The sequence below is a fragment of the Pseudomonas sp. MNR3A genome, assembly GCF_009650575.1.
In the GTDB taxonomy this organism is placed as follows: domain Bacteria; phylum Pseudomonadota; class Gammaproteobacteria; order Pseudomonadales; family Pseudomonadaceae; genus Aquipseudomonas; species Aquipseudomonas machongensis.
In genome coordinates this window covers 1-55,444 of sequence record NZ_VZZS01000007.1, presented here as the reverse complement: position 1 = coordinate 55,444, position 55,444 = coordinate 1, and the positions used below count along the sequence as shown (strand labels likewise).

52 protein-coding genes, 1 other RNA gene and 1 pseudogene (1 of these 54 cut by a window edge) are annotated in these 55,444 nt (G+C 64.1%); 34 read left to right on the top strand and 20 right to left on the bottom strand.

The annotated features are described in order from the left end of the window. On the bottom strand, positions 1–1,157 hold the 5' portion of the coding sequence (locus F6X62_RS05250) for an ABC transporter substrate-binding protein (RefSeq protein WP_153772892.1). The gene continues 433 nt to the left of window position 1, outside the view; the window shows 1,157 of its 1,590 coding nt (coding positions 1–1,157); it begins with the start codon at positions 1,155–1,157; its stop codon lies off the left edge, out of view. A gap of 368 nt (positions 1,158–1,525) precedes the next feature. Between F6X62_RS05250 and rpmB the strand changes: the two genes are divergently transcribed. After that, the gene (gene rpmB / locus F6X62_RS05245) at positions 1,526–1,762 is read left to right on the top strand and encodes a 50S ribosomal protein L28 (protein WP_054894119.1); all 237 of its coding nucleotides are present in this window, start codon (positions 1,526–1,528) and stop codon (positions 1,760–1,762) included. A gap of 11 nt (positions 1,763–1,773) precedes the next feature. Then, on the top strand, positions 1,774–1,929 hold the full coding sequence (gene rpmG / locus F6X62_RS05240) for a 50S ribosomal protein L33 (protein WP_003253507.1): 156 nt from the start codon (positions 1,774–1,776) through the stop codon (positions 1,927–1,929). Positions 1,930–2,002: 73 nt separating this feature from the next. On the opposite strand, the gene F6X62_RS05235 is transcribed toward rpmG, so the two are convergent. Together F6X62_RS05235 and F6X62_RS05230 are read right to left on the bottom strand one after the other, a co-directional pair. Then, positions 2,003–2,203: a hypothetical protein gene (locus F6X62_RS05235; RefSeq protein WP_153772891.1), complete on the bottom strand. Its 201-nt coding sequence runs from the start codon at positions 2,201–2,203 to the stop codon at positions 2,003–2,005. A gap of 87 nt (positions 2,204–2,290) precedes the next feature. Then, positions 2,291–2,650 carry a cupin domain-containing protein gene (locus F6X62_RS05230; RefSeq protein WP_054894117.1) on the bottom strand — a complete coding sequence of 120 codons (360 nt, stop codon included), beginning with the start codon at positions 2,648–2,650 and terminating at the stop codon, positions 2,291–2,293. Positions 2,651–2,847: 197 nt separating this feature from the next. Between F6X62_RS05230 and F6X62_RS05225 the strand changes: the two genes are divergently transcribed. Continuing rightward, positions 2,848–4,341: an aldehyde dehydrogenase gene (locus F6X62_RS05225; RefSeq protein WP_054894116.1), complete on the top strand. Its 1,494-nt coding sequence runs from the start codon at positions 2,848–2,850 to the stop codon at positions 4,339–4,341. 127 nt (positions 4,342–4,468) lie between these two features. Further along, entirely contained in the window at positions 4,469–5,608 is a 1,140-nt protein-coding gene (locus F6X62_RS05220; protein WP_065864722.1) for an MFS transporter, read from the top strand. A gap of 32 nt (positions 5,609–5,640) precedes the next feature. Here the strand turns inward: F6X62_RS05220 and F6X62_RS05215 are convergent, their stop codons facing one another. Together F6X62_RS05215 and F6X62_RS05210 are read right to left on the bottom strand one after the other, a co-directional pair. Further along, positions 5,641–7,200: a phospholipase D family protein gene (locus F6X62_RS05215; protein WP_153772890.1), complete on the bottom strand. Its 1,560-nt coding sequence runs from the start codon at positions 7,198–7,200 to the stop codon at positions 5,641–5,643. 60 nt (positions 7,201–7,260) lie between these two features. After that, positions 7,261–8,691: a PLP-dependent aminotransferase family protein gene (locus F6X62_RS05210; RefSeq protein ID WP_172964799.1), complete on the bottom strand. Its 1,431-nt coding sequence runs from the start codon at positions 8,689–8,691 to the stop codon at positions 7,261–7,263. 177 nt (positions 8,692–8,868) lie between these two features. Here F6X62_RS05210 and F6X62_RS05205 point away from each other — a divergent pair, with 177 nt between their 5' ends. Further along, positions 8,869–9,099, top strand: a complete 231-nt coding sequence (locus tag F6X62_RS05205) for a DUF1127 domain-containing protein (RefSeq protein ID WP_153772889.1) — start codon at positions 8,869–8,871, stop codon at positions 9,097–9,099. Here the strand turns inward: F6X62_RS05205 and F6X62_RS05200 are convergent, their stop codons facing one another. After that, a complete protein-coding gene (locus tag F6X62_RS05200) occupies positions 9,100–10,392 on the bottom strand; it encodes an FAD-binding oxidoreductase (RefSeq protein WP_153772888.1) in 1,293 nt (430 codons plus the stop codon). 128 nt (positions 10,393–10,520) lie between these two features. On the opposite strand from F6X62_RS05200, the gene F6X62_RS05195 reads away from it, so the two are divergent. Then, a complete protein-coding gene (locus F6X62_RS05195; RefSeq protein WP_054894110.1) occupies positions 10,521–10,871 on the top strand; it encodes a YkgJ family cysteine cluster protein in 351 nt (116 codons plus the stop codon). A 4-nt stretch (positions 10,872–10,875) separates the two neighbouring features. Here F6X62_RS05195 and dadR read toward each other — a convergent pair whose 3' ends face one another. Next, positions 10,876–11,364: a transcriptional regulator DadR gene (gene dadR / locus F6X62_RS05190; RefSeq protein WP_003258963.1), complete on the bottom strand. Its 489-nt coding sequence runs from the start codon at positions 11,362–11,364 to the stop codon at positions 10,876–10,878. A 155-nt stretch (positions 11,365–11,519) separates the two neighbouring features. Here dadR and dadA point away from each other — a divergent pair, with 155 nt between their 5' ends. The 5 genes from dadA (at position 11,520) to F6X62_RS05165 (ending at position 17,310) form a co-directional block, all read left to right on the top strand. Then, the gene (gene dadA, locus F6X62_RS05185; protein ID WP_065864728.1) at positions 11,520–12,821 is read left to right on the top strand and encodes a D-amino acid dehydrogenase; all 1,302 of its coding nucleotides are present in this window, start codon (positions 11,520–11,522) and stop codon (positions 12,819–12,821) included. A gap of 131 nt (positions 12,822–12,952) precedes the next feature. Further along, positions 12,953–14,026 (top strand): alanine racemase, encoded by a 1,074-nt coding sequence (alr, locus tag F6X62_RS05180; protein WP_054894108.1) that lies wholly within the window; start codon positions 12,953–12,955, stop codon positions 14,024–14,026. Positions 14,027–14,135: 109 nt separating this feature from the next. After that, complete coding sequence (locus F6X62_RS05175) at positions 14,136–14,684, top strand: cupin domain-containing protein (protein WP_054894107.1); 549 nt, start codon at positions 14,136–14,138, stop codon at positions 14,682–14,684. Positions 14,685–14,819: 135 nt separating this feature from the next. Beyond that, positions 14,820–15,242: a cytochrome c5 family protein gene (locus tag F6X62_RS05170; RefSeq protein WP_256673915.1), complete on the top strand. Its 423-nt coding sequence runs from the start codon at positions 14,820–14,822 to the stop codon at positions 15,240–15,242. Positions 15,243–15,447: 205 nt separating this feature from the next. Beyond that, positions 15,448–17,310 (top strand): acetyl-CoA hydrolase/transferase C-terminal domain-containing protein, encoded by a 1,863-nt coding sequence (locus F6X62_RS05165; protein ID WP_153772887.1) that lies wholly within the window; start codon positions 15,448–15,450, stop codon positions 17,308–17,310. Between the two features lie 110 nt (positions 17,311–17,420). On the opposite strand, the gene F6X62_RS05160 is transcribed toward F6X62_RS05165, so the two are convergent. Both F6X62_RS05160 and rep read right to left on the bottom strand, forming a co-directional pair. Then, positions 17,421–17,993 (bottom strand): xanthine phosphoribosyltransferase, encoded by a 573-nt coding sequence (locus F6X62_RS05160; protein WP_011536381.1) that lies wholly within the window; start codon positions 17,991–17,993, stop codon positions 17,421–17,423. A 73-nt stretch (positions 17,994–18,066) separates the two neighbouring features. Next, positions 18,067–20,076, bottom strand: a complete 2,010-nt coding sequence (gene rep / locus F6X62_RS05155; RefSeq protein WP_054894105.1) for a DNA helicase Rep — start codon at positions 20,074–20,076, stop codon at positions 18,067–18,069. Between the two features lie 255 nt (positions 20,077–20,331). Between rep and F6X62_RS05150 the strand changes: the two genes are divergently transcribed. Then, positions 20,332–21,996, top strand: a complete 1,665-nt coding sequence (locus tag F6X62_RS05150) for a bifunctional diguanylate cyclase/phosphodiesterase (RefSeq protein ID WP_054894104.1) — start codon at positions 20,332–20,334, stop codon at positions 21,994–21,996. A gap of 34 nt (positions 21,997–22,030) precedes the next feature. On the opposite strand, the gene F6X62_RS05145 is transcribed toward F6X62_RS05150, so the two are convergent. Beyond that, on the bottom strand, positions 22,031–23,413 hold the full coding sequence (locus F6X62_RS05145; protein ID WP_153772886.1) for a NorM family multidrug efflux MATE transporter: 1,383 nt from the start codon (positions 23,411–23,413) through the stop codon (positions 22,031–22,033). A 160-nt stretch (positions 23,414–23,573) separates the two neighbouring features. On the opposite strand from F6X62_RS05145, the gene F6X62_RS05140 reads away from it, so the two are divergent. The 3 genes from F6X62_RS05140 (at position 23,574) to F6X62_RS05130 (ending at position 27,026) form a co-directional block, all read left to right on the top strand. Next, positions 23,574–24,500, top strand: a complete 927-nt coding sequence (locus tag F6X62_RS05140) for a LysR substrate-binding domain-containing protein (protein WP_054894102.1) — start codon at positions 23,574–23,576, stop codon at positions 24,498–24,500. A 118-nt stretch (positions 24,501–24,618) separates the two neighbouring features. Continuing rightward, a complete protein-coding gene (locus F6X62_RS05135) occupies positions 24,619–26,529 on the top strand; it encodes a cytochrome c/FTR1 family iron permease (protein ID WP_153772885.1) in 1,911 nt (636 codons plus the stop codon). Between the two features lie 47 nt (positions 26,530–26,576). Further along, a complete protein-coding gene (locus F6X62_RS05130) occupies positions 26,577–27,026 on the top strand; it encodes a YaiI/YqxD family protein (RefSeq protein WP_054894100.1) in 450 nt (149 codons plus the stop codon). A gap of 59 nt (positions 27,027–27,085) precedes the next feature. On the opposite strand, the gene elbB is transcribed toward F6X62_RS05130, so the two are convergent. Continuing rightward, the gene (gene elbB, locus F6X62_RS05125) at positions 27,086–27,751 is read right to left on the bottom strand and encodes an isoprenoid biosynthesis glyoxalase ElbB (RefSeq protein WP_153772884.1); all 666 of its coding nucleotides are present in this window, start codon (positions 27,749–27,751) and stop codon (positions 27,086–27,088) included. A gap of 112 nt (positions 27,752–27,863) precedes the next feature. Between elbB and F6X62_RS25350 the strand changes: the two are divergent. Beyond that, positions 27,864–28,442 (top strand): annotated as a pseudogene (locus tag F6X62_RS25350) (sterol desaturase family protein); the annotation flags it as partial. Between the two features lie 549 nt (positions 28,443–28,991). Here F6X62_RS25350 and F6X62_RS05115 read toward each other — a convergent pair. Continuing rightward, a complete protein-coding gene (locus tag F6X62_RS05115; RefSeq protein WP_172964798.1) occupies positions 28,992–29,636 on the bottom strand; it encodes a DedA family protein in 645 nt (214 codons plus the stop codon). 208 nt (positions 29,637–29,844) lie between these two features. Between F6X62_RS05115 and hemB the strand changes: the two genes are divergently transcribed. Beyond that, positions 29,845–30,855: a porphobilinogen synthase gene (gene hemB, locus F6X62_RS05110; protein ID WP_153772882.1), complete on the top strand. Its 1,011-nt coding sequence runs from the start codon at positions 29,845–29,847 to the stop codon at positions 30,853–30,855. A 20-nt stretch (positions 30,856–30,875) separates the two neighbouring features. Beyond that, on the top strand, positions 30,876–33,113 hold the full coding sequence (gene ppk1, locus F6X62_RS05105; RefSeq protein WP_153772881.1) for a polyphosphate kinase 1: 2,238 nt from the start codon (positions 30,876–30,878) through the stop codon (positions 33,111–33,113). Positions 33,114–33,166: 53 nt separating this feature from the next. Here ppk1 and ppx read toward each other — a convergent pair whose 3' ends face one another. Further along, positions 33,167–34,669 carry an exopolyphosphatase gene (gene ppx / locus F6X62_RS05100; protein WP_153772902.1) on the bottom strand — a complete coding sequence of 501 codons (1,503 nt, stop codon included), beginning with the start codon at positions 34,667–34,669 and terminating at the stop codon, positions 33,167–33,169. 277 nt (positions 34,670–34,946) lie between these two features. Here ppx and trxA point away from each other — a divergent pair, with 277 nt between their 5' ends. The 5 genes from trxA (at position 34,947) to F6X62_RS05075 (ending at position 40,444) form a co-directional block, all read left to right on the top strand. After that, complete coding sequence (gene trxA / locus F6X62_RS05095) at positions 34,947–35,276, top strand: thioredoxin TrxA (RefSeq protein WP_060477188.1); 330 nt, start codon at positions 34,947–34,949, stop codon at positions 35,274–35,276. A gap of 254 nt (positions 35,277–35,530) precedes the next feature. Next, positions 35,531–36,790 carry a transcription termination factor Rho gene (gene rho / locus F6X62_RS05090; RefSeq protein WP_039581904.1) on the top strand — a complete coding sequence of 420 codons (1,260 nt, stop codon included), beginning with the start codon at positions 35,531–35,533 and terminating at the stop codon, positions 36,788–36,790. A gap of 235 nt (positions 36,791–37,025) precedes the next feature. Continuing rightward, positions 37,026–38,492: a 4-hydroxy-3-polyprenylbenzoate decarboxylase gene (gene ubiD / locus F6X62_RS05085; protein ID WP_153772880.1), complete on the top strand. Its 1,467-nt coding sequence runs from the start codon at positions 37,026–37,028 to the stop codon at positions 38,490–38,492. After that, positions 38,492–39,460 (top strand): CDP-6-deoxy-delta-3,4-glucoseen reductase, encoded by a 969-nt coding sequence (locus tag F6X62_RS05080; RefSeq protein WP_054894091.1) that lies wholly within the window; start codon positions 38,492–38,494, stop codon positions 39,458–39,460. The genes ubiD and F6X62_RS05080 overlap by 1 nt, the downstream gene beginning before the upstream one ends. A 333-nt stretch (positions 39,461–39,793) precedes the next feature. Next, positions 39,794–40,444, top strand: a complete 651-nt coding sequence (locus F6X62_RS05075) for a gamma-glutamylcyclotransferase (RefSeq protein WP_054894090.1) — start codon at positions 39,794–39,796, stop codon at positions 40,442–40,444. A gap of 89 nt (positions 40,445–40,533) precedes the next feature. Here the strand turns inward: F6X62_RS05075 and F6X62_RS05070 are convergent, their stop codons facing one another. Next, positions 40,534–41,511 carry an NADPH:quinone oxidoreductase family protein gene (locus tag F6X62_RS05070; RefSeq protein ID WP_153772879.1) on the bottom strand — a complete coding sequence of 326 codons (978 nt, stop codon included), beginning with the start codon at positions 41,509–41,511 and terminating at the stop codon, positions 40,534–40,536. Between the two features lie 156 nt (positions 41,512–41,667). Between F6X62_RS05070 and F6X62_RS05065 the strand changes: the two genes are divergently transcribed. Then, positions 41,668–42,072 (top strand): flagellar basal body-associated protein FliL, encoded by a 405-nt coding sequence (locus F6X62_RS05065; protein ID WP_063542054.1) that lies wholly within the window; start codon positions 41,668–41,670, stop codon positions 42,070–42,072. A 36-nt stretch (positions 42,073–42,108) separates the two neighbouring features. Here the strand turns inward: F6X62_RS05065 and F6X62_RS05060 are convergent, their stop codons facing one another. Continuing rightward, positions 42,109–42,561 (bottom strand): EVE domain-containing protein, encoded by a 453-nt coding sequence (locus F6X62_RS05060; RefSeq protein WP_125931031.1) that lies wholly within the window; start codon positions 42,559–42,561, stop codon positions 42,109–42,111. Between the two features lie 175 nt (positions 42,562–42,736). Between F6X62_RS05060 and F6X62_RS25165 the strand changes: the two genes are divergently transcribed. Next, a complete protein-coding gene (locus F6X62_RS25165; protein ID WP_172964797.1) occupies positions 42,737–42,886 on the top strand; it encodes a hypothetical protein in 150 nt (49 codons plus the stop codon). Positions 42,887–42,911: 25 nt separating this feature from the next. On the opposite strand, the gene F6X62_RS05055 is transcribed toward F6X62_RS25165, so the two are convergent. From F6X62_RS05055 to F6X62_RS05040, 4 genes are all read right to left on the bottom strand, one after another. Further along, entirely contained in the window at positions 42,912–43,520 is a 609-nt protein-coding gene (locus tag F6X62_RS05055; RefSeq protein ID WP_063542056.1) for a 5-formyltetrahydrofolate cyclo-ligase, read from the bottom strand. 83 nt (positions 43,521–43,603) lie between these two features. Then, a non-coding RNA gene (gene ssrS, locus F6X62_RS05050) (6S RNA) lies at positions 43,604–43,782 on the bottom strand. A gap of 17 nt (positions 43,783–43,799) precedes the next feature. Then, positions 43,800–44,117, bottom strand: coding sequence for a cell division protein ZapA (locus F6X62_RS05045; protein ID WP_153772878.1), 318 nt, complete (start codon positions 44,115–44,117; stop codon positions 43,800–43,802). Further along, positions 44,114–44,323, bottom strand: coding sequence for a TIGR02449 family protein (locus tag F6X62_RS05040; RefSeq protein ID WP_054894084.1), 210 nt, complete (start codon positions 44,321–44,323; stop codon positions 44,114–44,116). Before F6X62_RS05040 ends, F6X62_RS05045 begins: the two co-directional genes overlap by 4 nt. 154 nt (positions 44,324–44,477) lie before the next feature. On the opposite strand from F6X62_RS05040, the gene F6X62_RS05035 reads away from it, so the two are divergent. From F6X62_RS05035 to gcvH, 9 genes are all read left to right on the top strand, one after another. Continuing rightward, positions 44,478–45,032 (top strand): YecA family protein, encoded by a 555-nt coding sequence (locus F6X62_RS05035; RefSeq protein WP_112897075.1) that lies wholly within the window; start codon positions 44,478–44,480, stop codon positions 45,030–45,032. Between the two features lie 22 nt (positions 45,033–45,054). Beyond that, positions 45,055–46,389: a Xaa-Pro aminopeptidase gene (pepP, locus tag F6X62_RS05030; RefSeq protein WP_054894082.1), complete on the top strand. Its 1,335-nt coding sequence runs from the start codon at positions 45,055–45,057 to the stop codon at positions 46,387–46,389. Further along, positions 46,386–47,585 carry a 2-octaprenyl-6-methoxyphenyl hydroxylase gene (gene ubiH / locus F6X62_RS05025; protein WP_063542059.1) on the top strand — a complete coding sequence of 400 codons (1,200 nt, stop codon included), beginning with the start codon at positions 46,386–46,388 and terminating at the stop codon, positions 47,583–47,585. The genes pepP and ubiH overlap by 4 nt, the downstream gene beginning before the upstream one ends. Next, complete coding sequence (locus F6X62_RS05020) at positions 47,582–48,064, top strand: DUF4442 domain-containing protein (RefSeq protein WP_054894080.1); 483 nt, start codon at positions 47,582–47,584, stop codon at positions 48,062–48,064. Before ubiH ends, F6X62_RS05020 begins: the two co-directional genes overlap by 4 nt. A gap of 9 nt (positions 48,065–48,073) precedes the next feature. Next, the gene (locus F6X62_RS05015; RefSeq protein WP_178117524.1) at positions 48,074–49,291 is read left to right on the top strand and encodes a 2-octaprenyl-3-methyl-6-methoxy-1,4-benzoquinol hydroxylase; all 1,218 of its coding nucleotides are present in this window, start codon (positions 48,074–48,076) and stop codon (positions 49,289–49,291) included. Positions 49,292–49,473: 182 nt separating this feature from the next. Continuing rightward, the gene (locus F6X62_RS05010; protein ID WP_112897078.1) at positions 49,474–50,478 is read left to right on the top strand and encodes an extracellular solute-binding protein; all 1,005 of its coding nucleotides are present in this window, start codon (positions 49,474–49,476) and stop codon (positions 50,476–50,478) included. A gap of 126 nt (positions 50,479–50,604) precedes the next feature. Then, positions 50,605–52,227 carry an iron ABC transporter permease gene (locus F6X62_RS05005; RefSeq protein WP_153772876.1) on the top strand — a complete coding sequence of 541 codons (1,623 nt, stop codon included), beginning with the start codon at positions 50,605–50,607 and terminating at the stop codon, positions 52,225–52,227. Between the two features lie 124 nt (positions 52,228–52,351). Beyond that, the gene (gene gcvT / locus F6X62_RS05000; RefSeq protein WP_153772875.1) at positions 52,352–53,434 is read left to right on the top strand and encodes a glycine cleavage system aminomethyltransferase GcvT; all 1,083 of its coding nucleotides are present in this window, start codon (positions 52,352–52,354) and stop codon (positions 53,432–53,434) included. A 50-nt stretch (positions 53,435–53,484) separates the two neighbouring features. Next, positions 53,485–53,868, top strand: coding sequence for a glycine cleavage system protein GcvH (gcvH, locus tag F6X62_RS04995; protein ID WP_054894075.1), 384 nt, complete (start codon positions 53,485–53,487; stop codon positions 53,866–53,868). 42 nt (positions 53,869–53,910) lie between these two features. Here the strand turns inward: gcvH and F6X62_RS04990 are convergent, their stop codons facing one another. After that, positions 53,911–55,296 (bottom strand): VOC family protein, encoded by a 1,386-nt coding sequence (locus tag F6X62_RS04990; protein ID WP_153772874.1) that lies wholly within the window; start codon positions 55,294–55,296, stop codon positions 53,911–53,913. Positions 55,297–55,444 lie beyond the last annotated feature (148 nt).

The following is a 55,444-nucleotide window of genomic DNA, read 5'->3' as shown; positions in this document are numbered from 1 at the left end:
GCGCCGAGGCTAGGGTTGGGGTTGAGCAGGCTGCCCGACGGCCGGGTCCAGATCGTGGTGCTGAAGCCGTCGGCCAGGCCGGCCTTGGTCAGCAACGCCTTGGCCTTCTTCAAGTCCAGCGCGTAGCCGGGCAGGTCCTTGGCGTAACTCCAGGTATTGGGCGGGTAGGGGCCGTTGGCGGCGATGGCGGTGTCATCGAACACGGCCTTGAGGTAGGCCGGTTTGTCGAAGGCGAGGTTGATCGCCTGGCGCACTTCGGGTTTGTCCAGCGGCGGGTGCTCGCTGTTGATGGCCACGAAGGCGGTCATGAAGGCCGGGGTGGAGGCTACCTTCAGCTTGTCGTTCTTCGCGGCTTCGGCGATGTCCAGCGGCTTGGGCGACAGGGCTACCTGGCATTCGTTGCGCTTGAGCTTCTGCAGGCGCACGTTCGGGTCGGTGGTGATGGCGAACACCAGCGGGTCGACCGCAGGCTTGCCGCCGAAGTAGTCGGGGTTGGCGCGATAACGCACCAGGGCGTCCTTCTGGAAGCGCTGGAAGACGAACGGGCCGGTGCCGATGGGCTGGCTATTGAGCTTCTCGGGCGTGCCGGCCTTGAGCAGCTTGTCGGCATACTCGGCCGAGTAGATCGAGGCGAAGCCCATGCTCAGGGTGGCCAGGAAGGTCGCGTCCGGATGGGTGAGGGTAAAGCGCACGCTCTGTGGATCGGGCGCGTCGATCGACTTGATCAGGTTGCCCAGCTGCAGCGACTGGGCATGCGGATAACCGCCGGGTGCGGTCTTGTGCCAGGCATGGGCGGGGTAGAGCATGCGCTGGAAGCTGAACAACACGTCGTCGGCGTCCAGTTCGCGGGTCGGCTTGAAGTAGTCGGTGCTGTGGAACTTCACGCCGCCGCGCAACGTGAAGTCATAGACCAGGCCGTCTTTGGAGACCGTCCAGCTTTGTGCAAGGCTCGGCACCACCTTGCCCTGGGCCGCGTCGAACTCGACCAGGCGGTTCATCAGCACGTCGGCCGAGGCGTTGGTAGTGGTCAGCGAGTTGTACTGAACCACGTCGAAACCTTCCGGGCTGGCCTCGGTGCACACCGACAGCGGAGCTGCCTGGGCGATGCCTGCGGCGAGCAGGGAAGTGAATAGAACGGAAAGGGCGGCGACGCGCATGGTGGATCCTCGGCTGGTCAGGGGCCCATCTGCCAGTGCAGTCTGGAGGCGGAAACGTCCTACCCTAGTGCGCCAGTCGGGAAATGACCACCTGATTTTTATGCTGCGCGGCGACGAGCGGTCGACAGTGCGCGGGCCTTGTCGCTATGCTGGCCGGGCGCGATCGGCCCGATCGGAATGTGCATCTTCTGTTGTTGTGGCCGACCCTTTCTGGTATAAAGCAGCGCTCTTTTCTAGGGGCTCGGCCTGTCGCTCATCTGAGCCGGTTCGATAAGACCCCCGGAAACACGGCGCCTTGGCGCCATAGACTGAGAGATTAAGCGGCCAACCCATGCCGGGTTGGGCATGTGGTTTTAGAGGGCTGAGGCATGTCGAGAGTCTGTCAAGTTACCGGTAAGGGTCCGGTAACCGGGAACAACATTTCCCACGCAAACAACAAAACCCGTCGTCGTTTCCTGCCGAACCTGCAGCACCACCGTTTCTGGGTTGAATCCGAGAATCGTTTCGTGCGTCTGCGCGTTTCCGCCAAAGGCATGCGTATCATCGACAAGCGCGGCATCGATGCCGTTCTGGTCGACATCCGTAAAGCTGGCGCCAAGGTTTAAGGGAGAACATCATGCGTGAATTGATCCGTCTGGTTTCGAGTGCCGGTACCGGCCACTTCTACACCACCGACAAGAACAAGCGCACCACTCCGGACAAGATCGAGATCAAGAAATACGATCCGGTCGTCCGCAAGCACGTGGTGTACAAGGAAGCCAAGATCAAGTAATTGATCCGGCAACCAAAAAAACCCGCCTTCGCAAGAAGGCGGGTTTTTTTATGCCTGACTCAAATGGCTGGGATCAGGAAATGATCAAGCCATTGATGAAACCATGCACGTCGACGCCGATCATCACGCGGTCGGTCCTGATCTCGCGAGTTGTGATGTCCTGCGGGCCTGCGGCCGCGGCCAGGCCGGTCAGCTCCAGGATGTAGGGCTTCACGCTTTCAACGTAGCGAGTACCGATCACGTGGCGTGCTGGGCAGAGGATGTCGATGGTCATGCGGGATGCTCCTTGGGTAATGTCCGAAGTGGACATCACCTAGTTTGGGTACGTGCATCCAGGCCAGGCATTACATATCTGTCGCCATCACTTCTGCTCGAACATCACATAGATCTTGCGGCACGCCTCCAGCACTTCCCAGGTACCCTTGAAGCCGGCCGGAATGACGAAACGGTCGCCTGCCCGCAGGGTCTTGGCGCCGCCGTCCTGGTCGCGCAGGACCGAAACGCCCTGGACGATCTCGCAATACTCGTGCTCGGTGTAATTCACCGTCCACTGGCCGACCTCACCCTCCCAGACGCCCGCGGCGAACTGGCCGCAAGGGCTCGAATAGTGGTTGTAAACCGCCTGATCCGGCTCGCCCTTGAGGATTTTCTCGGCCGCCGGGCGATAGCGCTCGGCTTCGGTAAGGACCTGGGCGAAGTCGATGATGCTGTCGATGCTCATGCTGGATACCCTGTTGTTGTTTAATAAAATGCACATCAGTAGGCTTTTAAGCCATTCGTGTCAAATATATTGATAGTTTAACCGGCCTGGTTTAGGGTGTCGGATGCCCGTGTGCGCTTGTCGCCCGGCCAGAATTTCTGACAGTGCCCGTGAGTCCTCAATACGGGGCTGCACCTTAACAAGAGGAGGAGTTTCGTATGACCACCCTGACTCGTGCGGATTGGGAACAGCGTGCCCAGCAACTGAAGATCGAAGGCCGCGCCTTCATCAACGGCGAATACACCGACGCCGCCTCCGGCGAAACCTTCGAGTGCCTGAGCCCAGTCGACGGACGTTTCCTGGCCAAGGTTGCCAGTTGTGACCTGGCCGACGCCAACCGCGCCGTGGAAAACGCTCGCGCCACCTTCGACTCTGGCGTCTGGTCGCAACTGGCTCCTGCCAAGCGCAAGGCCAAGCTGATCCGCTTCGCCGACCTGCTGCGCAAGCATGTCGAGGAACTGGCGCTGCTGGAAACCCTGGACATGGGCAAGCCGATCGGCGACTCCTCCACCATCGATATCCCGGGCGCTGCCCAGGCCATTCACTGGACTGCCGAAGCCATCGACAAGGTCTACGACGAGGTCGCACCGACCCCGCACGACCAACTGGGCCTGGTGACCCGTGAGCCGGTAGGCGTCGTGGGTGCCATCGTCCCATGGAACTTCCCGCTGTTGATGGCCTGCTGGAAACTCGGCCCGGCGCTGGCCACCGGCAACTCGGTGGTGCTCAAGCCGTCCGAGAAGTCCCCGCTGACCGCCATCCGCATCGCCCAACTGGCCATCGAGGCCGGCATCCCGGCAGGCGTGCTGAACGTGCTGCCTGGCTATGGCCACACCGTCGGCAAGGCCCTGGCCCTGCACATGGATGTCGATACCCTGGTGTTCACCGGTTCTACCAAGATCGCCAAGCAACTGATGGTGTACGCGGGCGAATCGAACATGAAGCGCATCTGGCTGGAAGCCGGTGGCAAGAGCCCGAACATCGTCTTCGCCGACGCCCCTGACCTGCAGGCCGCCGCCGAAGCCGCTGCCAGCGCCATCGCCTTCAACCAGGGCGAGGTCTGCACCGCTGGCTCGCGCCTGCTGGTCGAGCGCTCGATCAAGGACAAGTTCCTGCCGCTGGTGGTCGAGGCCCTCAAGGCCTGGAAGCCCGGCAACCCATTGGATCCGGCCACCACGGTCGGTGCGCTGGTCGATACCCAGCAGATGAACACCGTGCTGTCGTACATCGACGCCGGTCATCAGGACGGCGCCAAGCTGCTGGCCGGTGGCAAGCGCATCCTCGAAGAGACCGGCGGCACCTACGTCGAGCCGACCATCTTCGACGGTGTGACCAACGCCATGAAGATCGCCCAGGAAGAAATCTTCGGCCCGGTGCTGTCGGTGATCGCCTTCGACACCGCCGAAGAGGCCATCGCCATCGCCAACGATACCCCGTATGGCCTGGCGGCCGGCATCTGGACCGCCGATATCTCCAAGGCGCACAAGACTGCCCGTGCCGTGCGTGCCGGCAGCGTGTGGGTCAACCAGTACGACGGCGGCGACATGACCGCACCGTTCGGCGGCTTCAAGCAGTCGGGCAACGGCCGTGACAAGTCGCTGCATGCACTGGAGAAGTACACCGAGCTGAAGGCGACCTGGATCAAGTTGTGATCCGGTAGTCTTCTTCGCGGGCAAGCCCGCTCCCACAGGCCCGGCGCTGTCCTTGAGAGCGGCGGCGTACATGTGGGAGCGGGCTTGCCCGCGAATGGGCCTGAACAAATTTACCTGGGAGTCTGCAATGCGCTGGGGAACCTACTTTGCCGTACTGGCGTCGGTGCTCAGTGTCGGGCTTGCGCTCGGCGTGAGCATGCCGCTGGTATCCCTGCGCCTGGAAGGCTGGGGCTACGGCGGGTTCGCCATTGGTGTGATGGCGGCGATGCCGGCAATCGGCGTACTGCTCGGCGCGAGCCTGGCCAGTCGCCTGGCGGGTTGGGTCGGCGTGCCATCGGCGATGCGCCTGTGCCTGTGGGGCGGTGCGTTGTCGATCGTGCTGGTGGCAGTGTTGCCCAGCTATCCGCTGTGGCTGGCGCTACGCCTGCTGATCGGCATGTCACTGACAGTGGTGTTCATCCTCGGCGAAAGCTGGATCAACCAGTTGGTGGTCGAGCAGTGGCGCGGGCGGCTGGTGGCGCTGTATGGCAGCAGCTATGCCCTGAGCCAGCTGGCCGGGCCGCTGGTGCTGGGCTTTCTCGGCTCGGAAGATGATTTCGGTTTCTGGGCCGCCAGCGGCCTGCTGTTGCTCGCACCCTTGCTCCTGCTTGGCCGCGGTGGTGCGCCGTCGACCGAGGCGTGCAGCGTGACCTTCAGCGACTTGTTTGCCTTCTGCCGACGCTTGCCGGTAATTGCCTGGGCCATTGCGTTGTTCGCGGCATTCGAGGCGATGATCCTGACGCTCCTGCCGGTGTATGTGTTGCAGCAAGGCTTCACCGCCGAAGTGGCGTTGTTCATGGTCAGCACCGTGGTGGTCGGCGATGCCGTGCTGCAGCTGCCGATTGGCGCCCTTGCCGATCGCATGTCCCGGCAAGCCTTGTTCAGTGGCTGTGCGGTGAGTCTGCTGGGTTCGAGCCTGGCGATTCCGCTGCTGCTGCACACCCCGGCGGTGTGGCCGCTGTGGGTACTGTTCGGTGCGAGCGCGGGGGGCTTGTTCACCCTGTCGCTGATCCTGATCGGCGAGCGTTATCGCGATGACGCATTGGTGCGTGCCAACGCCCATGTGGCGCAATTGTGGGGTATCGGTTGTTTGCTCGGGCCTTTGCTGGCCGGGGCAGGGAGCCAGTGGGTCAGTGGGCATGCCTTGCTGTTCCTGATGGCTGCAGGGGCTGCGGGGCTGGTGCTGCTGACCCGGCGTCCCGGTGCGTTCGAGCCCGCCTCCGCCTGAAATAGCCGGGCCGCACTAGTGCGGCCCGGCTGCTAGAGCATCTTCTCCAATCCCACCGCCTTGGCTACCCAGGCATTGAACCGGCGCCATATCCCGCCCGGCTCAGCGGTCAGGGTATGCAACTGGCCATTGTCCTCGGTCACCCAGACCATCTTCCCGTCCACCAGCTTCGGCTGATAGCTCAAGGCCGGCGCCATGCCCTGTTCGGCCAGCGCGCGGGTGTACTCGGCCAACTCGGGGCTGTCGACCATCACCCCGACCTCGGTGTTCCACAGCACCGAGCGGGGATCGAAGTTGAAGGAGCCAATGAAGGTCTTGCGCCGGTCGAAGACCATTGCCTTGCTGTGCAGGCTCGAGTCGGACTGGCCCTTGAAGCTGAGGACGCCGCGCGCGGCGCTCGGGTCTCCGGGCTGGCGACGCAGCTCGAACAGCTCCACGCCATGTTCGAGCAGGGCACGGCGATAGGGCGCATAGCCGCCGTGCACGGCCGGCACATCGGTGGCTTCGAGCGAGTTGGTCAGCAGCTTGACCGAGGTGCCGGCGTCGGCGCGGCTGGTGAGGTACAGCAGGCCTGGCTCGCCCGGCACGAAGTAGGCCGAGACCAGGATCAGCTCGCGGTGTACGTTCTTCAGGTCCGGCGCCAGTTGCTGGGTCATCAGCAACTGTGGGTCGGGCTCGCCGCGGGCCAGCACCTTGCTCGGCGCATCCCACAGCGCCTGGCTGTGTGCCCAGATCAGCTCGTTGCGCCAGATGTCCAGGCGTGGCGCGGTCTGATAGGCCATAAGTCGGTCGTACAGCGCCTTGCGCTGCACCCTGGCCTGCGCCAGCCAGGTTTCCAGGCGCTGGCGGCTGGCGCGCAGGTCGCTGGCGTCCGGCGTGCTCCACAGGAAGTCGCCGATCGGCCGACTCAGGGCGCTGTTCCAGTACTGGTCGAAGCTGTGCCCGAGTTGCTCGGCCACAGGCCCTACACCCAGCAGGTCGATGTCGGTGAAGTTCAGGTTGGGCTCGGCGTCGAAGTACTCGTCACCCAGGTTGCGGCCGCCGACGATGGCCATACTGTTGTCGACCAGGAACAGCTTGTTGTGCATGCGCCGGTGCTGCAGCGACAGGTTGAACAGCCGCCCCATGGCACGCGTCAGGCCGGTGCTGCGGCCCAGGTGCAGCGGGTTGAACACGCGGATCTGGATATGAGGGTGGGCGGCGAGGGTGCCGATCAGGCTGTCCAGGCCATCGCTGGTGGTGTCGTCGAGCAGGATGCGCACCCGCACGCCGCGGTCGGCGGCGCGCAGCAGCTCGTGCACCAGGGCGCGGGTGCTCAGGCCATCGTGGACGATGTAGTACTGCAGGTCGATGCTGGTCTGGGCGTTGCGGATGAGCTCGGCGCGGGCGCGGAAGGCTTCGTTGCTGTTCGGTAGCAGGCGAAAGCCGGAGCGCCCCTCATAGGGCGCGGCCTGACGCTGGACTGAGCGGCCGAACGCCGAGTCGTTGGCCGGCAGCGCCTGGCTCACGTCGCGAGGTGCATCGACGCTGGCGCAGCCGCTCAGGCCGAGCAGCAGCGCCAGCAGGAGGGGCAGAGCCCGCTGGAGTCTCAAAGGCGAATCGTCCTGTACGACAGGTCACTGGAAGGTTGGACCGTGCAAAGCGCTGCAAAGTTACCCGGCGTCACTGTCCTGCGCCAGTAGGCGATAGGCAGTTTCACCTACCTTGCGTACCGCCGCCTCGATTTCCGGGGTGGCGCGGGTGGCGAAATTCATGCGCAGACAGTGCCGGTACTTGCCCGACGCCGAAAAAATGCTGCCGACGGCGATCTGTACGCCCTGTTCCAGTAGCGCACGGTTCAGCCGCAGGGTGTCGAAGCTCTCGGGCAGTTCCACCCACAGCATGAAGCCACCCTGGGGCCGGCTGGCGCGGGTGCCGGGCGGGAAGTAGCGGGTCACCCAGTCGCTCATCTGGTCGCGGGCGCGTTGGTACTGCGCCCGGACTCGGCGCAGGTGCGGCTGATAGTGGCCTTCGGCGATGAAGTCGGCGATCGCCAACTGGGGCTGGCAGGCCGTGCTGCCGGTGCTGATGTACTTCATGTGCAGCACCCGCTCCAGGTAGCGCCCGGGCGCCACCCAGCCGACCCGCAGGCCTGGGGCCAGGGTCTTGGAGAACGAGCTGCAGAGCAGTACGCGGCCATCCTCGTCGAACGATTTGATGGTGCGTGGGCGTGGGTAGGTGTAGGCCAGGTCGCCGTACACATCGTCTTCGAGAATCGCCACGTCGTAGCGCTGGGCCAGGGTCAGCAGGGCCTTCTTGCGCGCCTCGGGCATGATGTAGCCCAGCGGGTTGTTGCAACTGGGGGTGATCTGGATGAGCTTGATCGGCCATTGCTCCAGCGCCAGTTCCAGCGCCTCCAGGCTGATGCCGGTGGTCGGGTCTGTGGGGATCTCCAGCGCCTTCATGCCCAGGCCCTTGAGCGTCTGCATGGCGCCGTGGAAGCTGGGCGAATCCACCGCGACGATGTCGCCCGGCTCGCACACTGCGCGGATGCTGGTCGACAGCGCTTCGTGACAACCGGTGGTCACCACCAGGTCGCCTGGCCCGAGGTTGCAACCTGAGTCGAGCGTCAGGCGGGCGATCTGTTCACGCAGGGCTTCGTTGCCGTGGATGTTGTCGTAGTACAGCCCTGGCATGTCCAGGCGCCGGCTGAGCTGGGCAAGGCTGCGCAGCAGGGGCTTGAGCGTCGGGCTCTCGATGTCGGGCATGCCGCGACCGAGCTGGATCACGTCGGGGTGTGGGCTGGCACGTACCAACTCGAGCACCTGTTCCCACTGGGAAATATCCACAGGGCGTTGGGCGGGGCGGCTGATGGCGGGCAGGGCCGGCAGGCTGCGATTTTCCGTGACGAAGTAGCCGGACTTGGGGCGCGGAGCCACCAGGCCGTTGTCCTCCAGCTGGCGATAGGCCTGCTGTACGGTGCTCAGGCTGACGCCGTGTTCCAGGCTCAATGAGCGCACCGACGGCAGCCGTTCGCCGGGACGATACAGGCCTTGTTCGATCCGGGCACCGAGCAATTCGGCGAGGTTCATGTAGAGGGTCACGGCATACTCCTGCACACGCGGGGCAAGGTGAGCGATACAGATTGGCCAAAAATACTGCATTCAGCGGCCGCTGTGCCAATTCTGTATGGAAATAATAACCCTGTGTTGAATCTGTATCGTGCATGTCTGCCGAGCGCATGCTTTCTCCAGCTTTCGAGGCAATCAGGAGACATGGCAATGAACGGCTTGAGCGATGTACGGCTGCAACTGTTGGCGGAAGAACTGCGCGCAGGGCAGTGGCCCAAGGTTTCCAGTGCCCCTGTGGGCTTGGGTCGCCTGGGGCTGATGGTGCATCGCTGGCGCTCGCGCAAGGTGCTGCGCGAGTTGAGCGATCACCAGTTGCTGGATATCGGCATCAGCCGCCAGCAGGCCCGGGAGGAAGGGTGCAAGCCATTCTGGCGAGCGTGATCAGAGCAGCTCCTTGAGCCGGTACCAGAGCATCCCCAGCGCCAGCAGCGGCGAGCGCAGGTGCTTGCCGCCAGGGAAGGTCGCGTGCGGTACCTTGGCGAACAGGTCGAAGCGCCCCGCCTGCTGGCCGCTGATGGCCTCGCCCAGCAGACGCCCGGCCAGGTGCGTGGCGTTCAGGCCGTGGCCGGAGTAGGCCTGGGCGTAATAGACGTTGGCATGGCTGGCCAGGCGCCCGACCTGCGGCAGGCGATTGGCGCCGATACCGATCATGCCGCCCCACTGGTAGTCGATGCGCACACCGGCCAGCTGCGGGAACACCTTGAGCATCTTCGGGCCCATGTAGGCGCCGATGTCCTTCGGGTCGCGTCCGGAGTAGTGGCAGGCGCCGCCGAACAGCAGGCGGTGGTCGGCGGACAGGCGGAAGTAATCCAGCGCCACGCGCTGGTCGCATACGGCCATGTTCTGTGGCAGCAACTGGCGGGCACGTGCTTCGCCCAGGGGTTCGGTGGCGATGATGTAGCTGCCGGCGGGCAGCACCTTGCCGCCCAGTTCGCGGTTGAGGTCGTTGTGGTAGGCGTTGGTGCACAGCACCAGCGTACTGGCGCGCACCCGGCCCCGTGCCGTGTGCACCTGGACTTGCGGGCCGTAGTCGATGCGGGTTACTGCCGAATCCTCGTGCAGCTCCACGCCCAGGCGTTCGGCGGCGGCCGCTTCGCCCAGAGCCAAGTTGAGTGGATGCAGGTGGCCCGAGCCCATGTCGACCAGGCCGCCGACGAAGCTGTCGGATCCGACCACGCTGCGGATCTCGGAAGCGGGCACCACGCGGACCTCGTGGCGGTAGCCCAGGCTGCGCAGCTCTTCGGCATTTTCAGCGAAGCCGTCCAGCTCGGCGGGCTTGTACGCCAGGTCGCAGTAACCCCAGGTCAGGTCGCAGGCGATGGCGTGGCGCTCGATACGTTGACGCGCGATCTCCACGGCTTCCAGGCCCATCAGCTTGAGGCTGCGTACGCCATCCTTGCCGAGCACCGGCAGGAACTGCTCGACATCGTGGCCAACGCCACGGATCAACTGCCCACCATTGCGACCGCTGGCGCCCCAGCCGATCTTGCGGGCTTCGAGCAGGATCACCGAGAAGCCGCGCTCGGCCAGCTCGATGGCGGTATTGAGGCCCGAGTAACCGCCGCCGACGATGCACACATCGGCACTGTGCTCGCCTTCCAGGCTTGGGTAGTCCGGTTGCGGCGCGCTGCTGGCGGCATAGTAGGAGGCGGCGTGCTGCGCGCTGTGGATCATCTGGGAAGGCCCTGGAGTCGGTGCGAAGGGGGCGAGGATAAGCTGGGGTTTCGCGGTTGGGCAACCGGGCGAGGGCTTGCTCGGCGAATGGCCCTATAATCCTCACAAACCTCGACGACACACCGCCCATGCCCTGCAACCACAAGATCCAGTTCCTGCGCGAACTCATCCCGTCCTTCGAATGCGAGCCCGGCTGCCACGACTGCTGTGGCCCGGTTACCACATCCAGTGAAGAGATGGCTCGCCTGCCACGCAAGACCCAGGCCGAACAGGATGCTGCGCTGGAGCGCCTGGACTGTGTGCACCTCGGCCCGCAAGGCTGCACCGTCTATGAAGAGCGCCCGCTGATCTGCCGCCTGTTCGGCACCACGCCGCGCATGGCCTGCCCCCGTGGTCGTGGTCCGCAGCAGCCGATCGAACCTGAGGCCGAGCGGCTGATCCATGGTTATATCGCCAGCACCCGCCAGGTGCTGGTCTGACGGTTCAGTCCGGAATTGGCAGGCAGAGGCTCTCCTTGACCTCTTCCATCACGATGTAGCTTTTCGATTCGCGCACATGCGGCAGCTTGAGCAGGATGTCGCCCAACAGCTTGCGGTACGAGGCCATCTCGGAAATACGCGCCTTCACCAGGTAGTCGAAGTCTCCCGACACCAGGTGGCACTCCAGCACATGCGGCAGCTTGAGGACGGCGCGGCGGAACTCTTCGAAGGTGTCGCCGGACTTGTAGTCCAGGCTGATTTCGACGAACACCAGCAGGCTGCCCTTGAGGTGTTGCGGATTGAGGCGGGCGTTGTAGCCCATGATGATGCCCTCACGTTCCAGGCGGCGGACACGTTCGGTGCAGGGGGTGGTGGACAACCCGACTTTCTCGCCCAGCTCGGTGAAGGAGATACGCCCGTCATTCTGCAGGATGCGCAGGATGTTGCGGTCGATCTTGTCCAGTTCACGTTTGCTTTGGTGTTGGGTTCTCATAGGGGATGCCCCTCCGTGAAAGGCGTTTTTGCCGAGAATTCTCGCCAAATATAGGTTTTTATATAGTGAAAAGCACTGGGCCGAGATTCTTATACTGCGCGCATCCATGCCATTTCAACAAAAGACTGCGGTGTACCGCGTGCGAGGGATAAACGATGCGAGTTCTGGTACTTGGTAGCGGTGTGATCGGAACCGCCAGTGCCTACTACCTGGCCCGGCAAGGTTTCGAAGTGACGGTGGTCGATCGCCAGCCGGCGGTGGCCATGGAAACCAGCTTCGCCAACGCTGGCCAGATCTCGCCCGGCTATGCCTCGCCCTGGGCCGCGCCAGGCGTGCCGCTCAAAGCCATCAAGTGGCTGCTCGAGCGCCATGCACCGCTTGCCATCAAGCTGACCGGTGACGTCGACCAGTACCTGTGGATGGCGCAGATGCTGCGCAACTGCACAGCCAATCGCTATGCGGTGAACAAGGAGCGCATGGTGCGCCTGTCCGAGTACAGCCGCGACTGCCTCGACGAGCTGCGCGCCGAAACCGGCATCGCCTACGAGAGCCGCACCCTGGGCACCACCCAACTGTTCCGCACCCAGGCCCAGGTCGATGCCGCAGCCAAGGATATTGCCGTGCTCGAGCAGTCTGGCGTGCCTTACGAATTGCTCGACCGCGACGGCATCGCCCGCGTGGAGCCTGCGCTGGCGGGCGTGAAGGACATCCTTGCTGGCGCCCTGCGCCTGCCCAACGACCAGACCGGCGACTGCCAGCTGTTCACCACCAAGCTGGCCGACATGGCCATCAAGCTGGGCGTCGAGTTCCGCTTCGGCCAGAACATCCAGCGCCTGGACCATGCCGGTGACCGTATCAATGGCGTGTGGATCGACGGCAAGCTGGAGACCGCCGATCGCTATGTGCTGGCCCTGGGCAGCTATTCGCCGCAACTGCTCAAGCCGCTGGGGATCAAGGCACCGGTGTATCCGCTCAAGGGCTACTCGCTGACCGTGCCGATCACCGATGCCGACATGGCGCCGACCTCGACCATTCTCGATGAAACCTACAAAGTCGCCATCACCCGTTTCGACAACCGTATCCGTGTCGGTGGCATGGCTGAAATCGCCGGTTTTGACCTGTCGCTGAACCCGCGTCGACGCGAAACGCTGGAGATGATCGTCAACGACCTTTATCCTCGCGGCGGCGACCTGAGCCAGGCCAGTTTCTGGACCGGCCTGCGCCCGGCCACTCCAGATGGCACCCCGATTGTCGGTGGCACCGCGTTCCGCAACCTGTTCCTCAATACAGGTCACGGCACCCTTGGCTGGACCATGGCTTGCGGTTCCGGTCGCCTGCTGGCCGACCTGATCGCGCGCAAGAAACCGCAGATCAGTGCCGAAGGGCTGGATATCTCGCGCTACGGCAACAGCCGCGAGAGTGCTGGCCACGGTAGCCCGGTATCGGCTCACCAGTAATTGCAGCGCTGGCCTCTTCGTGGGAAAGCCCGCTCCCATGGCAGGATGAGGACTTGTGGGAGCGGGCTTGCCCGCGAAAAGGCCAGCACCGTTCCTCCGTCATAAACAGATCCACCAGAAGGCTGCCCTCCATGCGCCCCGCCCGTGCCCTGATCGACCTCCAAGCCCTCCGTCACAACTACCGCCTGGCCCGTGAATTGTCCGGCGCCAAGGCCCTTGCCGTGGTCAAGGCCGATGCCTACGGCCACGGTGCGGTACGTTGCGCCCTGGCGCTGGAGACCGAGGCTGACGGTTTCGCCGTTGCCTGCATCGAAGAGGCCCTGGAGCTGCGTGCCGCAGGGATCAAGGCTCCGGTGCTGCTGCTCGAAGGCTTCTTCGAGGCCAGCGAGCTGGCGCTGATCGCCGAGCACGACCTGTGGTGCGTGGTGCACTCGCTGTGGCAGCTCGAAGCGATCGAGCAGACCGCCGTGCGCAAGCCGCTGAACATCTGGCTCAAGCTCGACAGCGGCATGCACCGCGTCGGCCTGCACCCCAAGGACTACCACGAGGCCTACCAGCGCCTGCTGGCCAGCGGCAAGGTCGCGCGCATCGTGCTGATGACCCACTTCGCCCGTGCCGACGAGCTCGATGCCTCGACCACCGAGCAGCAGGTTGCCGTGTTCCAGGCCGCCCGCCAGGGGCTGGCCGCCGAGTGCAGCCTGCGCAACTCCCCCGGTGTGCTGGGCTGGCCGCAGGTGCCGAGTGATTGGGTGCGTCCGGGCATCATGCTGTACGGGGCCACGCCGTTCGAGGTCGAGCAGGCCGCAGCTGCGCGCCTGCAACCGGTAATGACCCTGCAATCGCGCATCATCAGCGTGCGCGAACTGCCAACCGGTGAGCCGGTCGGATACGGTGCCAAGTTCACCAGCCCGCGCCCGACCCGGGTTGGCGTGGTCGCGATGGGTTACGCCGATGGCTACCCACGCCACGCGCCCACCGGCACCCCGGTGGTGGTCGCCGGCAAGCGTACTCAACTGATTGGTCGGGTCTCGATGGACATGCTCTGCGTCGACCTCACCGAAGTGCCAGAGGCGGGTATCGGCAGCCCGGTCGAACTGTGGGGCAAGCAGGTCCTGGCCAGTGACGTGGCGCAACAGGCGGGCACCATTCCCTACCAGATCTTCTGCAACCTGCGGCGCGTGCCATTGGATTATTACGGCGAATGAGGCGCTGAAGCGGACAGGCTGGGGTCTTGCGTGTTGTAAATACTGAACGGCATTGCCATGATATCGTTCACATTTGACCCCATCTCGACCGTTTCTGGAGGCGCAAGCTTTGGACGTCGGCGAACGACTGCAAGCCATCCGCAAGCTCAAGGGCCTGTCCCAGCGCGAACTCGCCAAACGGGCGGGCGTAACCAACAGCACCATCTCGATGATCGAGAAGAACAGCGTGAGCCCGTCGATCAGCTCCCTGCGCAAGGTGCTGAGCGGCATTCCCATGTCGATGGTCGAGTTCTTTTCCGTCGAGCTTGCGCCGGAAAGCCCCACCCAGATCGTCTACAAGGCCCACGAGCTGATCGACATTTCCGACGGCGCGGTGACCATGAAGCTGGTCGGCAAATCGCACCCCAACCGTGCCATCGCCTTTCTCAACGAGGTCTATCCGCCGGGGGCCGACACGGGTGAAGAGATGCTCACACACGATGGCGAAGAGACCGGAATCCTCCTCGAAGGCCGTCTTGAACTGGTGGTCGGCGCCGAAACCTTCATCCTCGAAGCGGGCGACAGCTACTACTTCGAGAGCACCCGTCCGCACCGTTTCCGCAACCCTTTCGACGAACCTGCCCGCCTGATCAGTGCTGCCACGCCTTCGAACTTTTGATCCAGCGCAGCGTATTGTTTCGCCAATACCCCTTTCCTGTGTGGGGTCGTTTCACGCCTTCCGGGTAGCCGCTATACTTTTCAACGCTCGCCAACCGTGGCGGCGGGCGTGATTAGCCACCATGAGGGTGTACGCGTGAACCAAATCAAGAAAATGCTGGCCGTACCAGCAGCCGTATTCGCCCTCTGGGCACTCAATGCAAGCGCTGCGACCAACGACGACATCGCCAAGCGCCTGGAGCCGGTGGGGCAGGTGTGCGTCCAGGGCCAGGAGTGCAAGGGCATGGAAGTGGCCGTTTCGGCCGGTGGCGGTGGCGCCAAGACACCCGACGAAATCATCGCCAAGCACTGCAATGCCTGCCATGGCACGGGCCTGCTGAACGCGCCGAAGATCGGCGACACGGCCGCCTGGAAAGAGCGCGCCGATCACCAGGGCGGCCTCGACGGGATTCTGGCCAAGGCCATCACCGGCATCAACGCCATGCCGCCCAAGGGCACCTGCGCCGACTGTTCGGATGACGAGCTCAAGGGTGCGATCAAGAAGATGTCGGGGCTGTAGGCCGGACCGATTTGGGTAAAGCCCGCCACGGATGGCGGGCTTTTGCATTTGTGCGGGATGTGCAGGCCTGGTCAGCAAATCAGCTAGGGTAATGGTCACAACCTGTAGGAGCGGGCTTGCCCGCGAAAGGGCCGGCCCGGTCAGCAAACCAGTCAGGGGAATGGTCACAACCTGTAAGCCCCCCACAAAGCCACAGGAGCCCCCGATGCCCCATCGCTGCTCGATCGACCAGGCCGTCGACCAGGTCCTGGCCCGCCTCCCGGCGCATATCCACATGGGCCTGCCCCTTGGCCTGGGCAAACCCAATGCCTTCGTCAACGCACTCTATGCCCGCATCCGCAGCCTGCCCGAGCGGCGCCTGACAATCTACACCGCCCTCAGCCTGGGCCGACCGCCGCTAGGTGACGGCCTGCAGCGGCGCTTCCTCGAACCCTTCGTCGAGCGCGTCTTCGCCGACTACGAAGAGCTCGACTACCTCGCCGACCTGCGCAGCGACAAGCTGCCGGCCAACATCCGTGTCGAACAGTTCTTCATGCAGCCCGGTTCGCTGCTGCACAGCGAGACCGCCCAGCAGGACTACGTCAGTAGCAACTACAGCCACGCTGCGCGCGATATCAACGCCAAGGGCTTGAACCTCATCGCCCAGATCGTTGCCGCTACGCCCGAGCGTCCGGATCACCTGAGCCTGGCCTGCAATCCCGACATTACCCTCGATCTGCTGCCGATGATCGCCAAGCGCCGTGCCGCCGGTGAAACCATCCTCATGCTCGGCCAGGTGCATGCCGAACTGCCCTACATGCCGGGCGACGCCGAACTGCCTGCACAGGATTTCGACCTGCTGATCGATACCCCCGAGCAGCGTCGACTGTTCTGCACCCCGAACATGCCGGTCACCCTCCAGGACCACTGCATCGGCCTGTACGCCAGCACCCTGGTACGTGATGGCGGCACCCTGCAGATCGGCATCGGCGCCATGGGCGATGCCGTGACCGCAGCGCTGCTCTCGCGCCAGGACGACAACGACGCTTACCGCGCGTTGCTCGAAGACCTGGACCTGAACCCCTGGAAAACGCTGATCGAGCGTGAGGGTGGTATGGATGCCTTTGCCCAAGGGCTCTACGGCTGCAGCGAGATGTTCGTCAACGGCCTGCTGGCGCTGGCCGAAGCAGGCGTGATGCGACGCCCGGCCGACGAGCAAGGCGTGCTGGTGCATGGCGGGTTCTTTCTCGGCACCGCAGATTTCTACCAGCGCTTGCGGCAGATGCCTCTTGAGCAGCGCAAACGCTTCGCCATGACCGCCATCAGCTTCATCAACGAACTGTACGGCGACGAAGCACTCAAGCGTCGCCAGCGCCGCGATGCGCGCTTCGTCAACACGGTGTTTGGCATGACCCTGCTCGGTGCCGGGGTGGCCGATCAGTTGGAAGATGGCCGGGTGCTCAGTGGTGTGGGCGGGCAATACAACTTCGTCGCCCAGGGCCATGCACTGGAGGGCGGTCGCTCGATCCTGCTGCTGCGAAGCTGGCGCGAGGCGGGTGGCGAGGTGACGTCGAATGTGTTCTGGCAGTACGGCCATTGCACCATCCCCCGGCACCTGCGCGACATCGTGATCACCGAATACGGCATCGCCGACCTGCGTGGGCAGACCGACAGCGAGGTGATCGCGCGGTTGCTGGCAATCAGCGACTCACGGTTCCAGAGACCGTTGATGGAGCAGGCGAAGAAGGCCGGAAAGCTGGCGCGGGACTTCGAACTGCCTGCACGCTTCGCCGACAACACACCCGAGCGCCTGGAAGCGGTCAAGGCGCGGCATGTGGGGTTGTTCCCCGAGTATCCGCTGGGCAGCGACTTCACGCCTGAGGAGCAGGACCTGTTGCGGGCGCTGAACTGGCTCAAGAGCAAGTTCAAGCTGAGCGAGGTGCTGGAGCTGGGCAAGGCTGCGCTGGATGCGCCAGAGCCTGAAGCCTATCCGGCGCACCTGGTGCGGATGGGGCTGAGTGAACCGCAGGGGCTGAAGGAGGAGCTGTACCAGCGGTTGCTGCTGGCGGGGTTGCAGGCTGCAAAATAAACGCTCGGACATGCTGTCCCCTGTGGGAGCGGGTTTACCCGCGAATGCGATGGCGCATCCCAAATCGCATTCGCGGGTAAACCCGCTCCCACAGAGCTCGCGTAGCGGCCTTATTCGATGAAGGTCACGACCCCACCTTCCAGCGACTTCACCCGAGCCAGCGATTCGACGCGATAGCCTTGGCTGTCCAGCTCGGCGCGACCGCCCTGGAACGATTTCTCGATGACGATCCCCAGGCCCGCCACGGTGGCGCCGGCCTGCTTGATGATCGAAATCAGCGCCTGTGAAGCCTTGCCGTTGGCCAGGAAGTCATCGATCACCAGCACGCGATCACTGCTGTTGAGGTGACGCGGCGAGATGGCCACGGTGTTCTCGGTCTGCTTGGTGAAGGAATACACCGAAGCGGTCAGCAGGTTCTCGGTCAGAGTCAGCGACTGATGCTTGCGGGCGAAGATCACCGGCACGCCCAGCTTCAGGCCGGTCATCACCGCCGGGGCGATGCCCGACGCCTCGATGGTGACGATCTTGGTCACGCCCGAGTCTGCGAACAGGCGGGCGAACTCGTCACCGATCAGTTGCATCAGCGCAGGGTCGATCTGGTGGTTGAGAAACGCGTCGACTTTGAGAACCTGATCGGAAAGCACGATGCCTTCTTCGCGAATCTTCTGCTGCAGTGCTTCCACTGTGTATTCCTCGATGTAGCAAAGGTGGCCGCATCCAGAAGGTCGCGGCAAAGGTTTAAAGAGTAATGGTTGGTCAGCGTTTGAGCATGGCCCGGATGTCGGCCAGCGCGTTATTGCCTCGCGCCGCCTTCACCTCCACAGGCGCATCCTCCAGGCCTTCCCAGGCCAGGTCGTCCGGCGGCAGTTCATCCAGGAACCGGCTGGGCGTGCAGTCGATGATCTCGCCGTACTGCTTGCGCTTGGCGGCGAAGGTGAAGGCCAGGGTCTGACGGGCGCGGGTGATGCCCACGTAGGCCAGGCGGCGTTCTTCCTCGATGGTGTCGGCTTCGATGCTCGAGCGGTGGGGGAGGATTTCTTCCTCCATGCCCATGATGAATACGTAGGGGAATTCCAGGCCCTTGGAGGCGTGAAGGGTCATCATCTGCACACCCTCGGCGTTTTCTTCCTCTTCCTGCTGGCGCTCGAGCATGTCGCGCAGCACCAGCTTGCCGATGGCGTCCTCGATGGTCATGTCACCCTCTTCGTCCTTCTCGAGGGTGTTCTTCAGCGCATCGATCAGGAACCAGACGTTGCCGATGCGGAAATCCGCCGCCTTGTCGCTGGCGGTGTTCTGGCGGATCCAGTTCTCGTAGTCGATGTCCTTGACCATCTCGTGCAGCGCAGCGATCGGGTCTTCCAGGGCAACCTTGTGACGCACGCCGTCGAGCCAGTGCTTGAAGCGCTGCAGGCGCTCGGTGTAGCGCGCATCGAGGTGCTCGCCCAGGCCCAGCTCCTCGCTTGCCGCGTACATCGACACGCCGCGCTCGGTGGCGTAGTTGCCGAGCTTTTCGAGCGTGGTCGAGCCGATCTCGCGGCGCGGCACGTTGATCACCCGCAGGTAGGCGTTGTCGTCGTCCGGGTTGACCAGCAGGCGCAGGTAGGCCATGAGGTCCTTGACCTCCTGGCGACCGAAGAAGCTGTTGCCGCCCGACAGGCGATAGGGCACCTGATGGTGCTGCAGCTTCAGCTCGATCAGCTTGGCCTGGTAGTTGCCGCGGTAGAGGATGGCGAAGTCGCTGTACGGGCGATTGGTGCGCAGGTGCAAGGTGAGGATCTCCATGGCCACGCGCTCGGCCTCGGCTTCCTCGTTCTTGCAACGGATCACGCGGATTTCGTCGCCCACGCCCATCTCGCTCCACAGCTGCTTCTCGAAGTCGTGGGGGTTGTTGGCGATCAGTACGTTGGCGCAGCGCAGGATGCGGCTGGTGGAGCGGTAGTTCTGCTCGAGCATCACCACTTTCAGGGAGGGATAGTCCTCCTTGAGCAGCATCAGGTTTTCCGGGCGCGCGCCGCGCCAGGCGTAGATCGACTGGTCATCGTCGCCAACCACGGTGAACTGGTTGCGCATGCCGATGAGCATTTTCACCAGCAGGTACTGGCTGGCGTTGGTGTCCTGGTATTCGTCGACCAGCAGGTAGCGCACGCGGTTCTGCCAGCGTTCCAGCACGTCGGTGTGCTCCTGGAACAGCTTGACCGGCAGCAGGATCAGGTCGTCGAAGTCCACCGCGTTGTAGGCCTTGAGCGTGCGCTGGTAGTGGGTGTAGACGATGGCAGCGGTCTGCTCGCGCGGGTTGCGCGCTTTTTCCAGGGCTTCGGCGGGCAGAATCAGATCGTTCTTCCACGAGCCGATCATGTTCTTGATCTCGTCCAGCCCGTCGTCGCCGGAATATTCCTTCTGCATGATGTCCGACAGCAGCGCCTTGATGTCGGACTCGTCGAAGATCGAGAAGCCCGGCTTGTAGCCCAGACGCTGGTGTTCCCGGCGGATGATGTTCAGGCCCAGGTTGTGGAAGGTGCACACCGTCAGGCCCCGGCCTTCGCCTGGACGCAGCAGGGTGCCGACCCGCTCCTTCATCTCGCGCGCGGCCTTGTTGGTGAAGGTCATGGCGACGATGTACTGGGCACGGATGCCGCAGTTCTGGATGAGGTGGGCAATCTTGCGCGTGATCACGCTGGTCTTGCCGGAGCCTGCACCGGCGAGCACCAATAGAGGGCCGCCGACGTAGTCTCGGGCTTCCTGTTGCCGGGGATTGAGTCGGGACATGCTAGAAACCGGGAGTAACCAGAAAATAGCCGCGCATTCTAGCAGGCATGGGTCGGTTATGGCGCGACCGTCTGACAGTGTGATGCAGCGCACCATTCAGATTTGCGGGCGTTGCGACTTTCGCGCAGGATGCACGGCAAAATCCGTCGAGATGCGGGGCAGGGAACGCCACATATAAAAGTGAGAATCATTTCCACTTGTCGGTTAGGATACGGCACATCCTCGGTCACACTGTTCGAGCCCTAAGGAGCCCGCTTGTCCACGCCCGTCGAACCGTTGCGCTTGCTGCTGTTGGCCGATGAGCCGGAATGGGCTGCGTTGCTGCGCGAATGTGTCCAGCCGCTGGCTGGCAGCGCGGTACTGTTGACTGCGCCGAACTGGGAGGCGGTGGACAGCCTGTTCGTTCACGATCGCCAGGCCGTGGTACTGGCCACGCCCGACCTGCAGCCGACACCCGGACGCTGCGACCTGCCGACCATCCTGCTGCTGGAGCACGAGCCCGAAACGCCTCCGGTGGGCGTGAGTGACTGGCTGGTGCGTGGGCAACTGAGCAGTGATGCGCTGCGCCGCTCGTTGCGTCATGTGCGTGAACGCGGTGTGCTGGTCGCCACCTTGCAACGCCTGGCCGAGCAGGACCCGCTCACCGGCATCGCCAATCGCCAGGGCTTCCAGGCACTGCTCAGCGCACGCCTGGCGGAGAACGCAGGCCGCGGCCTGGCCCTCGGTCACCTGGACCTGGACAACTTCCGTCACGTCAACGACGCCCTGGGGCACCAGGGCGGTGATCGCCTGATCCTGCAGGTGGTCAACCGACTCAAGCAGCAGCTGGAGGCCGGTGATCAGTTGGCGCGCCTGGGCAGCGATGAGTTCGCGCTGCTGATCGACACCCGCCGCGACCCCAGCCGCGCCGAGCGCACCGCCGAGCGTATCGTCGAAGCCCTGGCCGAGCCGTACTGGATCGATGGCGAAAGCCTGCTGCTTGGCTGCAGCCTGGGCCTGGCCCATGCCCGTGCGCAAGCGGGCGCCGATCCGTTGATGTGGCATGCGCACATCGCCATGCGCCAGGCCAAGGGCAGCCAAGGCTGCACGTATCACGTGTTCAACGAGCGGATAAACAGCAACGCCCGCAGCCTCGCCGATCTGGAAAGCGAGCTGCGTCGGGCCCTGCGTCGTGACGAGCTTGAACTGCACTACCAGCCACGCTTGAACCTCAAGGACGGCACCATCGTCGGCCTCGAGGCACTGGTGCGCTGGCGGCATGCCGAGCGTGGCCTGCTGCCGCCCAGCGAATTCGTGCCGCTGGCCGAGCAGAGCGGGCTGATCGTACCGCTGGGCTACTGGGTGATCTCCCGCGCCCTGCGTGACATGCAGGCCCTGGGCGAGCACGGCCTGGCGCCGCTGCACATGGCGGTGAACCTGAGCTTCCGCCAGTTCCAGGACAGCCAGCTGTTGGCGACCCTGAGCCGGCTGATCGTCGAACACGGCGTCGATGCGCGTTGGCTGGAGTTCGAGCTGACCGAGACCGCGGTGATGCGCCGCAACGAAGTGGTGCGCCAGACCATGGATGCATTGGGGCGCCTGGGTGTGCGTTTCTCGCTGGATGACTTTGGCACTGGTTTTTCGTCGTTCGTGCACTTGAACAGCCTGCCCATCACTTTGCTCAAGGTCGATCGCAGCTTCGTCGCCGGCATGGAACAACGCGAAGAAAACCGCAAGCTGGTGCACGCGATGATCAACCTGGCGCACAACCTCAACCTGGAAGTGGTGGCCGAAGGGGTGGAGAGCGATGAACAACTGGGTCTGCTGCGTGATTTCGGTTGCGACCAGGTGCAAGGGTTCCTGGTGAGCCGGCCGCTGCCGATCGATGAGCTGATCGTCTACCTGTTCCAGGCGGCCAAGCCGCAGTTGGTGAGTGTTTAGCCGGTAGCGGCCCGCGATAGGGCCGCCACTGATTTCAGGCCGAAACCGCCGCCCCCACGGCCGCCTTGCCCAGCAACCGCTTCATCCGCCATTCGAACGCCAGCGTCAGCGCCACCGCCGCACACGCCAGCCCCAGCGCCAAGCCCCACCAGATACCCACCGCACCCCCGCCGAGCGTGAAGGCGAACACCCAGGCGCATGGCGCGCCCACCAGCCAGTAGCACAGCAGACCGATCACGAACGTGGTCTTGGCGTCCTTCAGGCCGCGGATCGAGCCCATGGCGATGGTCTGCGTGCCGTCGAACAGCTCGAACCAGGCGGCCACCATCACCAACTGCACGGCGAGGGCGAAGATGGCGGCGAACGCCGGGTCATTGCGGTCGACCAGCAGCCCCACGAAGGTTTCCGGGAACAGCCAGAACAGCACCGCGAAGGTGAACATCACCACCGCGCCCAGGCCGATCCCGATGCGCCCGGCGCTGCGCGCGGCCAGCAGGTTGCCTGCGCCGTAGTACAGCCCGACTCGCATGGTCACCGCATAGGACAGCCCGGTCGGCACCATGAACGCTGCCGAAATGATCGGCAGGGCGATCTGGTGGGCGGCCAGCTCGGTATCGCCCAGTACACCCATGCACAGCGCGGCGAAGGCGAACAAGCCGACTTCCACGATGTAGGTACCGCCGATCGGCAGGCCCAGCCGCCACAACTCGCGCAGTGCATCGAGCGATGGATGTGACAGGCCCTTGCGCAGCGGATAGGCGTCGTATGCACGGTGCCAGTGGATGTATAGAGCCAGCGCGATGGCCATGCCCAGCGACACCACGGCAGTGACCAGGCCGATGCCCATGAGGCCCAGCTTGGGCAGGCCGAACATGCCTTCGATCAGTGCGTGGTTGAACAGGTAGTTGAGTACCGTGCCCACCAGGCTGATGACCATCACCGGGGTCGAATGGCCCAGGGCGCTGGTGAAGCCGCGCAGGGCCATGAAGGTCAGGTAGCCGGGCAGCGCCAGGGGTAGCAGGGTGAGGAACTGCATGGCCATGTCGACGTTGTCGGGACGCTGGCCGAACAGCAGCAACAAAGATTTGAGGTTCCACAACACCAGGGCCGCGCCCAGCGCCAGGCCCCAGGCCAACCACAGGCCGTTCTGCGCCAGGCGCGTGGCACCGGCGATGTCACCTGCGCCCTTGCGGAAGGCCACCAGGGTGCCGACCGCGGCGATCACGCCCAGGCAGAAGATCGACACGAACGAGTAGCTCGCCGCGCCCAGGCCGCCCCCTGCCAGCGCCTGTGGGCTGATGCGCGCCATCATCAGGGTGTCGGTGAGCACCATCAGCATGTGCGCCAATTGCGAGGCGACCAGGGGGCCGGCCAGGCGCAGCAGAGCCTTGAGTTCGGTGGTGGGCGCGACATGCATGGGGGGAAGTCCTTGGGTGTGGGTCCTACAGAAAGAGCTCACGATTCTGAGGCTTCGGTCAACATTGCACAAAAAGATAAAAGCGATCATTGGCATGAGTTGAACTCATGGAGGTATGCTTCTGCCAAATTGCCTCATGCGCCCGTATGACAGGTGCCCCATGTCTCGTCAGCTACCACCGTTGTATGCCCTGCGCGCATTTGAAGCGGCCGCGCGGCTGAGCTCCTTCACCCGCGCCGGTGAAGAGCTGTCCATCACCCAGAGCGCGGTCAGCCGCCACATCCGCACGCTTGAAGATCACTTCGGCTGTCGTCTGTTCGTGCGCAACGGTCGTAATCTGCAGCCCACCGAGGCGGCGCGGATGCTGTTGCCCGGTGTGCGCGACGGTTTCTCGTCACTGGAGCGGGCCTGCAATACCTTGCGCGGCGAAGACGACATCCTGCGCATGAAAGCCCCCTCGACCTTGACCATGCGCTGGCTGCTGGCGCGCCTGAGCCGCTTTCGCCACCTGCAGCCGGGCAACGAGGTGCAACTGACCAGCGCCTGGATGGACGTCGACCATGTGGATTTCAATCAAGAGCCTTTCGATTGCGCCGTGCTGCTCAGCGACGGCAACTTTCCGGTGGACTGGGAGGTGCGTCGGCTGTTCGCCGAGCTGCTGATCCCGGTCGGCGCTCCGGACCTGCAGGCCGAAGCGCCGTGGGATGCGCGCAGGCTGGCCAGTGTCGAACTGTTGCACCCGACGCCCGATCGTCGCGACTGGCGCAGTTGGCTCGCGCGCATGGGCCTGAGCGAAACGGTGTCGCTCAAGGGCGGGCAGGTGTTCGATACCCTGGAGCTGGGCATGATCGCCGCTGCTCGGGGTTATGGGGTGTCGATGGGTGACCTGCTGATGGTCGCCGAAGACGTCGCCCAGGGGCGACTGAGCCTGCCATGGCCGACGGCGGTGGCCAGCGGCCTGGACTATTACCTCGTATGGCCGCGCACCCGCCCGGGCGGCGAGCGGTTGCGGCGTTTGAGTGCCTTCTTGCAGGAGGAGGCGGCGGCGATGGACTTGCCTGAGGTGGAGATCCTTGGCGCGTCTTGAGTGGGCCGATCAGGACGTATTCGTTGCAAGATTTTTCATGAAATCCGCCCGCGAACCTTGAGCAAGTCGAAGTGGAAGTGAACAATGTTCGCTTTCGTATTCTCGCCGAGATCGCCCCATGATTCCCCGTTCCCGTCCGCTCGCGTGGTTGCCGGCCTTGTTGCTCGGCCCGGTGCTGGCGCTGTGCAGCACCCTGGCGCAGGCCGAAGCCCCTGCCGACGCCACCAAGGCGTTGCACCTGCTGGACTATATCGGTGCCGACTACCCGCCGACCGTAGAGGGCGGCAAGGTGGTGGATGAAGGTGAATACCGCGAACAGCAGGAGTTCAGCGGGGTGCTGGCCGAGCTGGTCAATGGCTTGCCGGCCAACCCCGAACGCGACGCTCTCGAGCAGGGTGTGCAGGCGCTGCGCCAGGCCATCGAGCAACGCCAGGACGGCAGCGCCGTGGCGCACCAGGCTCGGCAGTTGGGCGCGCGGCTGGCGGTGGCCTACGAGGTCAGCCAGGCGCCGGTGATCACGCCGGATCCGGCACGCGGTGCTGCGTTGTACGCGCAGAACTGCTCGATCTGCCACGGTGACACCGGTGCCGGGGACGGCCCGGCGGGTGTCGGCCTGGAGCCTGCGCCGGCCAACCTGCGCGACGCCCAGCGCCTTGACCAGTTGAGCCTGTTCGACCTGTACAACACCCTCGGCCTGGGTATCGAGGGCACCGAGATGCCGTCGTTCGCCGACCAGCTCGACGAACGCCAGCGCTGGGACGTGGCCGCCTACATTGCCAGCTTCACCGCCGACCCGCAGGCGGCCAAGGGCGACAAAACCTGGAACATCGCCGACCTGGCCCGCCAGACCCCGGCCGAAGTCGCCGCCAACGAAGGCGCCGAGGCCGTTGCCGCATTCCGTGCCCAGCGCGCCCAGCCACCGCAGGTCAAGCGTGGCCCGGCACAGTTGCTCGAATACACCTCCAGCACCCTGGACAAGAGCCTGGCGGCCTACCGCGAGGGCGATCACGACCAGGCCTACGACCTGTCGGTGGCCGCATATCTCGAAGGTTTCGAGCTGGTGGAGAGCTCGCTCGACAACATCGACGCGCAGGTGCGCAAGGATACCGAGAAGTCGTTGATGGCCTACCGGCAGTCGCTGCAGGATGGCCTGCCCGCCGAGCAGGCTGCGCAGCGCCTGGCCGAGGCCAAGGTCAAGCTGGAGCAGGCGGCGAAACTGCTGGGCAGCGATGGTCTGAGTTGGTCGTTGAGCTACATCTCCGGGCTGCTGATCCTGCTGCGCGAGGGCCTGGAGGCGATCCTGGTGCTGGCCGCGATCCTCGCCTTCCTGCGCAATACCGGGCAGCAGTCGGCGGTACGCAGCGTCAACATCGGCTGGGGCCTGGCATTGGTGGCAGGTTTCGCTACCTGGGCCCTGGCGGCCTACGTGATCGATGTCGGCGGCGCCCAGCGCGAGTTGCTCGAGGGCTGCACGGCGCTGTTCGCTGCGGTCATGGTGCTGTGGCTGGGGGTCTGGATGCATGACCGGCGCCACGCCGCAGCCTGGCAGGACTACATCAAGAGCAGCCTGCTCAGTGGTGGCGGGCGCTTCGGCTTTGCCATGCTGGCGTTTTTCTCGGTGTACCGCGAGCTGTTCGAGGTGATCCTGTTCTACGAAACCCTGTGGTTGCAGGCCGGGCCTGCCGGGCACCAGGCGGTGCTGGCCGGTGGCGCTACCGCGCTGGTGTTGCTGGTGGGGTTGGCCTGGGTGATTCTGCGTGGATCGGCGAAGCTGCCACTGTCGCTGTTCTTCAGCATCAACGCTGCGTTGTTGTGCGCGCTGTCGGTGGTGTTCGCCGGGCACGGCGTCAAGGCGCTGCAGGAGGCTGGGGTACTGGGCACGCGACCGGTGCCGTTCTTCGAGTTCGATTGGCTGGGGATTCATGCCGACGCTTATTCGTTGAGTGCGCAGGCGGTGGCATTGCTGGCTATCGTGGTGCTTTACGGACGCTCGCGCATTGCCGAAAAACGCAGGGCTGCAGCGAACTGAGGCCGGGGCTGGCACACTATTTCTTTTCGAATTACGGAAACATCGTCATGCGCATATGGATCGACGCCGACGCCTGCCCCAAGGCGGCCAAGGACCTGATCGTCAAATTCGCCCTCAAGCGCAAGCTGGAAGTGGTGATGGTGGCCGGCCAGGCCGTGGCCAAACCGGCCTTCGCGATCGTGCGGCTGATCGTGGTGCCCAGCGGCATGGATGCCGCCGACGACTACCTGGTGGAGCATGCAGAGCCCGGCGAGCTGGTGATTTGCAGCGACGTACCGCTGGCCGATCGTCTGATCAAGAAGGGTGTGGCGGCGTTGGATCCACGTGGTCGCGAGTTCGACGAGCGCAACATGGGGGATCGGCTGGCGGTGCGCAACCTGTTCACCGAGTTGCGTGAACAGGGGCAGGTCGGCGGCGGGCAGGCGCCCTATGGCGAGCGGGAGAAGCAAGCGTTTGCCAATTCGCTGGATCGGATCCTCACGCGGTTGACGCGTTGACCTTTTCGCGGCGGTTCGGCGCTCCGACTTGCCCGCGAAAAGGCCTGCCCTGATGCGCTTCAGTCCTTCTCGTGAGTCAGCTCCAGCACCCGGTCCACCAGTTTGTAGATCCCCCCCGCCGCTTCGCTGATCGACTTGGCCAGCATGTAGGCCGGGGTGGTCACCAGCTTGCGCTGGGTGTCTTCGACGATGTCATGCACATCGCATTCTTCATGGGTGCCGCCCATCTTCACCACGGCTGCGCTGGTGTCGGCATCGTTGCCGATGGTGCAGACCACGCCTGGGCCGTAGATCTTCGCGGCCAACGCCGGCGAGATGCAGATCAGGCCGACCGGCTTGCACGCCGCGGCGAAGGCCTCGGCCAGTGCCAGTACATCGGGGTTCACGCTGCAGCTGGTGCCTTCGACGGCGAAATTCGACAGGTTCTTGGCCGCGCCGAAACCGCCAGGCACGATCAGCGCGTCGAAGTCCTCGGCCTTGGCTTCGCGAATATCCTTCACTTCACCGCGGGCGATGCGCGCCGACTCCACCAGCACATTGCGCGACTCGGGCATTTCTTCGCCGGTCAGGTGGTTGATCACGTGCATCTGCGCGATGTTCGGCGCGAAACACTGCACCTGGGCGCCGCGCTGGTCGAGGCGCAGCAGGGTGATCACGCTTTCGTGGATTTCGGCGCCGTCATACACGCCACAGCCGGAAAGAATCACCGCTACCTTTTTCGTCATGCTCATTACTCCAGTGTCGAGGCGCTAAATGTCCTCTAGTTTGGCAGATGTGGCCATAAGGGTTGTGCCCGACGCGGCCTAATCTCTGTGGATAACGCTTGGGATCGTCACCATGGACCTGATTCTGCTGGCCGTGCCGTTCTTCTTCGTGCTGATTGCTGTGGAGCTGGTCACCGACCGGCTGCGCGGGCAGCGCAACTATCGCCTGGCCGATTCGATCAACAGCCTGAGCACTGGGGCGCTGTCGACCAGCACGGGGCTGCTGACCAAGGGCGTCGGGCTTGTAAGCTACGCGCTGGCCTGGGAGCACCTGGCCCTGCTGCGCCTGCCGGACGGTGCGCTCTGGGTCTGGTTGCTGGCGTTCGTGCTCTACGACTTCTGCTACTACTGGCTGCACCGCCTCGGCCATGAGCGCAACGTGTTGTGGGCGGCGCATTCGGTGCATCACCAGAGCGAGGAGTACAACCTCACCACCGCCCTGCGCCAGACCAGCAGCGGCTTTCTCTTCTCGTGGATCTTCTATCTGCCGCTGGCCCTGGTCGGCGTGCCGCCGCTGGTATTCGTCACCGTGGCATCGCTGAACCTGCTGTACCAGTTCTGGGTGCATACCCGGCACGTGCCCAAGCTGGGCTGGCTCGAATGGGTACTGATCACGCCGTCCAACCATCGCGTCCACCATGCGCAGAATCCTTTGTACTTGGATCGCAACTACGGCGGCGTGTTCATTCTCTGGGACCGCCTGTTCGGCACTTTCCAGGAGGAGGACCCGCGCGAGCCCGTGGTGTTCGGCGTGACCACGCCGCTGGCGAGCTGGAATCCGCTGTGGGCCAACCTGCAGTTCTATGCCCAGCTCTGGCGCGATGCGCGGCGCACTCGCTGTCTGTGGGACAAGCTGCGGATCTGGTTCATGCCCACCGGATGGCGACCGGCGGATGTGGAGGCGGTTTATCCACAGGCCAAGGTTGATCTGGCGCAGTTTCGCAAGTTCGAGATACCGCTGGGGCGAGCCCAGCAGTTGTATGTGGCGCTGCAGTTCGCCGTGTACGCAGGGTTGGGGAGTTACCTGATGGAGGTAGCCGAGCGCGTGCCGCCAGCGGCGCTGGTGCTGGGCTGGACACTGATGGCGTTTGGCTTGTTCGTGCTTGGGGTGGCGCTGGAGAACCGGCCTTGGGCCGCGCGCCTTGAACTGCTGCGGCTGGCGTCCAACGGGCCGGCGCTTTATCTGGGTGGGGTGTTGGGCCTAGGGGCGGTCACGCCCTTGGCCTGGCTCCTGCTCGGGCTCTACAGCCTGTTCAGCCTGTGCGGCCTGGCTTTCTGCCGCCGCCTTGCGCTCCGCACGCAAGTTGCGGAAACGTCGGCGCAGCCAGAGCAGCCCGCCCAGCACCAGCAGGCCGCCGAGCACCCATAGCTCGTATTTCTTCACGTTGCCCAGCAGGCCTTCGAGGATGGCGCCGAAGTGATAGGCCGCCGCGCCCAGGGCAAGGGCCCAGATCGCCGCGCCAATACCGTTGAGCAGCAGGTAGCGCCGCGGGGGATAGCCCGACAGGCCGATGGCCACCGGCATCACGGTGCGCAGGCCATAGACGAAACGGAAGCTCAGTACCCAGATGTCGGGGTGGCGGCGGATATGTTCCAGCGCGCGGTCGCCCATGGCCTGCCAGCGCGGTTTGCGCGCGAGGATCTTGCGCCCGTGGCGACGGCCCATGAAATACCAGAGTTGGTCACCGGCATAGCTGCCGAAGAACGCCACCACCACGACCAGGCTGATGTCCATGTATCCACGGAACGCGAGAAATCCTGCAAGTACCAGGATGGTCTCGCCTTCGAAGAAGGTGCCTAGAAAGAGGGCGAAATAGCCGAAATCCTGCAGGAATTGTTGAAGCATTTTCTGAGGTGCTGGCGAAATGAACGCGCAGCCTACCCCTTCGCGCGCCTGGGGGAAAGTGTCCAAATGTGTCTCGACGTGAACAATTCCTACAAGGACAATGCCTGCGGCCACAAGTCGCAGGGTTGCCCTTCCCTGTAACCTAGGCGTCATAATGGGCGCTTATAACTGTCGCGCTAGCCCGCCTGCGCGGGCTCAGGAGTCTGCCGTGAGCTTTACCCCCGCCAACCGCCTGTTTCCTGCTACCCGCCTGCGTCGCAACCGCCGGGACGAATTCTCCCGTCGTCTGGTTCGCGAGAACACCCTGACCGTCGATGACCTGATCCTGCCGGTATTCGTGCTGGACGGCGAAAATCGTCGCGAGGAAGTGCCGTCGATGCCGGGCGTCGAGCGCCTGTCGATCGACCTGCTGCTCGAAGCCGCACAGGGTTGGGTCGAGCTGGGGATTCCGGCGCTGGCGCTGTTCCCGGTGACCCCGGTGGAGAAGAAATCCCTCGACGGTGCCGAAGCCTGGAACCCGGATGGCATCGCCCAGCGTGCGACCCGCGCCCTGCGTACGCGCTTCCCGGAACTGGGAGTGATCACCGACGTCGCACTCGATCCCTTCACCACTCACGGCCAGGACGGCATCCTCGACGAAGAGGGCTACGTGCAGAACGACATCACCGTCGACGCCCTGGTGCGTCAGGCGCTGTCGCATGCCGAAGCCGGTGCCCAGGTGGTGGCGCCGTCCGACATGATGGACGGTCGTCTGCAGGCCATCCGCGAGGCCCTGGAGCTGGCCGGCTACGTGAACGTGCGCATCATGGCTTACTCCGCCAAGTACGCCAGCGCCTACTACGGCCCGTTCCGCGATGCGGTCGGCTCGGCGCTGAACCTGGGCAAGGCCAACAAGGCCTCCTATCAGATGGACCCGGCCAACAGTGACGAGGCCCTGCATGAAGTGGCCACCGACCTCGCCGAGGGCGCTGACATGGTCATGGTCAAGCCGGGCATGCCGTACCTGGACATCGTTCACCGCGTCAAAACCGAATTCCGCGTGCCGACCTTCGTGTATCAGGTCAGCGGCGAATATGCCATGCACATGGCGGCCATCCAGAACGGCTGGCTGAGCGAAGCCGTGATTCTCGAATCCCTCACCGCTTTCAAACGGGCCGGCGCCGATGGCATCCTCACCTATTTCGCCGTGCGTGCCGCTCAATTGTTGAGAGGGCAGTAACGCCCTCACAGGAACGTCAGATGAATAACGAAGTGCTCACTGCTGTCGAGATCAAGGAAGCCAAGGCCCTCCCGGAGGAACTGGTCCAGACCCCACCGGACCTGCCGGCGGCACCTGAGCCGGAGCCTGCGCCTGTCGTCGAGGCCGCCGCCCCGGCGCCGGCCCCGGCGATTCCGGTGCCGGGCCTGGACGACAGCAGCCTGTACATTCATCGTGAGCTCTCGCAGCTGCAGTTCAACATCCGCGTGCTGGAGCAGGCGCTGGATGAGTCCTACCCGCTGCTTGAGCGTCTGAAGTTCCTGCTGATCTTCTCCAGCAACCTCGATGAGTTCTTCGAGATCCGCGTCGCGGGGCTGAAGAAGCAGATCAATTTCGCCCGGGAACAGGCCGGCGCCGACGGCCTGCAGCCGCATCAGGCGCTGGCGCGGATCAGCGAGCTGGTGCACCTGGAGGTGGACCGCCAGTACGCGATCCTCAACGACGTGTTGCTACCGGAGCTGGAGAAGCATGCGATTCGCTTCATCCGCCGCCGCTACTGGACGCCCAAGCTCAAGACCTGGGTGCGTCGCTACTTCCGCGACGAGATCGCCCCGATCATCACCCCGATCGGCCTCGACCCGACCCACCCGTTCCCGCTGCTGGTGAACAAGAGCCTGAACTTCATCGTCGAGCTCGAGGGCGTCGATGCCTTCGGTCGCGACTCGGGCCTGGCGATCATCCCGGCGCCGCGCCTGCTGCCACGGGTGATCCGTGTGCCGGAAGAGGTTGGCGGCCCCGGCGACAACTATGTCTTCCTGTCGTCGATGATCCACGCCCATGCCGACGACCTGTTCCAGGGCATGAAGGTCAAGGGCTGCTACCAGTTCCGCCTGACCCGAAACGCCGACCTGGCACTGGACTCCGAAGAGGTCGACGACCTTGCCCGCGCCCTGCGTGGCGAGCTGTTCTCGCGCCGCTACGGCGACGCCGTGCGCCTGGAGGTTGCCGACACCTGTCCTAAGCACCTCTCCGACTACCTGCTCAAGCAGTTCAGCCTGAGCGAGAGCGAGCTTTACCAGGTCAATGGCCCGGTCAACCTGACTCGTCTGTTCAGCATCACTAGCCTGGACAGCCACCCGGAGCTGCAGTACACGCCGTTCACCCCGGCGATCCCTAAGATCCTTCAGAACGCCGACAACATTTTCAGCGTCATCAGCAAGCAGGATGTGTTGCTGATGCACCCGTTCGAATCCTTCACTCCGGTGGTCGACCTGCTGCGCCAGGCCGCCAAGGACCCGCACGTGCTCGCCGTGCGCCAGACCCTGTACCGCTCCGGGGCCAACTCGGAGATCGTCGACGCGTTGGTCGATGCCGCGCGTAACGGCAAGGAGGTCACTGCGGTGATCGAGCTGCGCGCGCGTTTCGACGAAGAGTCCAACCTGCAGATGGCCAGCCGCCTGCAGGCGGCCGGTGCGGTGGTGATCTATGGCGTGGTCGGCTTCAAGACCCACGCCAAGATGATGCTGATCCTGCGCCGCGAGCAGGGCGAGATCGTCCGCTACGCGCACCTGGGTACTGGCAACTACCACGCCGGCAACGCCCGCCTGTACACCGACTACAGCCTGCTGACCTCCGATGACGCGCTCACCGAGGACGTCGGCAAACTGTTCAGCCAGTTGATCGGCATGGGCAAGACCCTGCGCATGAAGAAGCTGCTGCATGCGCCCTTCACCCTCAAGAAGGGCATGCTCGACATGATCGCCCGCGAGACGCAGTTCGCGCTCGATGGCAAGCCGGCGCACATCATCGCCAAGTTCAACTCGCTGACCGATGCCAAGGTCATCAAGGCTCTGTACAAGGCGAGCCAGTCGGGCGTGCGCATCGACCTGGTGGTGCGTGGCATGTGCTGCCTGCGTCCGGGCATCCCGGGGGTTTCGCACAACATCAATGTGCGCTCGATCATCGGCCGCTTCCTTGAGCACACGCGGGTGTTCTACTTCCTCAACGGCGGTGAGGAGCAGATCTACCTGTCCAGCGCCGACTGGATGGAGCGCAACCTCGACAAACGCGTCGAGACCTGCTTCCCGGTGGAGGGCAAGAAGTTGCTGCTGCGGGTGAAGAAGGAGCTTGAGGGCTACCTGACCGACAACACCCAGGCCTGGACCTTGCAGCCTGATGGTCGTTATGTGCGCAGTACCCCGACCGGCAACCAGAACCCGCGCAGCGCCCAGGCGACCCTGCTGGAGCGCCTGAGCAACCCGGTGCTGAACGTACGCTAGACACGCTGTAGGCGCGGCACAAGGCCGCGCCTACATAGGGTCAGCGTCGGGGCTCAACGCACGCTCAGCACGAACCCGACCCGCGCCAGCCACTCCGCCTCGTTGGCGAAGTCGGCCTGGGTAAGCGGATGCTGCTCCAGCCAGCCCTCAGGGAACACCACTTCCAGACTGTCGTCGGCAGCCTTGAGCTCAACCTTGGGCATTTGCTGGGTGCCGCGGATGTGGTGGAAGAGGATGGCGAAGCGCAGCAGCACGCACAGGCGGATCAGCTTGACGCCTTCGTCGCCGAACTCGGCGAACTTGTCCTTGGGGATGTTGCGGCGATGGCCGCGTACCAGCAGGGCCAGCATCTGCTGGTCCTCGCGGGAGAAGCCCGACAAGTCGGAGTGTTCGATCAAGTAGGCGCCGTGCTTGTGGTAGTGATAGTGGGCGATGTCCAGCCCGACTTCATGCACCTTCGCCGCCCAGCCCAGCAGATCGCGCCAGTTGCCGTTTTCCAGATCCCACGCCTTGGCCACCTGGTCGAAGGCGTGCAACGCCTTGCGCTCCACGCGCGCGGCCTGGCCCTGGTCGACGTGATAGCGCTCCATCAACGAATTCAGTGTGCGCTCACGCACGTCCTCGTGATGATGGCGGCCGAGCAGGTCGAACAGTACGCCCTCACGCAGGGCGCCGTCACAGTGGTCCATGCGCTGCAGTTCGAGGGCGTCGAAGATCGCCTCGAGAATCGCCAATCCCGCAGGGAAAATGGTGCGCCGGTCTGGTTTGACGCCGTCGAAGTCGATCTTGTCGACTTCGCCCAGCTTGAACAGCTTGCGCTTGATCAAGGCCAGGCCTTCGGCATTGACCTCGCCGTTGCCATGGCCGTTGGCCTTGATCGCGGCGCCGATGGCGCGGATGGTGCCCGACGAGCCGATGGCCTCGTCCCAGGTCAGGCGGTGCAGAGCATTCTCGATGCTCATCAGCTCAAGGCGCGCTGCAGTATAGGCCTGGGCGTAGCGTGCCGGCGTGATCTTGCCGTCGCGGAAATAGCGCTGGGTGAAGCTTACGCAGCCCATCTGCAGGCTTTCGCGCAGCAGTGGCTCGAAACGTTGACCGATGATGAACTCGGTACTGCCGCCGCCGATGTCGGCGACCAGGCGTTTGCCGGGGGTGTCGGCGAGGGTGTGCGACACGCCCAGGTAGATGAGGCGCGCCTCTTCACGACCTGAAATGACCTCGACCGGATGGCCGAGAATGGCTTCGGCACGCAGGATGAAGTCATTGCGGTTGCGTGCTTCACGCAGGGCGTTGGTGCCGACGATGCGCACAGCGCCGGCCGGCATGCCATTGATCAGCTGGGCGAAACGCTTGAGGCATTCGAGGCCCCGCTGCATGGCTTCTTCGCTGAGCTGGCGATCTTCGCTGATGCCCGCAGCCAGCTGAACCTTCTCCCCCTGCCGTTCGAGAATGCGGATCTCGGTATGGTGGGCCTTGGCCACGACCATGTGGAAACTGTTGGAGCCAAGGTCGATGGCGGCGATCAGAGACAGGTTCTTCGCGGTGGTTTGCGGCATGATCTGGATGTTCTCGGTCGATAACCCGGCAATCCTGCCATGATCGCGGGCATACGCCAACGCGCGACATGGCGAGGATTGATGCAGGGCAATGTGCGGGTGGCCTGGATGACTGATCAACAAAGGCCTCGGACAAATCCTATGACGCTTGTATGACAGTTTCGATTCGTGGCGTCTTGCACAACTATAGTTACACTCAATCGGCCGTGGCTTCCTGTAGGGCGTGGGTGCGGCTATGATGGGCAACGTTTTTTATGCTTACGACCTGGAGAACTCCATGAGCAGCGATCTGATCAAACACGTCACCGACGCCACCTTCGAAGCCGAAGTGCTGCAGGCTCAAGGCCCGGTGCTGGTCGACTACTGGGCTGAATGGTGCGGTCCATGCAAGATGATCGCTCCGGTCCTGGACGACATCGCCGGCACCTACGAAGGCAAGCTGACCGTCGCCAAGCTGAACATCGACGACAACCAGGAAACCCCGGCCAAGCACGGCGTGCGCGGTATCCCGACGCTGATGCTGTTCAAGAACGGCAACGTCGAGGCGACCAAGGTCGGCGCGCTGTCCAAGTCCCAGCTGGCTGCGTTCCTCGACGCCCACCTGTGATGTGAAAGAGCCCCGCAAATGCGGGGCTTTTTTTGCCCCCGAGGCGCGATTTCCCCTGTCAAAACCACTAGACGCCGAAAAAAGCAAGTGTTACATTCGGCCTCGCACTGCTTCTCCAGTGCCCTTCGCACGCCGTCGCCGACGCACTCCCAATTCGAATCAGTACGCGATCCTGTCGCCAATCTAGCGGCGCGGCCTCATTAAGCCAGAAGCTTAATTCTCCCCCCTTCTTACATGATTACGTCACTCCCCTTATGAACCTGACAGAACTCAAGCAAAAGCCGATTACCGATCTGCTGGAAATGGCCGAACAGATGGGCATCGAAAACATGGCCCGTTCGCGCAAGCAGGACGTGATTTTCGCCCTGTTGAAAAAACACGCGAAGAGCGGCGAAGAGATCTCGGGTGACGGCGTGCTGGAGATTCTCCAGGATGGATTCGGTTTCCTGCGTTCGGCAGATGCCTCGTATCTGGCCGGCCCTGACGATATCTACGTCTCGCCCAGCCAGATCCGCCGCTTCAACTTGCGCACCGGCGACACCATCGTCGGCAAGATCCGCCCGCCGAAGGAAGGGGAGCGTTACTTCGCCCTGCTGAAGGTCGACACCATCAACTTCGACCGTCCGGAAAACGCGAAGAACAAGATCCTGTTCGAGAACCTGACGCCGCTGTTCCCGAACCATCGCCTGAAGATGGAAGCCGGTAACGGTTCCACCGAAGACCTCACCGGTCGTGTCATCGACCTGTGCGCACCTATCGGCAAGGGCCAGCGCGGCCTGATCGTCGCTCCGCCGAAAGCGGGCAAGACCATCATGCTGCAGAACATCGCGGCCAACATCACTCGCAACAACCCCGAGTGCCACCTGATCGTCCTGCTGATCGACGAGCGCCCGGAAGAAGTGACCGAGATGCAGCGCACCGTGCGCGGCGAAGTGGTCGCCTCGACCTTCGACGAGCCACCGACCCGCCACGTGCAGGTTGCCGAAATGGTGATCGAGAAGGCCAAGCGCCTGGTCGAGCACAAGAAGGACGTGGTCATCCTGCTCGACTCCATCACCCGTCTGGCGCGTGCCTACAACACCGTGATCCCGAGCTCCGGCAAGGTCCTGACCGGTGGTGTCGACGCCCACGCCCTGGAAAAGCCCAAGCGTTTCTTCGGCGCTGCCCGTAACATCGAGGAAGGCGGCTCGCTGACCATCATCGCCACCGCGCTGGTCGAGACCGGCTCGAAGATGGACGAGGTCATCTACGAAGAGTTCAAGGGTACCGGCAACATGGAGCTGCCGCTGGACCGCCGCATCGCTGAAAAGCGCGTATTCCCGGCCATCAACATCAACAAGTCCGGTACCCGCCGCGAAGAGCTGCTGACCGCCGACGACGAGCTGCAGCGCATGTGGATCCTGCGCAAGCTGCTGCATCCGATGGATGAAGTGGCGGCCATCGAGTTCCTCATCGACAAGCTCAAGCAGACCAAGACCAACGATGAGTTCTTCCTGTCGATGAAGCGCAAGTAAGCGTTTCACGCTGGAAATGATTGGGGCCGCTTCGCGTCCCTTCGCGGGCAAGCCCGCTCCCACAGATATCGCACAGATCCTGTAGGAGCGGGCTTGCCCGCGAAGGGGCGCGAACGGCCCCAAGTCATTGATGCGCCCTACGAACGAGCGCATTGCACTCTGCCATTTGGCTATCAAAGCCCGATCGGCGCTACACTCTGCACCCCGACCGATACAGCCAACACGAGGCTCACGCATGCAGTATCGCGATTTGCGCGACTTTATCCGTGGCCTGGAGCAGCGCGGCGAACTCAAGCGCATCCAGGTTCCGATCTCGCCCGTCCTGGAAATGACCGAAGTCTGCGACCGCACCCTGCGGGCCAAGGGCCCGGCGCTGCTGTTCGAGAAGCCCACCGGCTTCGACATCCCGGTGCTGGGCAACCTGTTCGGTACCCCCGAGCGTGTGGCCATGGGCATGGGCGCCGAGTCGGTCGGCGAGCTGCGTGAAATCGGCAAGCTGCTGGCCTTCCTCAAGGAGCCCGAGCCGCCGAAGGGCCTGAAGGATGCCTGGTCGAAGCTACCGATCTTCAAGAAAGTCGTGTCCATGGCGCCCAAGGTGGTCAAGGACGCGGTGTGCCAGGAGGTGGTGGTCGAGGGTGAGGATGTCGACCTGTCCCAGTTGCCGATCCAGCACTGCTGGCCGGGTGACGTAGCGCCACTGATCACCTGGGGCCTGACGGTGACTCGCGGGCCGAACAAGGATCGCCAGAACCTCGGCATCTACCGCCAGCAGGTCATCGGTCGCAACAAGGTCATCATGCGCTGGCTGAGCCATCGTGGCGGCGCGCTGGATTACCGCGAATGGTGCGAGAAGCACCCAGGCCAGCCGTTCCCGGTGGCCGTCGCGCTGGGCGCAGACCCGGCCACCATCCTGGGCGCCGTGACGCCGGTGCCCGACACCCTCTCCGAGTACGCTTTTGCAGGGCTGCTGCGCGGCAACCGCACCGAGCTGGTCAAGTGCCGCGGCAGCGACCTGCAGGTGCCGGCCACCGCCGAAATCATCCTCGAAGGCGTGATCCATCCGGGTGAAATGGCCCCGGAAGGCCCTTACGGCGACCACACCGGCTACTACAACGAGGTGGACAGCTTTCCGGTGTTCACCATCGAACGCATCACCCATCGACAACAGCCGATCTACCACAGCACCTACACCGGCCGGCCGCCCGATGAGCCGGCAATCCTGGGCGTTGCGCTGAACGAAGTGTTCGTGCCGATCCTGCAGAAGCAGTTCCCCGAGATCGTTGATTTCTACCTGCCGCCGGAAGGCTGTTCCTACCGCATGGCGGTAGTGACCATGAAAAAGCAATATCCGGGGCACGCCAAGCGCGTGATGCTGGGTGTGTGGTCGTTCCTGCGACAGTTCATGTACACCAAGTTCGTTATCGTCACCGACGACGACGTCAACGCCCGCGACTGGAACGACGTGATCTGGGCCATCACCACGCGCATGGATCCCAAGCGTGATACGGTGATGATCGACAACACGCCGATCGACTACCTCGACTTCGCGTCGCCGGTATCGGGCCTGGGGTCGAAGATGGGCCTGGACGCCACGCACAAGTGGCCGGGCGAGACTACACGCGAATGGGGCCGGGTCATCGTCAAGGACGATGCCGTCACCCGCCGTATCGATGAGCTGTGGGACCAGTTGGGAATAGATTGATGCAGGTGACCTTGCAGCCGTCCGGCGCGGTGCTGTCCATCGAGCCGGGCGAGAGGATTCTGGATGCAGCGCGGCGCCTGGGCTACGAGTGCCCGAGCAGCTGTCGCAACGGCAATTGCCATGTGTGTGCGGCGTTGCTGGTGGAAGGGCGGGTGCGGCAGGACGGTGAGGTCCGCGATCACGGTGAACTGTTCACCTGCATCGCCGAACCGCTGGAAGATTGCGTGCTGCTGTGGGATGGCGTGCTGGCCTTGGGCGAGTTGCCCGTGCGCAAGCTGGCCTGCACCGTCAGCGAGTGCGTCGAGGTAGGCGGGGATGTCTGGCGCGTGCGTCTGCGCGCGCCCGCCGGCAAGCCGCCGCGCTACCACGCTGGGCAATACCTGATGATCGAGCGGGAGGGGGCCGACAAGGCAGCCTTCTCGCTGGCATCTGCCCCGCATGCTGGTCGCGATCTCGAACTGCATGTGCTGGCCCGTGAAAGCAGCGCGGTAAAGCTGATCGAGCAGTTGCAACGCAACGGCATGGCCCGCATCGAACTGCCATTCGGTGACGCACACCTGGCCGAGCTGCCGGACGGACCGCTGGTGCTGATCGCTGCCGGGACCGGCATGGGCCAGATGCACAGCCTGGTCGAGCATTGCCGCGCCAACGGCTTCAAGCATCCGGTGCACCTGTATTGGGGTGTACGCCGGCCCGAGGAGTTCTACACCCTCGAGCACTGGGCCGAATGGGAGCGTCTGCCCAACCTGTTCCTGCACAAGGTGGTCAGCGACCTGTGTGGCTGGGAGGGGCGTTGCGGCCTTTTGCACGAGGCAGTGTGCGAGGATATCGCCGACCTGAACAGTGTGCATGTCTATGCCAGCGGTTCACCGAACATGGTCTATGGCACGCTCGATGCGCTGGTCGAGGCGGGCATGGATGCGCACCGCATGCGCGCCGACGTGTTTGCCTACGCTCCACGCGGCTGAGTAACCAGGTATTCATGAGAGCCTGCGGCGCGCTGCAATGGCGCGCCGTGATTAATAACCAAAGTTATCGTCGTCGATTATAAGCAGTGAATTATTACCCGCCGGGTTAATAACTTTTACTATGCTTATAACAACACTTTCCAGTCGTCGGTATCGCGCGTGAAACTTTGCCAAAAGGGGTTGAGGTTTCGCCGTCATATGTCTTACGGTAGGCACATCGTCATCAACCTCTTGCGGTACAGGCCCCGCAGCATTGGGTGCGGGCTCGCAGGCGAATGCGTCGATCGCAATACAGCACTCCGGTAGTTACACAGGAAATAATGGCGGCAGCCTATGTCGGCACTTGAAAGTTCTTCGTGGCAGGTTTCTTACCCTCCGTCGCTCGACTTCGGTCAACAACTGACCCCTGAGCAATTGCAGCACTCCATGACAACGACCATGTCCCGTCATGACGGTGGGCCTGTGTGGTTGTTCGCCTACGGTTCGTTGATCTGGCGTCCGGAGTGCAACTCGGTAGAGCGTCAGCGTGCGCGGGTGCACGGTTATCATCGTGGGCTTTACCTGTGGTCCCATGAGCACCGCGGTACACCAGAATGCCCAGGGCTGGTGTTCGGCCTGGATCGTGGTGGTTCGTGCAGCGGCTTTGCCTATCGCCTGGACGAGAGCTGCCTGGACGACTCGCTGATGGCCCTGTGGCAGCGGGAGATGCCTTATCCGGCCTATCGTCCGCATTGGCTGACCTGCCGACTCGATGACGGCAGCAAGGTGCAGGCCTTGGGCTTCGTGCTGGAGCGTCACTTGCCGTGCTATGCCGGCAACCTGCCGGACACCCTGTTCAGCCAGATTCTGGCCAGCGCCAAGGGGCGTTACGGCACCACGCGCGAGTACGTGGAGCAGACGCTGAATGCCCTGCGCAGCCACCAGATGCCTGACCGGGAGCTGGAAGCGCGGTTTCAGCGCTGCCACAACCTGCGCGAGGTTTGATTGCGCCGGCCTCTTCGCGGCAAGCCCGCTCCTACAGAGCCGGTACAGTTTGTAGGAGCGGGCTTGCCCGCGAAGAAGTCATCACCGAATCACCTGGTCAACACCACCAGCTTGCCCACCGCCTGCCGTTGCCCCAACCGTTCGATAGCCGCACCCGCTTCGCCCAGCGCGTAGGTCTGCGACACCAGCGGTTTCAACTTGCCCTCGGAATGCCACGCAAACAGCTGGCGGAAGTTGGCAGCGTTGTCTTCTGGTTGGCGCTGGGCGAACGCGCCCCAGAACACCCCCAGCACCGCCGCGCCCTTGAGCAGCACCAGATTGGCTGCCATCTGCGGGATGGTGCCACTGGCGAATCCCACCACCAGCAGCCGGCCGTTCCAGGCCAGGCCTCGTACGGCCTGGTCGAACAACTCGCCGCCGACCGGGTCGTAGATCACATCCACACCCTGGCCGTTGGTCAGGCGCTTGATCTCTTCCTTGAGGCTGGCCTGGCTGTAGTCGATCAGCTCATCCGCCCCGGCTGCCTTGGCCACGGCGAGCTTCTCGGCGCTGCTGGCCGCCGCGATGACCCGTGCACCCAGTGCCTTGCCGATTTCCACCGCTGCCAGACCCACGCCCCCTGACGCGCCGAGCACCAGCAGGGTTTCCCCTGCCTTGAGCTGGCCACGCTGGGTAAGTGCGTGCATCGAGGTGCCGTAGGTCATGCCGAAGGCGGCCGCCGTGGTGAAATCCATGCCTGCCGGGATGGGTAGCACATTGTAATAAGGCACCGCGACCTGCTCGGCGAAGGCGCCCCAGCCGGTGAGGGCCATGACCCGGTCGCCGACCTTGAAAGCCCCGGCCTTCTCGCCGACCGCCGCCACCACGCCGGCCGCTTCACCGCCAGGCGAAAAGGGTAGAGGAGGTTGAAACTGGTACTTGCCTTCGATGATCAGGGTGTCGGGGAAGTTGACCCCGGCGGCATGCACCTCGAGGAGGATCTCGTTCTTTTTCGGCACGGGGCCTGCGACCTCTTCCAGCACCAGGTCCCGTGCCGGGCCCAGGGTTTTGCACAACACAGCTTTCATCGGGCTATTCCTTTGCGGGTGATGGCCGATAAGTGTAGGAGGACGAAGGGGTGGGTCAACGAGCATGGCCTGCTCTGATGAGCCGGCATAAGCCCGGGCTTGGGTTTGAGCGATGCGCTGGGTAAGCTGGCGTCAATTGTATTGAGGAGCGATTTCGTGAAAGCGTGGATCTTGATGGTGCTGGCCCTGATGCTGCCCGTGGCGGCCATGGCCGAAGAGAGCAAGGAAGGCCAACCGAAGGTTGCCTACATCAACCTGAGCCCGCCTCTGGTCGGCAACTACGCCCTGGATGGCGGCCCCAAGCTGCGCGTCTACAAGGCCGACGTGGCCCTGCGCGTGACTGGCGATGCCGCTGCCGCGGCGGTCAAGCACCATGAGCCGCTGATCCGCAACCAACTGGTGGCGCTGTTCACCCAGCAAGGTGTGGACAACATGAGCAATGTCGAGGCCAAGGAAGCGTTGCGTCAGGAAGCCTTGAAGCAGGTCCAGCAGGTGATGGAAACCGAAGAAGGCAAGCCTATCGTCGAGGACCTGCTGTTCAACAACCTGATCGTGCAGTGAGGTCCCTGACGGGCGCCCACACATCGGCTGCCTGGATCACCTCGCCAGTGCGCAGATCGCCTGCCATTGCTCCGGGGTCACCGGCATTACCGACAAGCGGCTGCCCTTCTGTACCAGTGCAAGCGCTTCCAGCGCCGTCTGCTGCTTGAGCAAGCCGAGGCCAAGCACCTGGCCGAAAGTACGCACATGCTCGACATCCACTGCGCTCCAGGGGTTCTTCTCGGCACTGGCCTTGGCGTCGAAGTAGTGGCTTTGCGGGTCCAGCGCCGTCGGGTCGGGGTAGGCGCCGGCCTTGATCCGGGCGATCCCGGCGATGCCCGGTTGCGGGCAACTGGAGTGGTAGAAGAAGAATTCGTCGCCTACGCTCATGTTCCGCAGGAAATTGCGTGCCTGGTAGTTGCGCACCCCGTCCCAGCGCGCCTGGCCGAGACGGGCCAAGCCTTCGATGGAAAGTTCGTCGGGCTCGGATTTCATCAGCCAGTAGGCCATGGGTGCTGCTCCTGACAAGGTTTGAAATAAGATGTTGCATCAAACCGACAGCCGGTTGGCGTCAACGTTTGCGTGCCGCGTCACGTTGTCGGAAAATGCGCCGATTTTAAAGCTATACGCTCCGGTAGCACCAAGAAGGCTGCCGAGCCTGAACAGTTTGCCTAGGGGGGCAACGATGAACAAACGCAAACCGGACCTGCTGTGGATCCTGGCCTTCATCTTCGGTCTGGGCGTCGTCACCACGGGTTATGCGCAGGGTCTGTGGGAGCGAAAGCTGGACGCCGCCTATCAGGCGCCGGCCGTATCCGCCCAACAGCAACGCTGAATTTCTGCGGCGCGCGGCCTGACTTTCAGGCCGGCGCCAGGTACCAGTCACGGTCCGAGACCGTTCCGCGCAAGGGTACGTCCCAACTGGCCTGCGCCAGTCGTTCCACCTTCTGGCATTCATGTGCCAGCCCCAGCAGCAGCGGTTTCTTCCACGCCTTGCGCCGCCCCTGATAGGCCAGGCTGCGATCATAGAAGCCGCCGCCCATCCCCAGCCGTCCGCCCACTTCATCGAAACCCACCAGTGGCAGCAGGATCAGGTCGAGCGACCAGACCGGCCGCTGACGCTTGCGCTCGATGACCGGTTCAGGAATACGGAAGCGATTACGTCGCAGTTTTTCGCCCTGTTCGAAGCGTTGGAACACCATGCGCGTGCGCGGCCATGCATGCAGCACTGGCAGGTAGGTGCGCTTGCCGCGCCGCTGGGCTTCGCGCAGTAGCAGGCGTGGGTCGATCTCGCCGTCGTTGGGCAGGTACAGGGCGATATGCCGCGCGCGGCGAAACAGCGGGTGCTGGGCCAGTTGCCGGTACAGTCCGACGGCGGCCTGGCGTTGCTGGGCGGGCGTCAACGCGCGTCGTGCGTTGCGCAGCACGCGGCGAAGTTGTGGGCGGGTGAGCGGCACGGTGTCGGTCATGGCACAGGCGATCCCGGATGCTGGCCGCCGACGGCGGCGGCACAAACGAAATGCCCGCCGGTAAAGGCGGGCATTGAGAATTCAGGCTCCCCGACAAGACCGCTATCGGTGTAGCCCTTGAACCCGAAAGTTCAAGGTGGAGATTGCAGGAGGCGTTAAGGCTTTCCGTCGAGCGGACATGCACACCTGCCCCACGTGCAACCCCCGTGGTTGTGCGTATCGGCTCAGGGACATAACCGACTGGCGCATCCCCCAGGGAGTGGCGCCAGTATACCAATCTCAATCTTTTTTGCTAACCGCGTCGTCGGACAGTGCCTGGTCGACACGCTCGAGCAGGTCGCGCACCTGCTCGCGGGTGGTGCCGCCGCTGGCGACGTCAGGGCGCTCCTGGCGGTGCAGCAGTTCATGGGTGATGTTCAGTGCTGCCATTACCGCGATGCGGTCGGCACCGATCACCTTGCCGCTGCTGCGGATCTCGCGCATCTTGCCGTCCAGGTAGCGCGCGGCACCGACCAGGTTGTTGCGTTCTTCCGGCGGGCAGATGATCGAGTATTCCTTGTCGAGAATCTGGACGGTGACGCTATTGCTTGAACTCATGAGTCTTGCTCCAGGGCCTTCAGACGCAAGATCATCGACTCGATCTTGTGCCGGGCGATCTCGTTCTTTTCGATGAGGTGGGCGCGCTCTTCGCGCCAGGATTTTTCCTGAGCTACTAGGAGTGCATTTTGCCGTTTTAGTTGCTCGACGCGCTCGATCAGCAACTCGAATCGGCTCATCAGCGCTTGCAGGTCATTGTCTTGCATGGGTTGCACTCGATCCGCTCCTTCGTCGATCGCCTGGCGATCATGCCTCTGCCCGAGCCGCGACGGCCAGCGCAGATGGTCTTGGCGCGCCTGCCGGTGCTAGGATACAAGGTCTTCATTCTAGTCATATGCGCCGTCTGGCGCCTAGCCGCCCATGCCCAATACCCAATCGCCTTACACCGCCTTCGCCATGCTGCTCTCCAGCAATGGCCATCCCGCCACCCCTGCCGAGCTGCACGGCCTGCTGATCGGCCGCAGCTGCGCCGGTGCCGGCTTCGATGCCGACGCCTGGCTGGCCGACGCCGCCCAACTGCTTGAAACCGAGCCCGGTGACAACGTCCGCAACGCCCTGATCGGCCTGCAGGAGATGGTCAAGGCCGAGCTGACCGGCGAAGACGTCGCCATCGTGCTGCTGCTGCCGACCGATGATGCCGCCCTGAGCGATCGCGCCACGGCACTGGGCCAATGGTGCCAGGGCTTCATTACCGGTTTTGGCCTGAACGCGGGCGGCAAGGACCTGTCCACCGATGCCAAGGAAGTGCTCCAGGACCTGGTCGCCATCTCGCAAGTGCAAGAAGCGCTGGAAGAGTCCGAGGACGGCGAGAGCGACTACATGGAAGTCATGGAGTACCTGCGCGTCGCACCGCTGCTGCTGTACACGGAGCTGGCCGCGCCTGTTGCGCCGGCACCAAAACCATCGCTTCATTGATCGACCCGGGGGTCGTTTGCCCATGAGCCACATACCCAAGGCGGAGTACGCCCGTCGGCGCAAGGCGCTGATGGCGCAGATGGTCCCCGACAGCATCGCCATCCTGCCGGCGGCGGCCGTCGCGATCCGTAACCGCGACGTCGAGCACGTCTATCGCCAGGATAGCGACTTCCAGTACCTGAGCGGTTTCCCGGAACCCGAGGCGGTGATCGCCCTGATCCCCGGTCGCGAGCACGGCGAGTACGTGCTGTTCTGCCGCGAGCGCAACCCCGAGCGCGAGCTCTGGGACGGCCTGCGTGCCGGCCAGGAGGGTGCGATACGCGACTTCGGCGCCGACGATGCCTTCCCGATCACCGATATCGACGAGATCCTCCCCGGCCTGATCGAAGGTCGCGAGCGGGTCTACAGCGCCATGGGCAGCAACCCCGAGTTCGACCGCCGGCTGATGGACTGGATCAATGTGATCCGTTCCAAGGCACGCCTTGGCGCGCAGCCGCCGAACGAGTTCGTTGCCCTGGATCATCTGCTGCACGACATGCGCCTGTATAAATCGGCAGCGGAGGTGAAGGTGATGCGTGAGGCCGCGGCGATTTCCGCGCGCGCCCATGTACGGGCCATGCAGGCCTGCCGCGCCGGTCTGCACGAATACAGCCTGGAGGCCGAGCTGGACTACGAGTTCCGCAAGGGTGGCGCGAAGATGCCGGCCTACGGCTCGATCGTCGCTGCCGGGCGCAATGCCTGCATCCTGCACTATCAGCAGAACGATGCGCCGCTCAAGGACGGTGACCTCGTGCTGATCGACGCCGGTTGCGAGATCGACTGCTACGCCAGCGACATCACCCGTACCTTCCCGGTCAGCGGGCGGTTCTCGCCCGAGCAGAAGGCGATCTACGAACTGGTGCTCAAGGCCCAGGAAGCCGCCTTTGCCGAGATTGCGCCGGGCAAACACTGGAATCACGCCCATGAAGCGACGGTGCGGGTGATCACCCAGGGCCTGGTCGAGCTGGGGCTGCTCAAGGGTGAGGTGCAGGCGCTGATCGACAGCGAAGCCTACCGCGCGTTCTACATGCACCGTGCCGGACACTGGCTCGGCATGGATGTGCACGATGTAGGTGAATACAAGGTCGGCGGTCAGTGGCGGGTGCTCGAACCGGGCATGGCGCTGACTGTCGAACCAGGTATCTACATCGCAGCCGACAACCAGAGCGTGGCGAAGAAGTGGCGCGGCATCGGGGTGCGGATCGAGGACGACGTGGTGGTCACCAGAAAGGGCTGTGAAATTCTTACTTCGGGTGTGCCGAAGACAGTCGACGAAATCGAGGCACTGATGCTCGACGCGCGCAAGGACGTGGCATGAGCCGGGTCAACCTGGCGATCATCGGCGGCGGCCTGGTCGGTGCCAGCCTGGCGCTGGCGCTGCAGGCCGGGGCCAAGGCGCGCGGCTGGAAGATCCTGCTGATCGAGCCGTTCGCCCCCGGCGACAGCTTCCAGCCCAGCTACGATGCACGCTCCTCGGCGCTGTCCTTCGGCACTCGGCAGATCTACGACCAGCTTGGCCTGTGGCAGGGCATCGAGCGCCGCGCCGAACCGATTCGGCAGATCCAGGTGTCCGACCGCGGTCGCTTTGGCGCCACCCGCCTGGATGCCCAGGAAGAAGGTGTGCCTGCGCTGGGTTATGTGGTGGAGAACGCCTGGCTCGGCCAGTGCCTGTGGCAGGGGCTGGACAGCGAGGTGGTGAGCTGGCGCTGCCCGGCCGAAGTCAGGGCCATGCAGCCTGTCGAGGGCGGTTATCGCCTGCAACTCGACGATGACACCAGCCTTGAATGCGACCTGGCGATTCTCGCCGACGGCGGCCGCTCCGGCCTGCGCGAGCAGTTGGGCATTCATGTGCGCCGCACGCCCTATGACCAGAGCGCGCTGATCGCCAACATCTCTCCAGGCGAGGCCCATCGTGGCCAGGCCTTCGAACGATTCACCGAACAAGGCCCGATGGCCTTGCTGCCACTGCCGGAAAACCGCTGCGCGCTGGTCTGGACGCGGCAGGGCATGGACGCACGGCGTCTGGCCGATATCGACGAGCGCGCCTTCCTGCGCGAACTGCAGGACGCGTTCGGCTACCGCCTCGGCGCTCTGCGCCAGGTCGGCGCACGGCATCTCTACCCGCTGGCGCTGGTCGAAGCCGAGGAGCAGGTACGCCCGCACCTGGTGGTGCTGGGCAACGCGGCACACAGCCTGCACCCGATCGCAGGTCAGGGGTTCAACCTGTCGCTGCGCGACGTGCAGGCACTGGCCGAGGCCCTGCTCGCAGGCCCGCAGCAGCCGGGCGACCTGGCAACACTGCAGGGGTATCGCCAGCGCCAACGTCTGGATCAGAGCCTGACCATCGGCTTCTCCGACCAGGTCACCCGCCTGTTCGGCAGCGCCCAACCGCTGTTGGCCGCCGGTCGCAACCTCGGCCTGCTGGGCCTGGACCTGCTGCCACCGGCCAAGAGCTGGTTCGCCCGCCAGGCCATGGGCCTGGGAACCCGCCCCGACCCGCGGGGCCGCGCATGAAGGACGCCCGCAAGCTCGCCCGTCGGGCCCGCATGTTGCGCTGGTTGCTGAATTTCTACCCGCCCTACCTGGGGGCGGGTATCCGCGTGCAGCACATCAGCCCCGACATGCGCAGCGTCAAGGTGCGCATGAACCTGACCCGCTGGAACCGCAACTACGTCGGCACCCAGTTCGGTGGCAGCCTCTACTCGATGGTCGATCCGTTCTACATGCTGTTGCTGATCGAGCAACTGGGCCGCGAGTACATCGTCTGGGACAAGGCTGCCAGCATCGACTTCATCGCACCGGGCAAGGGCCCGGTGTTCGCCGAATTCCACATCGATGACGCACTGCTGGACGACATCCGCCAGCAGACGGCCGGTGGCAAGAAGTGCCTGCCGCGTCTGCAGGTCGATATCCGCGACGGCGCCGGCGAGCTGGTGGCGCGGGTCGACAAAACCCTATACGTGCGGCTCAAGCCGCAAGCGAGGCAGGCGTAAGGCATGGACATGCGCGCGGATCTGTTGATTGTCGGTGCCGGTATGGTCGGCAGCGCCCTGGCCCTGGCGTTGCGCCACAGTGGCCTGGAGGTGCTGCTGCTCGATGGCGGGCCGCTGTCGGTCAAGCCTTTCGATGACGCCGCGCCCTTCGAGCCGCGGGTCAGTGCCCTGTCGGCGGCCAGCCAGCGCATTCTCGAGCGTCTTGGCGCCTGGGAGGGCATTGCCGGGCGCCGCGTGACGCCCTATTCGGACATGCAGGTCTGGGACGGCAGCGGTACCGGTCAGATTCATTTCTCGGCCGCCAGTGTGCATGCCCAGGTGCTTGGCCACATCGTCGAGAATCGTGTGGTGCAGGACGGCCTGCTGGACCGTCTGCACGACAGTGACGTCGGGCTGCTGCCCAATGCTCGCCTGGAGCAGTTGCGCCGCTCCGGCGATGAGTGGCTGGTGACCCTGTCCGATGGCCGTCGCCTGCGTGCGCCGCTGGTGGTCGCCGCCGACGGCGCCAATTCGGCCGTGCGGCGCCTGGCGGGCTGCGAGACGCGCGAGTGGGATTACCTGCATCACGCCATCGTCACCAGCGTGCGCTGCAGCGAGGCGCACCGCGCCACGGCCTGGCAACGCTTCACCGACGAAGGGCCGCTGGCTTTCCTGCCGTTGTCGCGGGATGACGGGCAGCACTGGTGCTCGATCGTCTGGTCCACTACCCCGGAGCAGGCCGAGCAGGCCATGGCGTTGGATGACGCGGCATTCTGCCAGGCGCTGGAGCGCGCCTTCGAAGGCCGCCTGGGCCAGGTGCTGCACGCCGACCGCCGTGTCTGCGTACCGCTGCGCCAGCGCCATGCCAAGCGCTATGTGGACGAAGGCCTGGTGCTGATCGGCGATGCTGCCCACACCATCCACCCCCTGGCGGGGCAGGGCGTCAACCTGGGCTTTCTCGATGCGGCAGTGCTGGCCGAGGAGCTGATGCACGCGTGCGAGCGTGGCGAGCGCCTGGCGGATGTGAAGGTGCTGAGTCGCTACGAGCGTCGACGTATGCCGCACAACCTTGCCCTGATGGCGGCGATGGAGGGCTTCGAACGGCTGTTCCAGGCCAATCCTCTGCCTCTGCGCTGGCTGCGCAACACGGGCTTGAAACTGGTGGAAGGGATGCCCGAGGCCAAGGCAGTGTTCGTGCGCCAGGCCTTGGGGTTGAGCGGCGACCTGCCAGACCTGGCCAAGGCGTGAGGGCCCTATCGCGGGGCAAGCCCGCTCCTACAGGTACGCCACCTGCTTGAAGAACGGGGTGGTGCTGTAGGCGCGGGCTTGCCCCGCGATTGCTTTGCAACATCCGGTAACTGCTTCCAGGGTGAGTGGGAAAATGGGATTCACTACCATTTGCATCTCTTTAACCCCGAGGAGCATCCACCATGTCGCCCCGCAAGCCCCTACTGGCCGCCCTGGCCCTGACCCTGTTCGCCGGTTCCGTCCAGGCGGCGGATGATGAAGTGGTGGTGTACTCCTCGCGCATCGACGAACTGATCAAACCGGTATTCGATGCCTACACCGCCAAGACCGGGGTGAAGATCAAGTTCATCACCGACAAGGAAGCGCCGCTGATGCAGCGCATCAAGGCCGAGGGCCAGAACGGCGTCGCCGACCTGCTGCTCACCGTGGATGCCGGTAACCTCTGGCAGGCCGAGCAGATGGGCATCCTGCAGCCGATCAAGTCGGACATCATCGACAAGAACATTCCGCCGCAGTACCGCGCCTCTTCCCACGACTGGACCGGTCTGAGCCTGCGTGCGCGGACCATCATCTACTCCACCGAGCGGGTCAAACCCTCGGAACTGAGCACCTACGAAGCCCTGGCCGACAAACAGTGGGAAGGCCGCCTGTGCCTGCGCACCGCGAAGAAGGTCTACAACCAGTCGCTGACCGCCACCCTGATCGAGACCCATGGCGAGGCCGAGACCGAGAAGCTGGTCAAGGGCTGGGTCAACAACCTGTCCACCGACGTGTTCTCCGACGACAACGCAGTGATCCAGGCCGTGGCCGCGGGCCAGTGTGACGTGGGCGTGGTCAACACCTACTACTACGGGCGCCTGCACAAGGCCGACCCGAAGCTGCCGGTGAAGATTTTCTGGCCCAACCAGGGCGACCGTGGCGTGCACGTCAACCTCTCGGGTATCGGCCTGACCAAGCATGCCCCGCACCCGGAAGCGGCGAAGAAGCTGGTCGAGTGGATGACGGGCGAGGAAGCGCAGAAGCTGTTCGCCGACATCAACCAGGAATTCCCGGCCAACCCCAAGGTCAAGCCATCTGATGAAGTCGCGGCCTGGGGCAGCTTCAAGGCCGACAGCCTGCCGGTGGAAGTGGCCGGCAAGCGCCAGGCCGAAGCCATTCGCCTGATGGATCGGGCTGGCTGGAACTGAGTTTCACAGCTTATCCTCTCGGGGCCTTCCTGGGCCCCTTCGCCTGAAGCCGCTCCCACAGGTTGGAAGCGGCTTTAGCTGCGAACGACCGCACAGCGGTCGCAACCTGCAACCGAGATACCTGCCTTGCCCCACTCCCCTCAACGCCGCTGGTACCTTGCGGTCAGCCTTGTCGCCGCTCTGGTGCTCCTGCCCCTGAGCGTACTGGTGCTGTCGTGGCAGTCGATCGACACGCAGATCTGGTCGCACCTGCTCGACACCCAGATGAGCCGCCTGCTGGGCAACACCTTGACCCTGGTGCTGGGCGTGGGTGTCGGCGTCACCGTGCTGGGCGTCAGCCTGGCCTGGCTTACCAGCCTCTGTGAGTTCCCCGGTCGGCGCTGGCTCGACTGGGCGCTGATGCTGCCCTTTGCCATCCCCGCCTATGTGCTGGCCTTCGTCTTCGTCGGCCTGCTGGACTTCTCCGGCCCGGTGCAGAGTGCCTTGCGCGAGGTGTTCGGGCCGATGCGCCTGCCCCGGGTACGTTCGACCGGCGGGGTCATCATCGTGCTGGTGCTGGTGTTCTACCCCTATGTCTACCTGCTGGCGCGCACGGCGTTCCTGGCCCAGGGCAAGGGCCTGATGGAGGCCGCAAGGGTGCTGGGGTTGTCGCCGTTGCAGGCGTTCTGGCGGGTGGCGCTACCGATGGCGCGGCCGGCCATTGGCGCGGGCATCGCCCTGGCGTTGATGGAGACGCTGGCGGACTTCGGTGCGGTCTCGGTGTTCAACTTCGACACCTTCACCACCGCCATCTACAAGACCTGGTACGGATTCTTCAGCCTGTCCGGTGCGGCGCAACTGGCCAGCCTGTTGCTGCTGGCCGTGATGCTGGTGCTTTATGGAGAACGCCGCGCCCGTGTCGCCAGCCGTAGCGGCAACGAGCGTCCGCGCGGGCAGGCGCTCTATCATCTGCGCGGGCTCAAGGCGCTTGCGGCCAGTGGTTGGTGCCTGCTGGTGTTCGCCTGCGCCTTCGTCATCCCGCTGCTGCAGTTGCTGGCCTGGTTCTGGCAGCGTGGCCGACATGATCTGGACGAGCGCTATGGCGCGTTGATCCTGCACACCCTGTACCTGGGCACGATGGCGGCGTTGATCACCGTCAGTGTGGCGCTGCTGCTGGCCTTTGCCCGGCGTCAGGCGCCCACGCCATCGATTCGTGTCGGCGTCGGCTTGGCCAACCTGGGCTACGCCTTGCCTGGCTCGGTGCTCGCGGTGTCGATCATGCTGGCGTTCAGCTATCTGGACAATCAACTGGTGATTCCGCTTTCCACCTGGCTGGGCGGCGCCGGCAAGCCGCTGTTGCTGGGCAGTGTGTCTGCGCTGTTGCTGGCCTATCTGGTGCGCTTCATCGCGGTGGCCTACGGGCCGCTGGAAAGCAGCCTGGAGCGGATCCGCCCGTCGCTGCCGGAGGCTTCGCGCAGCCTCGGCGTGGCGGGGCCGAGATTGTTTTTCAAGGTGTATCTACCGCTGCTGGTGCCGGGTGCGCTCAGTGCCGCGCTACTGGTGTTTGTCGATGTGCTGAAGGAGATGCCGGCCACGCTTCTGATGCGGCCGTTCGGCTGGGACACCCTGGCCGTGCGGGTGTTCGAGATGACCAGCGAGGGCGAATGGGCGCGCGCTTCGCTGCCGGCCCTGACCCTGGTGCTGGTGGGGCTTTTGCCGGTCATCGGCCTGATCCGCCGCTCTGCCTCTCGTCCTGGGCATCCTCGCTGAGGGTGCCAGTCCCCGCCCTTGCGGCTACAATGCGCGGCATTCGTAGAGGTGGGTCCTACAAGATCAGGTGTTGATTCAACAGCACCGACCGCCTCTGCTTCGCCACGCCCGGAAGGAGAAACCCATGGGACAGCGCACGCCCCTGTACGACCTGCATCTGGCGCTCGGCGCCAAGACGGTCGATTTCGGCGGTTGGGACATGCCCCTGCATTACGGCTCTCAGGTCGAAGAACATCATCAGGTCCGCAGTGATTGCGGCGTCTTCGACGTTTCCCACATGACAGTCATCGACATCGACGGTGCCGACGCCACCCCCTGGCTACGGCGCCTGCTGGCCAACGACGTGGCCCGCCTCCAAAGCCCCGGCAAAGCCCTCTACAGCCCGTTGCTCAATGAGCAGGGCAGGGTCATCGACGACCTGATCGCCTACCGCACCGAAGACGGCTATCGACTGGTGGCCAATGCTGCCACCCGCGACAAGGTACTGGCCTGGCTTGAGGCCCAGAGCGAAGGCTTTACCGTAGGCATCGAGGCACGCCCCGAGCTTGCGATCCTCGCCATCCAGGGGCCCCACGCCCGTGAGAAGGTCGCCGCGTTGCTCAGTGTTGCGCGTGCGGCGCTGATTCGCGAGCTGCGCCCGTTCGAGGGCGTCGCCGAAGGCGACTGGTTCGTCGCCCGCACCGGCTACACCGGCGAAGATGGGCTGGAAATCATCCTGCCGGGCGATCAGGCCGCAAGCTTCTTCTACGACCTGGTCGGCGCCGGCATCGCCCCCAGCGGCCTTGGTGCTCGTGACACGCTGCGCCTGGAGGCCGGCATGAACCTGTACGGCCAGGATATCGACGAAGCCCACACACCGCTGACCTCCAACCTGGGTTGGAGCGTTGCCTGGGAGCCTGCTGAACGCGATTTCATCGGCCGCAGCGGCCTGCTGGCGGAAATCGAGCGTGGTGTGCAGGACAAACTGGTCGGCCTGGTACTGGAGGAGCGCGGCGTTCTGCGTGCCCACCAGACAGTTCGTGTTGCCGGTATTGGCGAAGGAGAGATCACCAGTGGTAGTTTCTCCCCTACGCTAAGCAAGTCCATTGCCTTGGCGCGCGTGCCCATCGCCACTGGCGACCGCGCCGAAGTAGAGATTCGTGGCAAGTGGTATCCGGTGCGGGTGGTCAAACCGACCTTCGTGCGCTACGGCAAGACCCTGATCTGAACACTCAATTACCGGCGGTAGACCGCTGAGCCAACCGAGGAATACGACACATGAGCAATATCCCCGCCGACCTGCGTTTTGCTGAAAGTCATGAATGGGCGCGCCTGGAAGCCGACGGCACCGTGACCGTGGGTATCAGCGATCACGCCCAGGAAGCTCTGGGTGATGTGGTGTTCGTCGAACTGGCCGAAGTCGGCAAGGTGTTCGCCGCGGGCGACGCTGCGGGGGTGGTCGAGTCGGTCAAGGCCGCATCCGACATCTACGCCCCGGTCGGCGGCGAAGTTATCGCCGTCAACGAGGAGCTGGCCGACAGCCCTGAGCTGCTCAATGAAGAGCCCTACGAATCGTGGATCTTCAAGCTCAAGCCAAGCGACAAGGCCGAGCTGGACAAACTGCTGGACGCGGCAGGCTACAAGGCTGCCATCGGCGAGTGATGGCGTGCGGCCGAGGCCGCACACAGGGGCTGCCTGGCAGCCCTATTCCAGCGTAACGCCCAAGGCCTGTGCACAGGCTTGCAGCGAACGTCGTTCGCTCTGGGCGTACAGCGCAAGTTCGTCCTGCACCTTGAGTCCCAGCGCTGCCTCGAAGGCGTCGCGGTTGGCATTGCTGCCATAGTCGGCCTGGGCATCGTCGCCCAGATTCGACTGGAAGATCCCTGCGGCACTGACCGGCAGGAAATCCTCGTACACCAGCGCCTCGAAATGAACATGCCCAGCGTCGATCAGGCCTTGCAGCGTGGACGGTCGATCCTGGCGACCTCGTTCGGCCAGGCCTTTTTCGGTGGCGAAGTAACGGAAGTACGCCAGCCCCTGCTCGCGCATCTGCGTCAGATCATCCGGGAATTCGGCAAAGTGTTGCGCCAGCAGCGTCTTGTAGTGCTCGGCATTGGTTTCGGCCGGTACGCCGTTGAGGGCGGCCCGGGTCGCGTCGAGCAGGCGGTCGTAGAGCGCCCGGCCTTTCGGCGTCAGCGCCGCCCCGCGTTGCTCGATCTCGCCGAAGCGCGCGGTGTGGCTGCCCTGGGCATCGCTGAACGCGACCTTTTCCTGCAACGCCTTGAAGCTGGTCTGACGCAGCAGTATCGGGTGACGCCGAGTGGGCGGGCCTTCGACCACGGCCTTGGGCGGAATGCCCTTGGCCGGCATGCCGACCTGGATCGCATCGATGTCCAGCGTGCGTGGCGTCAGGTGATTGATATGCGGGCCCTTGAAGGCCACCACATCGGCGATCAGGCGGTGCTGATCGTGCAGTTGCTGGTACTGTTCGGCGGTGACCGTGGCTTGCTGGTGCCAGCGGAAAGTGTGCAACGCCTCCTGTACGAAGGTTTCGGCATCGGCTGCGTTCAGGCCGCCGTCGCGTTCGCGTTGGGCGATCAGTTCGAGCACGCGCGGGGTGAAGATCTGGCGTTTGGCCAGGATGTCCTGGGCCAATGCGCGCAGGGGCGGGTTATCGATCAGCTCCAGGCGCAGCAGCGAGGTGAACACGCGGAACGGGCTGATGTGCAGCGCCTGTTCGTGCACCGCGCGAAAGGCGGTGGAGTGCACCGGGACGCCGGCCGAGCTCAGGTCGTAGTAGCCAACCGGCTGCATGCCCATGACGGCGAACAGGCGGGCGATGGTCGCCAGCTCTTCGGCGGTGCCGACGCGGATCGCGCCATGGCGCTCCTGATCCAGGCGTTCGACTTCACCGGTCCAGCGCAGGGCCTGGGCGACTTCAGGCTGCTGGGCCATGACCTGCTGGTTGATTTCGCTCACCAGCGCCAGCAGCGTGCCGTATAGCGGCACTTCCTGTTTGTACATGAGCGACATGGCGGCAGAGAACTGCGCGCGGATGCTGTCGGGGCTGACGAAATCGTGGGCGGGCATCGCTAGCTTCCTGAAGGTCAGTAGATACCCTTACATGAAAGCGGGGAATGGACTTTGTCCACAAGCGAAAAAAAGTGTGAGGGTCATTCCTTTTGCTATTGAATTTGCCGGCCCAATCGCGGGGCAAGTCGCAGCGGCGAACCGCCGC

What these genes read in the sequence shown, in the direction of transcription:
- F6X62_RS05225 (WP_054894116.1), top strand. Translation starts at nt 2,848, where the DNA reads ATGACCACCCTGACTCGTGCGGATTGGGAACAGCGTGCCCAGCAACTG.
- F6X62_RS05220 (WP_065864722.1), top strand. Translation starts at nt 4,469, where the DNA reads ATGCGCTGGGGAACCTACTTTGCCGTACTGGCGTCGGTGCTCAGTGTC.
- F6X62_RS05230 (WP_054894117.1), bottom strand. Translation starts at nt 2,650, where the DNA reads ATGAGCATCGACAGCATCATCGACTTCGCCCAGGTCCTTACCGAAGCC.
- F6X62_RS05235 (WP_153772891.1), bottom strand. Translation starts at nt 2,203, where the DNA reads ATGACCATCGACATCCTCTGCCCAGCACGCCACGTGATCGGTACTCGC.
- F6X62_RS05140 (WP_054894102.1), top strand. Translation starts at nt 23,574, where the DNA reads ATGTCTCGTCAGCTACCACCGTTGTATGCCCTGCGCGCATTTGAAGCG.
- F6X62_RS05010 (WP_112897078.1), top strand. Translation starts at nt 49,474, where the DNA reads ATGTCGCCCCGCAAGCCCCTACTGGCCGCCCTGGCCCTGACCCTGTTC.
- ubiD (WP_153772880.1), top strand. Translation starts at nt 37,026, where the DNA reads ATGCAGTATCGCGATTTGCGCGACTTTATCCGTGGCCTGGAGCAGCGC.
- trxA (WP_060477188.1), top strand. Translation starts at nt 34,947, where the DNA reads ATGAGCAGCGATCTGATCAAACACGTCACCGACGCCACCTTCGAAGCC.
- F6X62_RS05200 (WP_153772888.1), bottom strand. Translation starts at nt 10,392, where the DNA reads ATGATCCACAGCGCGCAGCACGCCGCCTCCTACTATGCCGCCAGCAGC.
- F6X62_RS05040 (WP_054894084.1), bottom strand. Translation starts at nt 44,323, where the DNA reads ATGCAAGACAATGACCTGCAAGCGCTGATGAGCCGATTCGAGTTGCTG.
- F6X62_RS05015 (WP_178117524.1), top strand. Translation starts at nt 48,074, where the DNA reads ATGCGCGCGGATCTGTTGATTGTCGGTGCCGGTATGGTCGGCAGCGCC.
- F6X62_RS05075 (WP_054894090.1), top strand. Translation starts at nt 39,794, where the DNA reads ATGTCGGCACTTGAAAGTTCTTCGTGGCAGGTTTCTTACCCTCCGTCG.
- F6X62_RS25165 (WP_172964797.1), top strand. Translation starts at nt 42,737, where the DNA reads ATGAACAAACGCAAACCGGACCTGCTGTGGATCCTGGCCTTCATCTTC.
- F6X62_RS05165 (WP_153772887.1), top strand. Translation starts at nt 15,448, where the DNA reads ATGCCCCATCGCTGCTCGATCGACCAGGCCGTCGACCAGGTCCTGGCC.
- pepP (WP_054894082.1), top strand. Translation starts at nt 45,055, where the DNA reads ATGAGCCACATACCCAAGGCGGAGTACGCCCGTCGGCGCAAGGCGCTG.
- dadA (WP_065864728.1), top strand. Translation starts at nt 11,520, where the DNA reads ATGCGAGTTCTGGTACTTGGTAGCGGTGTGATCGGAACCGCCAGTGCC.
- ubiH (WP_063542059.1), top strand. Translation starts at nt 46,386, where the DNA reads ATGAGCCGGGTCAACCTGGCGATCATCGGCGGCGGCCTGGTCGGTGCC.
- gcvT (WP_153772875.1), top strand. Translation starts at nt 52,352, where the DNA reads ATGGGACAGCGCACGCCCCTGTACGACCTGCATCTGGCGCTCGGCGCC.
- F6X62_RS05080 (WP_054894091.1), top strand. Translation starts at nt 38,492, where the DNA reads ATGCAGGTGACCTTGCAGCCGTCCGGCGCGGTGCTGTCCATCGAGCCG.
- alr (WP_054894108.1), top strand. Translation starts at nt 12,953, where the DNA reads ATGCGCCCCGCCCGTGCCCTGATCGACCTCCAAGCCCTCCGTCACAAC.
- F6X62_RS05205 (WP_153772889.1), top strand. Translation starts at nt 8,869, where the DNA reads ATGAACGGCTTGAGCGATGTACGGCTGCAACTGTTGGCGGAAGAACTG.
- ppk1 (WP_153772881.1), top strand. Translation starts at nt 30,876, where the DNA reads ATGAATAACGAAGTGCTCACTGCTGTCGAGATCAAGGAAGCCAAGGCC.
- F6X62_RS05145 (WP_153772886.1), bottom strand. Translation starts at nt 23,413, where the DNA reads ATGCATGTCGCGCCCACCACCGAACTCAAGGCTCTGCTGCGCCTGGCC.
- rpmB (WP_054894119.1), top strand. Translation starts at nt 1,526, where the DNA reads ATGTCGAGAGTCTGTCAAGTTACCGGTAAGGGTCCGGTAACCGGGAAC.
- rep (WP_054894105.1), bottom strand. Translation starts at nt 20,076, where the DNA reads ATGTCCCGACTCAATCCCCGGCAACAGGAAGCCCGAGACTACGTCGGC.
- dadR (WP_003258963.1), bottom strand. Translation starts at nt 11,364, where the DNA reads ATGAGAACCCAACACCAAAGCAAACGTGAACTGGACAAGATCGACCGC.
- F6X62_RS05060 (WP_125931031.1), bottom strand. Translation starts at nt 42,561, where the DNA reads ATGGCCTACTGGCTGATGAAATCCGAGCCCGACGAACTTTCCATCGAA.
- F6X62_RS04990 (WP_153772874.1), bottom strand. Translation starts at nt 55,296, where the DNA reads ATGCCCGCCCACGATTTCGTCAGCCCCGACAGCATCCGCGCGCAGTTC.
- F6X62_RS05035 (WP_112897075.1), top strand. Translation starts at nt 44,478, where the DNA reads ATGCCCAATACCCAATCGCCTTACACCGCCTTCGCCATGCTGCTCTCC.
- F6X62_RS05020 (WP_054894080.1), top strand. Translation starts at nt 47,582, where the DNA reads ATGAAGGACGCCCGCAAGCTCGCCCGTCGGGCCCGCATGTTGCGCTGG.
- gcvH (WP_054894075.1), top strand. Translation starts at nt 53,485, where the DNA reads ATGAGCAATATCCCCGCCGACCTGCGTTTTGCTGAAAGTCATGAATGG.
- F6X62_RS05135 (WP_153772885.1), top strand. Translation starts at nt 24,619, where the DNA reads ATGATTCCCCGTTCCCGTCCGCTCGCGTGGTTGCCGGCCTTGTTGCTC.
- rho (WP_039581904.1), top strand. Translation starts at nt 35,531, where the DNA reads ATGAACCTGACAGAACTCAAGCAAAAGCCGATTACCGATCTGCTGGAA.
- F6X62_RS05045 (WP_153772878.1), bottom strand. Translation starts at nt 44,117, where the DNA reads ATGAGTTCAAGCAATAGCGTCACCGTCCAGATTCTCGACAAGGAATAC.
- F6X62_RS05115 (WP_172964798.1), bottom strand. Translation starts at nt 29,636, where the DNA reads ATGCTTCAACAATTCCTGCAGGATTTCGGCTATTTCGCCCTCTTTCTA.
- F6X62_RS05195 (WP_054894110.1), top strand. Translation starts at nt 10,521, where the DNA reads ATGCCCTGCAACCACAAGATCCAGTTCCTGCGCGAACTCATCCCGTCC.
- elbB (WP_153772884.1), bottom strand. Translation starts at nt 27,751, where the DNA reads ATGACGAAAAAGGTAGCGGTGATTCTTTCCGGCTGTGGCGTGTATGAC.
- F6X62_RS05055 (WP_063542056.1), bottom strand. Translation starts at nt 43,520, where the DNA reads ATGACCGACACCGTGCCGCTCACCCGCCCACAACTTCGCCGCGTGCTG.
- rpmG (WP_003253507.1), top strand. Translation starts at nt 1,774, where the DNA reads ATGCGTGAATTGATCCGTCTGGTTTCGAGTGCCGGTACCGGCCACTTC.
- F6X62_RS05130 (WP_054894100.1), top strand. Translation starts at nt 26,577, where the DNA reads ATGCGCATATGGATCGACGCCGACGCCTGCCCCAAGGCGGCCAAGGAC.
- F6X62_RS05070 (WP_153772879.1), bottom strand. Translation starts at nt 41,511, where the DNA reads ATGAAAGCTGTGTTGTGCAAAACCCTGGGCCCGGCACGGGACCTGGTG.
- ppx (WP_153772902.1), bottom strand. Translation starts at nt 34,669, where the DNA reads ATGCCGCAAACCACCGCGAAGAACCTGTCTCTGATCGCCGCCATCGAC.